The 42,731-nt window shown below is 63.5% G+C and carries 35 protein-coding genes; 15 read left to right on the top strand and 20 right to left on the bottom strand.

The features are described 5' to 3' along the window. Positions 1–210: 210 nt before the first annotated feature. Positions 211–1,446, bottom strand: coding sequence for an ABC transporter substrate-binding protein (locus GWC77_RS21585; RefSeq protein ID WP_173260197.1), 1,236 nt, complete (start codon positions 1,444–1,446; stop codon positions 211–213). A gap of 20 nt (positions 1,447–1,466) precedes the next feature. Continuing rightward, on the bottom strand, positions 1,467–2,624 hold the full coding sequence (locus tag GWC77_RS21580) for an ABC transporter ATP-binding protein (RefSeq protein ID WP_173260196.1): 1,158 nt from the start codon (positions 2,622–2,624) through the stop codon (positions 1,467–1,469). Between the two features lie 219 nt (positions 2,625–2,843). Here GWC77_RS21580 and GWC77_RS21575 point away from each other — a divergent pair, with 219 nt between their 5' ends. From GWC77_RS21575 to GWC77_RS21565, 3 genes are all read left to right on the top strand, one after another. Further along, positions 2,844–3,887 (top strand): LacI family DNA-binding transcriptional regulator, encoded by a 1,044-nt coding sequence (locus GWC77_RS21575; RefSeq protein ID WP_173260195.1) that lies wholly within the window; start codon positions 2,844–2,846, stop codon positions 3,885–3,887. Positions 3,888–4,122: 235 nt separating this feature from the next. Next, positions 4,123–5,169 carry an ABC transporter substrate-binding protein gene (locus GWC77_RS21570; protein WP_173260194.1) on the top strand — a complete coding sequence of 349 codons (1,047 nt, stop codon included), beginning with the start codon at positions 4,123–4,125 and terminating at the stop codon, positions 5,167–5,169. A gap of 93 nt (positions 5,170–5,262) precedes the next feature. Continuing rightward, on the top strand, positions 5,263–6,942 hold the full coding sequence (locus GWC77_RS21565; RefSeq protein ID WP_173260193.1) for a GMC family oxidoreductase: 1,680 nt from the start codon (positions 5,263–5,265) through the stop codon (positions 6,940–6,942). Between the two features lie 105 nt (positions 6,943–7,047). Here the strand turns inward: GWC77_RS21565 and GWC77_RS21560 are convergent, their stop codons facing one another. The 7 genes from GWC77_RS21560 to GWC77_RS21530 all read right to left on the bottom strand — a co-directional run bounded on the left by GWC77_RS21560 (position 7,048) and on the right by GWC77_RS21530 (position 14,504). Continuing rightward, the gene (locus GWC77_RS21560) at positions 7,048–7,779 is read right to left on the bottom strand and encodes a DUF6448 family protein (protein ID WP_173260192.1); all 732 of its coding nucleotides are present in this window, start codon (positions 7,777–7,779) and stop codon (positions 7,048–7,050) included. 345 nt (positions 7,780–8,124) lie between these two features. Beyond that, positions 8,125–9,552, bottom strand: coding sequence for an aldehyde dehydrogenase family protein (locus GWC77_RS21555; protein ID WP_173260191.1), 1,428 nt, complete (start codon positions 9,550–9,552; stop codon positions 8,125–8,127). Between the two features lie 35 nt (positions 9,553–9,587). Beyond that, positions 9,588–10,391, bottom strand: a complete 804-nt coding sequence (locus GWC77_RS21550; RefSeq protein ID WP_173260190.1) for an ABC transporter permease — start codon at positions 10,389–10,391, stop codon at positions 9,588–9,590. Beyond that, positions 10,388–11,299 carry an ABC transporter permease gene (locus GWC77_RS21545; protein WP_173260189.1) on the bottom strand — a complete coding sequence of 304 codons (912 nt, stop codon included), beginning with the start codon at positions 11,297–11,299 and terminating at the stop codon, positions 10,388–10,390. Before GWC77_RS21545 ends, GWC77_RS21550 begins: the two co-directional genes overlap by 4 nt. After that, complete coding sequence (locus GWC77_RS21540; RefSeq protein WP_173260188.1) at positions 11,296–12,630, bottom strand: FAD-binding oxidoreductase; 1,335 nt, start codon at positions 12,628–12,630, stop codon at positions 11,296–11,298. Before GWC77_RS21540 ends, GWC77_RS21545 begins: the two co-directional genes overlap by 4 nt. A 2-nt stretch (positions 12,631–12,632) precedes the next feature. After that, positions 12,633–13,343, bottom strand: a complete 711-nt coding sequence (locus GWC77_RS21535; RefSeq protein WP_173260187.1) for an HAD-IA family hydrolase — start codon at positions 13,341–13,343, stop codon at positions 12,633–12,635. A gap of 84 nt (positions 13,344–13,427) precedes the next feature. Next, positions 13,428–14,504: an ABC transporter ATP-binding protein gene (locus tag GWC77_RS21530; RefSeq protein WP_173260186.1), complete on the bottom strand. Its 1,077-nt coding sequence runs from the start codon at positions 14,502–14,504 to the stop codon at positions 13,428–13,430. Positions 14,505–14,604: 100 nt separating this feature from the next. Between GWC77_RS21530 and GWC77_RS21525 the strand changes: the two genes are divergently transcribed. Further along, complete coding sequence (locus tag GWC77_RS21525) at positions 14,605–15,576, top strand: LysR family transcriptional regulator (protein ID WP_173260185.1); 972 nt, start codon at positions 14,605–14,607, stop codon at positions 15,574–15,576. Here the strand turns inward: GWC77_RS21525 and GWC77_RS21520 are convergent. Continuing rightward, positions 15,519–20,306 (bottom strand): hypothetical protein, encoded by a 4,788-nt coding sequence (locus tag GWC77_RS21520; protein WP_173260184.1) that lies wholly within the window; start codon positions 20,304–20,306, stop codon positions 15,519–15,521. The genes GWC77_RS21525 and GWC77_RS21520 overlap by 58 nt on opposite strands. 353 nt (positions 20,307–20,659) lie before the next feature. On the opposite strand from GWC77_RS21520, the gene GWC77_RS21515 reads away from it, so the two are divergent. The 3 genes from GWC77_RS21515 (at position 20,660) to GWC77_RS21505 (ending at position 22,734) form a co-directional block, all read left to right on the top strand. Then, positions 20,660–21,379, top strand: coding sequence for an N-acetylmuramoyl-L-alanine amidase (locus GWC77_RS21515; protein WP_173260183.1), 720 nt, complete (start codon positions 20,660–20,662; stop codon positions 21,377–21,379). Positions 21,380–21,678: 299 nt separating this feature from the next. Beyond that, positions 21,679–22,317 (top strand): hypothetical protein, encoded by a 639-nt coding sequence (locus tag GWC77_RS21510; RefSeq protein ID WP_173260182.1) that lies wholly within the window; start codon positions 21,679–21,681, stop codon positions 22,315–22,317. A gap of 90 nt (positions 22,318–22,407) precedes the next feature. After that, positions 22,408–22,734, top strand: coding sequence for a hypothetical protein (locus GWC77_RS21505; protein WP_173260181.1), 327 nt, complete (start codon positions 22,408–22,410; stop codon positions 22,732–22,734). Positions 22,735–22,856: 122 nt separating this feature from the next. Here GWC77_RS21505 and GWC77_RS21500 read toward each other — a convergent pair whose 3' ends face one another. Together GWC77_RS21500 and GWC77_RS21495 are read right to left on the bottom strand one after the other, a co-directional pair. Beyond that, positions 22,857–23,807: a dihydrodipicolinate synthase family protein gene (locus GWC77_RS21500; protein ID WP_173260180.1), complete on the bottom strand. Its 951-nt coding sequence runs from the start codon at positions 23,805–23,807 to the stop codon at positions 22,857–22,859. A gap of 41 nt (positions 23,808–23,848) precedes the next feature. Then, positions 23,849–25,168, bottom strand: a complete 1,320-nt coding sequence (locus GWC77_RS21495; protein WP_173260179.1) for an MFS transporter — start codon at positions 25,166–25,168, stop codon at positions 23,849–23,851. A gap of 351 nt (positions 25,169–25,519) precedes the next feature. Here GWC77_RS21495 and GWC77_RS21490 point away from each other — a divergent pair, with 351 nt between their 5' ends. Then, positions 25,520–26,611 carry a LacI family DNA-binding transcriptional regulator gene (locus GWC77_RS21490; RefSeq protein ID WP_173260178.1) on the top strand — a complete coding sequence of 364 codons (1,092 nt, stop codon included), beginning with the start codon at positions 25,520–25,522 and terminating at the stop codon, positions 26,609–26,611. Between the two features lie 20 nt (positions 26,612–26,631). Here GWC77_RS21490 and GWC77_RS21485 read toward each other — a convergent pair whose 3' ends face one another. From GWC77_RS21485 to GWC77_RS21455, 7 genes are all read right to left on the bottom strand, one after another. Then, positions 26,632–27,426, bottom strand: a complete 795-nt coding sequence (locus tag GWC77_RS21485) for a hypothetical protein (RefSeq protein WP_173260177.1) — start codon at positions 27,424–27,426, stop codon at positions 26,632–26,634. A 190-nt stretch (positions 27,427–27,616) separates the two neighbouring features. Next, the gene (locus GWC77_RS21480) at positions 27,617–28,555 is read right to left on the bottom strand and encodes a DMT family transporter (RefSeq protein WP_173260176.1); all 939 of its coding nucleotides are present in this window, start codon (positions 28,553–28,555) and stop codon (positions 27,617–27,619) included. A gap of 14 nt (positions 28,556–28,569) precedes the next feature. Further along, complete coding sequence (locus GWC77_RS21475) at positions 28,570–29,871, bottom strand: hypothetical protein (RefSeq protein WP_173260175.1); 1,302 nt, start codon at positions 29,869–29,871, stop codon at positions 28,570–28,572. A gap of 164 nt (positions 29,872–30,035) precedes the next feature. Then, positions 30,036–30,533: a phage protein NinX family protein gene (locus GWC77_RS21470; RefSeq protein ID WP_173260174.1), complete on the bottom strand. Its 498-nt coding sequence runs from the start codon at positions 30,531–30,533 to the stop codon at positions 30,036–30,038. Then, positions 30,511–31,344 (bottom strand): endonuclease/exonuclease/phosphatase family protein, encoded by an 834-nt coding sequence (locus GWC77_RS21465; protein WP_254367080.1) that lies wholly within the window; start codon positions 31,342–31,344, stop codon positions 30,511–30,513. Before GWC77_RS21465 ends, GWC77_RS21470 begins: the two co-directional genes overlap by 23 nt. Further along, a complete protein-coding gene (locus tag GWC77_RS21460; protein WP_173260173.1) occupies positions 31,341–33,566 on the bottom strand; it encodes a VTT domain-containing protein in 2,226 nt (741 codons plus the stop codon). The genes GWC77_RS21465 and GWC77_RS21460 overlap by 4 nt, the downstream gene beginning before the upstream one ends. Positions 33,567–33,576: 10 nt before the next feature. Further along, a complete protein-coding gene (locus GWC77_RS21455) occupies positions 33,577–34,437 on the bottom strand; it encodes an SDR family oxidoreductase (RefSeq protein ID WP_173260172.1) in 861 nt (286 codons plus the stop codon). A gap of 307 nt (positions 34,438–34,744) precedes the next feature. Here GWC77_RS21455 and GWC77_RS21450 point away from each other — a divergent pair, with 307 nt between their 5' ends. The 3 genes from GWC77_RS21450 (at position 34,745) to GWC77_RS21440 (ending at position 37,113) form a co-directional block, all read left to right on the top strand. Further along, entirely contained in the window at positions 34,745–35,572 is an 828-nt protein-coding gene (locus GWC77_RS21450) for a GNAT family N-acetyltransferase (RefSeq protein WP_173260198.1), read from the top strand. Positions 35,573–35,580: 8 nt separating this feature from the next. Next, the gene (locus GWC77_RS21445) at positions 35,581–36,507 is read left to right on the top strand and encodes a glyoxylate/hydroxypyruvate reductase A (RefSeq protein WP_173260171.1); all 927 of its coding nucleotides are present in this window, start codon (positions 35,581–35,583) and stop codon (positions 36,505–36,507) included. Positions 36,508–36,621: 114 nt separating this feature from the next. Continuing rightward, entirely contained in the window at positions 36,622–37,113 is a 492-nt protein-coding gene (locus GWC77_RS21440; RefSeq protein WP_173260170.1) for an Lrp/AsnC family transcriptional regulator, read from the top strand. Here GWC77_RS21440 and GWC77_RS21435 read toward each other — a convergent pair. Next, positions 37,110–38,063 (bottom strand): LysR substrate-binding domain-containing protein, encoded by a 954-nt coding sequence (locus GWC77_RS21435; protein WP_173260169.1) that lies wholly within the window; start codon positions 38,061–38,063, stop codon positions 37,110–37,112. The two genes, GWC77_RS21440 and GWC77_RS21435, sit on opposite strands and share 4 nt — an antisense overlap. Before the next feature lie 115 nt (positions 38,064–38,178). Here GWC77_RS21435 and GWC77_RS21430 point away from each other — a divergent pair, with 115 nt between their 5' ends. From GWC77_RS21430 to GWC77_RS21415, 4 genes are all read left to right on the top strand, one after another. Beyond that, on the top strand, positions 38,179–39,267 hold the full coding sequence (locus GWC77_RS21430) for a tartrate dehydrogenase (RefSeq protein ID WP_173260168.1): 1,089 nt from the start codon (positions 38,179–38,181) through the stop codon (positions 39,265–39,267). A gap of 13 nt (positions 39,268–39,280) precedes the next feature. Further along, on the top strand, positions 39,281–40,753 hold the full coding sequence (locus GWC77_RS21425; protein ID WP_173260167.1) for an NAD-dependent succinate-semialdehyde dehydrogenase: 1,473 nt from the start codon (positions 39,281–39,283) through the stop codon (positions 40,751–40,753). 144 nt (positions 40,754–40,897) lie between these two features. Continuing rightward, positions 40,898–41,443, top strand: a complete 546-nt coding sequence (locus GWC77_RS21420) for a hypothetical protein (protein WP_173260166.1) — start codon at positions 40,898–40,900, stop codon at positions 41,441–41,443. Between the two features lie 61 nt (positions 41,444–41,504). Further along, the gene (locus GWC77_RS21415) at positions 41,505–42,356 is read left to right on the top strand and encodes a nucleotidyl transferase AbiEii/AbiGii toxin family protein (protein WP_367949074.1); all 852 of its coding nucleotides are present in this window, start codon (positions 41,505–41,507) and stop codon (positions 42,354–42,356) included. Positions 42,357–42,731 lie beyond the last annotated feature (375 nt).

Genomic DNA, 42,731 nt, shown 5'->3' with positions numbered 1-42,731 from the left:
TTATCTTTCGCCAGCAGAGTTCGCGGCGAAACATCGGGCAACAGCGGATGCTCCTGCCGCTTTCCAGGAGCTGGTTTAAAGGGACTTTGCTAGAAGCCGACTGGCCCTACCGAAGGGGGCAGGTCAGCGCAATCGACGGGATTGCTGCGCAGATGAGGTCCGATTCACCGACTCCCTCGCTTCAGCTGTGGCCATCTGAACCTCGCTTGATCAGGACTTGCTGTAGACGCGCTTGCGGGTCTGTTCGAGGTGGCTAAGAATGTCATCGAGCTTCGAGGGGTCGCTGACGAATCGCTGCATCCCCTTCATTCCTTCGTCGGCCATCTCCTTGGTCATGTCCCGGTCGTAAAACTGAGCCACACCACCCGTCGTCCCTGACAGGATTTGAAACCCGATCTTGGCAATCGGATCGTCGGGCATGGCCGCTTTATTATTGGCGGGCAATGTACCTACTCCTTTGGCGAGTGCCGCGTCGTTATCCGGTTGACCCATGAACGCGAGGAACTTGCGTGCATCGGCCTTGTTGGCTGCCCGCATCGGAATGTTCAGGCATTCGGCCGACCCATCCTCCGCGGGCGTGACTTTTGGATCCACGGTCGGGAACCTGAAGAAGCCGGTTTGGGCTTTCGTAGCCGGAGGGAGCCCTGGGGACAGAAAGGTTCCCATGAGCATCATGGCCGCCTGCCCTTGGCTGTAGAGCGGCTGGACGGAGTCCAGGCTATACGAAAGCGGATTGTCGATGAAGTACTTGTTGTCGATCAGCGTTTTCCAGGACAGATACACGTTCTTTACGCGCGCATCGGTGTAGGGAATCTCCCCGTTCATCAACTTCATATGGAAGTCGTAGCCGTTCATGCGCAAGTCGAGATAGTCGAACCAAGCAGCGAGTGTCCACGAATCCCGACCGCCCACCGCGATCGGCGCGATACCGGCGGCTTTGAGCTTCTTGCAATCGTCCAGAAATGCTTGCCAGGTCGTCGGTTCGCCTTTGATTCCGGCCTTCTCGAACAGGTCTTTTCGATAGTAGACGCCCCACGCGAAGTACTGCGTTGGCATCGCATACTGCTTGCCGTTGTACGAGGATGGAGTCTTCAGTGACGCGAACTGTGTATTCCAATCGTTCTTTTGCCAGTCGGCCGACAGATCGTCGAGCAGGCCGCGTTTCGCGTAGTAGGCCATGCGCTCGCCCTCATGCCAATTGATCACGTCCGGGGCCACCGACGTCAGCCATGCCGGAAGTTGAACCTTGTATGTTTCCTCTTCCACGAAGGCGACTTTTGTGCTTACCCCCGGGTTGGCCTGCTCGAACTGCTTGATCAGGTTCTCCCAGACAACACGCGTCTCCGCTCCCTTGAAAGCAATGTTCAATTGAAGCGTGCCGGCGCTAGCGGAGGCAGCGACGGACAGCGCGGCACTCAGGACTGAAAGTCCAATGATTCGTTTCATGGATGTCTCCGAACGTTGTTTTACTGAAGCTTCGGTACTGCACTGCCGTCGGCGGTAAATACGTGGCAGGCGCTGGAATGGAAGCGAACCGCGATACGCGTGCCAGGCTGATAGGTCACGTCGCCTGGCTGCTTGGCGACAACCGTGGTCCCGGCGGCCGGTTCGCCGAGATGCAGATAGCTGTGTTCGCCCAGGCGCTCGACCAGTGTGATCTTGCGCCGAAGCGTTTGTATCGTACTGTTCGGGCCTTGCTCACTCTTGGCGCCGCTATCGACCACATGGTCGAAGTGCTCCGGACGGATGCCGAGTTGCACCGGTTGACCGACACGCAACGAGGAGGCGTCCACTTTGGCCAGTACATCGTCGTTGGACTGGTCCAGCCTTGCGACAATCCCGTCGTTGCTTAACGAATGGACGGTCGCCCCGAGAAAATTCATCTTGGGGCTGCCGATGAATTCCGCAACGAACCGACTGTTCGGACGGTGATAAAGCTCGAGGGGGGACCCAACTTGAGCGATGCTTCCAAATCGCTCGGCATCTGCGCCAGCGCGCAATAGAACGATCTTGTCTCCGAGCGTCATTGCCTCGACTTGATCGTGCGTCACATAGACCGTGCTCGCTTGTGTGAACTGACGATGGAGTTTAGCGATCTCGACGCGCGTCTGGCTGCGGAGCATGGCGTCGAGGTTCGAAAGCGGCTCATCGAACAAGAACACACCGGGCTCCCGTACGATGGCGCGGCCGATTGCAACGCGCTGACGCTGTCCGCCCGAGAGCGCGGCCGGTTTTCGTTTCAGCAATGCGTCGAGTTGCAGGGTTTTGGCCGCCGTTCGGACCTTGCTTTCGATTTCACCGGCGGGTAGCCCCGACAGTTTCAAACCGAAGCCAATGTTCTCTTCGACCGTCATGTGAGGAAACAAGGCGTAGCTCTGGAAGACCATTGCCACTCCCCGCTTGGCAGGAGGTATTGCGTTGACAATGCGCCCACCGATTTGAACGTCGCCCGCTGTCGCGTCTTCGAGCCCGGCGATGATGCGCAGCAGTGTCGATTTACCGCAGCCCGACGGTCCGAGGAAGACGCAAAACTCGTTCTCGCCGATATCGAGGTCGATTCCGCGCAGTACGGGCGCGTGGTCTCCGTATGCTTTCGCCACGCCTTTCAGTGAGATGGCCGCCATGTCTCCGTCCAATATGATTTAACGTTACACCATCAGGCATTTAAAAAAGGCCGCGAGGCCTGTCCGGATGTAACCTTCCCTGTTGTCCGACCGGACTCTACGCCGGATTTTTAACCAGCGCAATAGGTTTTCTACCGATCGCGAGTTGACAACCTTTGCCTGCGCCGATTGAATGTGGCGTCGCGCAAATTTCGGCGCCCCGCTACGAAACCATTCGCCATGAGCAGCAAACATTTCCCCCCCGCCGTCACGATCAGAGAGGTAGCGGAAGACGCCGGCGTCTCCGTCATGACGGTATCGAATGTGCTGCGTGGGCGCGGGCGCGTAGGGAAAGAGACACGGCAGCGCGTACTCGAGGCAGTGGAACGACAAGGCTATCGCCCCAACTTGACGGCGCGCGCGCTCGTCGAGCGCAAAGCTCCGACGCTCGCCTTGATGTTGAGTTGCATCACCAACCCGTTCTATCCGGAATTCACGCTTGCCGCGAATTTGTCCGCACTCAAGCATGAGCGCCATCTGCTCGTGTGCAACACCGATCACGAGCCCGATCGCGGGATGAGCTTTCTGCAGCAGGTCGCGGGTTCTCTTTCCGACGGGGTGCTGGTAGCGAACTTCGGGGATTTGCCGATAGAGGAGCTGCGCAAGCTGCAGCAGCGCGGCATCCCCGTTGTCATATCGGTGTGGGAACTGCCTGACGAACCGCCCGGCATTCCTTGCGTGACATTTGACGCCAAAGCTGCCGCGAAGCTTGCTGTGAGGCACCTCGTCGAACTGGGGCACCGGCGCATCGGAGCCATCATCGGCAGCAGGAAGAACGGCATTCACCGGGCACGCTATGCCGGTTATCAAGAGGTCATGCGTGAAGCGAAAATTCGTCGGGTGGCAGCTGACGAGCGCTTCACGGAGGACTCCTTTGACGACGGATATCGCGTTGCCACGGAACTTCTGTCTGCTCGCCCTGATTTGACGGCGCTGTTCGTATCGAATGATCTTCCCGCGTTGGGTGTGTTGAATGCGGCGTCGGACCTGGGGTACTCAGTACCCGACGATCTTTCGGTCGTCAGTATCACGGATATCGTTCCTGCCAGACAATCGCGGCCCGGGCTGACCACCGTAGCTATTCCCACGGCCGAACTTGCGGAAAAGGGAATCGCTCTACTCATCGATCTGATGAGCGGACGCGCGATGGACACGACAGTCGTTCATACTTCGGCACCCCGGCTCGTCATTCGTGGGTCTACGGCAGAACCTCGGCTGAAATGAGGTCCAACGCCATTTGTCTCATTCAATGAGTTCCGTGCATCGGTGTCCGCCAGACTGACCCACAAGCGGGCATTACATCAAGTCATACCGACTCAAACAATTTCGGCGTTGTAGCCACGAAATTGGCTCACTATATTCGAAGCAACCGGATGCCAGACCTGCTCCGGGCCGCCGTGCGGGAACGTTGACGAACCCGCACGGACAGTGTTTTCCCTTACTGCGTCGAGGAAGAGCCGTGATCAAATTGAAGACCTTGTGCCCGGTTGCCATAACACTCTCGATCGGGTGCGCGGGCACCGCACCTGCGTTCGCCGCGGGACAGATAACCTTCGTCTCGCAGGGCGGCGCTTATCAGGAAGCCCAGACCAAGGCGATCCTCGATCCGGCCGCGAAGGAGCTCGGCATCACGATCAAGCAGGACAGCATTCCCGACGCATGGCCGCAAATCAAGGCGCAAGGCGCAACGGGCAAGCCGATCTGGGATGTCGTGGACACGCCTACATCCAACTGCCTGCGCGGCGGTCGCGAGGGGCTGCTCGAAAAGCTCGACTTTTCGAAAATGCCGAACGCGGCGGCGGTTCCCGAGAAATACCGCACGCCCTACTCGGTCGCATACGAGTTCTATTCCACCGTGATCGGCTATAACAAGAAGACCGTGAAGAAGGTCCCGCAAAGCTGGGCCGACTTCTGGAACGTCAAGGGTTTCCCCGGCACGCGCGCGCTGCGCAACGATCCGCAGACGGTGCTCGAAGCGGCGCTTATGGCGGACGGCGTGCCCCGGGACAAACTCTATCCGCTCGATGTCGATCGCGCGTTCAAGAAACTCGCGCAAATCAAGCCCGACATCGCCGTCTGGTGGACTTCGGGCGGCCAGTCCGCGCAGTTGTTGCATGACGGCGAGGTCGACATGGAAATGATCTGGAATGGCCGGGCGAGCACGGTCGCAAAAGACAATCCCGATATCGCCTTCACTTACAACGATGGGATTCTGCAAAATACACAGCTCTGCGTTCTCAAAAATGCGCCGAATCTGCCTAATGCGATACGCTTTATCGACGCGGCCGTGTCTCCCGAGCTGCAGGCCAATCTGCCCACCTATATCGATTACGGCCCGGGCAATCCCGCCGCATACAAGACGGGCAAGATTTCGGCGAAGCGCGCGAGCGAGCTGCCCAGCTCGCCCGAGAACGCAAAAAAACAAGCGCTGATGTCGGAGGAATGGTGGGCGTCCGATGCCGGCGTCCAGGCGAAGGCACGTTGGCTCAAGTTCATGCAGCAGTAATACCGAAACGCTTGTCAGTGCGCGCTGCGCACCGCCGATGCCGAGTGCTTTCCAACTGCGCCGCTTGCGGCGCTTTTTTTCTGCTCTTCGACCATGTACGACTACCTGATACTCGGAGGCGGCTCGGCCGGCTGCGTGCTGGCCGCGCGGCTCAGCGAGAACGCGAGCCGTACCGTATGCCTGGTCGAAGCCGGCCGCGATCTTACTCATGCGTCGATGCCCGCCGACATTCGCAGCCGGTATCCGGGCCGGGCGTATCTGGACACACGCAACATCTGGCGACGTTTGCAGGCTCGCATGAGCGCACCGGCCGCCCGGCGCCGCTACGAACAGGCACGGCTGCTCGGCGGAGGCTCCGCGATCAATGCGCTGATGGCCAACCGCGGCGCGCCCGCTGACTACGACGAATGGGCGGAATTGGGGGCGTCGGGATGGGATTGGGCACACTGCCTGCCGTATTTTCGGGCGCTGGAAACCGACTGTGATCTCACCGGTCCGCTGCACGGTACGAACGGGCCGCTGCGGGTCCGGCGCGCGAGCGTCGATCGCCTATCGCCGTTCGTGACGAGTGTCGTCGCCGCGCTCGCGCGTCGTGGCTATCCGCTGCGCGAGGACCAGAACGGGCCATGGGAGGACGGCGTATTCGTCGGCGTGATCGCCGTCAGCGAGGCCGGCGAGCGCATACCCACATCGATCTGCTATCTCGATGCAACCGCCCGCGCGCGGCCGAACCTGACGGTGCACACGGACGCGCTCGTCGAGCGCGTGCGATTCGACGGGCGGCGCGCAACGGGCGCCGAGGTACGCCTTGCCGACGGCACGCTCGTGGCACCACGCGCGCGGCATGTCATCGTCTGCGCGGGCGCGATCCACAGCCCGGCGCTGCTGATGCGCAGCGGCATCGGCCCGGCCGAGGATCTCGCGCGGCAAGGCATCGAAGTCATCGCCGCGCGCGAAGGCGTGGGCCACAATCTGATGGAGCATCCTTCCATCGCCGTATCGGCCTTCCTGCCCCGCACGATGCGCACGCCCTTTCCCGAGGAACATCACGAGCAGGCGATCGTGCGCTACTCGTCGGGACTGCCCGGCACGCCTGCGGGCGATATGCACGGTGCGATTCTGTCGCGCTCGGGCTGGCACTCGGTCGGCTATCGGCTCGGCACGATGTTCTTCTGGGTCAACAAGTCGTATTCGCGCGGCCGCGTGACGCTCGCGTCCGCGAGGGCGGATGACGAGCCGACGGTGGAGTTTTCAATGCTGTCTGATCCCCGGGATCTGGAGCGGCTCAAAGGCGCAATGCGGTTCGGAGCGGCAACACTTGCGGACGCCCTGGTCGCCGCGCGGCTCGGCCCGCGCTTTGCCACGAGCTATTCGCCGCGGGTGGCATCGGTTGCGCGACCCGGCAGATGGAATGCGGTGCAGCGCGGGGCACTCAGCGCGCTGCTCGACATCGCGGGGCCGCTGCGGGCAACGTTGATCGAGCAAGTCATTACACAAGGGATCGCGCTCGATGCGCTGCTGGCCGACGATACGGCGCTTACCGCATTCGTCAAACAGTCGGTTGGCGGGACATGGCATCCGGCGGGCACCTGTCGGATGGGCGCAGCCGACGATCCGCTCGCGGTGACAGGCCCGGACGGCTCAGTGCATGGCGTCGACGCGCTCTATGTCTGCGACGCGTCGTTGATGCCATCGATTCCATGCGCGAACACGAACGTGCCGACGATCATGATTGCCGAGCGAATCGCGGATATGCTGCGGGAAGCCCACTAGTCGGGGTAATCGGCGCCGACCAGTGGGCCAGCCTCGAAGCCTGTCAAATGCCCTCGCGATGTTGGCGGGCATCATTTGCGCGTCGTCCGCCGGCAAGCCGCGCCCCTAGGCGCCTTCCCCGTGCGAATGCGGGTGTTGCGCGCCGTGTTCGTGCTCGCCATGATGGGCAGGCGCCGCCCCGCGGGCAAGATCCCACAACGCCTCCACATAATGGATGTAAGGCACATAGGCTGAGACGTAAGCCCGTCCGGCCGGCACATCGCCAACCGCGTAGTGCTTACGCGCGGCCGCGCGCTCAAAGCGCTGATGCAGGCCTGCATGCAGCGCGTCGGACAGTAGCGTCCATACCTTGCTGATCGATCCATCTTCCAGCGCCTGGTCGGCGGCCGGAATCGTGGGGCCGGTATCTTCAGCGTGCTTGAGACCGGTGAAGGGTGCGCCTTCGCCAGCACGATGCACGCGCACCAGCGTTTCCAGGAAGAAGCGATCCGCCAGCTCGCGCGCTTCGGTCCCGAGCCGGCGCACCTCCTGCGCATGCTGGAATGCGTGGCGAATCTCGCCCTCGTCCTCCGGCCGTACCCAAGGCAGCACCAGGTTGACATTGCCACCGTCGAGCGCCTGTCGTCCCAACGTGACTACGGGTCCCTCGTAGGTATCGCAATGCCCGGCGAACAGCACGCCGATACCGCCCACACCCACGGAGTGAGTAATCATCTCGAGCAGTCCCGTACCGCTGCCGCCATGCAACCAGACGATGCAGCGATCGACGACCAGTAGGGCGAGCAGCAAGCACGACAGGCGGCGTTGCGACCATGCGCTGAAGCTTGGACTGTTCATGATTGACTCTCCGATGAGAAAAACCAGCGGCAACAGATGTCCCCTGAGCAAGTTATCCGTCTTGATCGCAGCGGCCTGGCCAACGGCGCAAGGCTTCGTCACTCTTGCAGTCTGTGCAGGCGGTCGAAGCCCGTCTTGATCTAGCGCAACTTCTAGCGATATCGCCCAAGTAGGGCAAGAAAGTACCGACCGACGCATTGCGGGCAGACCGCTGGTCTTTGCATCAAAAGGATGCGCTTTCGCGAAATCACAGCGCATTCAAGTTATTGATTTTTCCTGCGATTTCAAAACAAATCGCCAGGTTTTGCACGAAAAGGACGATTGCCCCTCGTCTAGAGCCCCTTCTCAGCCCCCGTACCCGACGACCCCCTTGACCTCGAGAAACGATTCGAGCCCCCATTCGCCGTACTCGCGCCCATTACCGGATTGCTTGTAGCCGCCGAACGGTGCGCCCGGGTCCCACGCCGGATAGTTCAGATAGACGCTGCCCGCCCGCATGCGGAACGCGACGCGACGCGCACGCTCGATGTCGCGCGACTGCACGTACGCGGCAAGACCGTACGGGGTATCGTTCGCGATCGAGATTGCTTCTTCTTCGTCGCGGTACGGCAGTATTGCCAGCACGGGGCCGAAGATCTCTTCGCGGGCAATCGTCATATCGGGCCGCACATCGGCGAATAGCGTCGGTCGCACGTAATAGCCGCGCTCGAGGCCGGCGGGCCGGCCCAGCCCACCCGTCACCAGCTTCGCACCTTCTTCGATGCCGGCCGCGATCAAGCGCTGGATGCGTTCGAACTGCACGTGGCTGACGACCGGGCCCATCGTCGTGCCGTCGGCGTCGGCCGGGCCGACGCGATGCGCGGCGGCCGCGCGCGAGGCGATCTCGAGCACCTCTTCGTGACGCGCTGCGGGCACGAGCATCCGCGTCGGCGCATTGCACGATTGCCCACTGTTGCTGAAGCAGCTGTTCACACCCTTCGTTACGGCAGTCTCGAAATCGACGTCGTCGAGCAGCAGGTTCGCCGACTTGCCGCCGAGTTCCTGGTGCACGCGCTTGACGCTCGGCGCCGCAAGCGTCGCGATCTGCACGCCCGCGCGCGTCGAACCGGTGAACGAGACCATGTCGATCCCTGGGTGCGAACACAACGCCGCACCGACCGTCGGCCCGTCGCCTTGTACGAGGTTGAACACCCCGGGCGGCACACCGGCCGCATCGAGCACCTCGGCAAAAAGCACGGCATTCAGCGGAGAAACCTCGCTTGGCTTGAGCACCATCGTGCAACCGGCAACGAGCGCGGGCGCGACCTTGCAGACGATCTGATTCATCGGCCAGTTCCATGGCGTGATCAGCGCCGCAACCCCGACGGGCTCATAGCGCACGAGTGTCGTTCCCTTGCTGCGCTGCCATGCGAACGCCTCGCAGGTGTGCAGCAACTCCTCGAGATGACGACGGCCGAGCCCTGCCTGCCATTCGTGTGAGAACGGGCGCGGCGCGCCGATCTCACGGGAAATGGTGTCGGCGATTTCGTCGTAGCGAGCGAGGTAGGCATCGAGAATCCGGCGCACGAGGGCGATGCGTTCGGCCGGATCGGTCAATGAGAACGTCGTGAAGGCCCGCCGGGCCGCGGCTACAGCGCGATCGACGTCGCGCGCGTCGCCAAGCGCGATTTCTGCGAACGGTGTCTCGGTGCTTGGGTCGATGACGGGGAGTCGTGCGTTGCCGGCCGGCGCAACCCACTCGCCGTCGATATAGAACTTCAATGCGTTGTTCATAAGGGCTCGGTCGGATTTCGGTGAGTCGAAAATGCTCAGGCGCGGGCTGCTTGCGCGACGCCGCCGCGGCGGCTGATGACGACGATCAGCACGAGCGTCAGCGTAAGCGCGGTCAGCATCGTACTGATCGCGGCAATCGTCGGATCGATCTCGTCGCGCAGTGTCACGAACATCCGGCGAGTGAGCGTCTGGTTCGGGCCGCCCGAGACGAACAACGCGACGACCGTTTCATCGAGTGCCTGAATGAAGACGAAAACCGCACCCGAGATGACGCTGGAGCGGATCTGCGGAAGCGTGACGGCCAGGAAACTGCGCAGCCGATTCATCCCGAGACTGCGCGCGGCCATTTCCTGCGCGTGATCGAACGAGCGCAGATCCGCGCCGACCGAAATCACGACGTACGGCAAACCGAGCATCGCGTCGGCGACGATCAACCCGCCCAGCGTATTGACGTAATCGAGCTTCGAATAAACGAAGAACACGCCGACAGCAACGATGATGATCGGCACCATCAGCGGCAACATCAACACTGTCCGCAGCCGCCGGATCCAGGCATGTGTGCCATGCTCGATCGCGTACGCCGCCGCCACGCCGATCGGCGTCGCAATGGCCGTCGCGAAGAACGACGCGGCGAGCGTGGTGCGCGCGGCCGCGAGCCAGTCGGGATTGCCGAAAAACGCCTCGTACCACCGCAACGACAACGCGGGCGGAGGGAACGTCATGAACCGCGTATCGGAGAAAGACAGCGGCACGACGATCAACACCGGAATCATCAGAAACGCGAGGATCAGCACGACCGATGCGATCAGCAGCCCACGCGCGAGCGGATTAGCTTTCACTTTGCCCCCAGGGTCTTGTCGAGCGGAATGACACGGCTTGCCGCGTAGAAGATCGCGAACACGCAAAGCAGCAGCACGACGCTCACCGAGCTTGCGGCTCCCCAGCTGTTGTAGATCTCGACATTACGGCTCACGACCATCGACACCATGATCGACTTGCCGCCGCCCATCAGTTCCGGGGTAATGTAAAAACCGAGGCAGAGCACGAATACGAGGGTGACGCCGGCAACGACGCCGCCCATCGATAGCGGCAGGAACACGCGGAAGAACGCATGCGTGGGCGAAGCGCCGAGGCTTGCCGCCGCTTGAGACAGGCTCGTCGGGATTTTCTGCATCGCCGAGTAAAGCGGCAACACCATGAACGGCAACAGGATATGGACCATCGCGATGATCGTGCCGAACTGGTTGTAGGCGAGCCGAGCAGGATGATCGATGAGGCCCGATGCGATCAACGCCTTGTTGACGAGGCCCGTGCGCTGCAATAGCACGAGCCATGCGTAGGTGCGCACGAGCACGCTCGTCCAGAACGGCAGGATCACCATCCCTAGAATGAGCGCCGCCAGCCTCGGTCGAACCGATGCGGCCAGATAGGCCACGGGATAGCCCAGCAGCAGCGTCACGCCCGTCACGATGATGCTCAGCTTGAACGTCAGCGAAAAAGTGTCGAGATACGTGCCGCTGAAAATGCGCCGGTAGTTCGCGAGCGTGAAGCCGCCGTCTTGACGAATGGACTGCCACGATAGCCACGCGAGCGGCACGACGAGCAATACCGTGACGACGGCCAGCGCGGGTGCCATCAAGAACAGCATTGCGCGGTCTTCGCGTCGCTGGTAGCGCTGTGCTGTATCGGCGTCGGACGGCCGTATCAATTCGCCCTCCGAAACGATTCCCCTGACAGTCGTCATCATACCCCCACCGCATCGAGAAACTGGTACCACGCAGCGACGAGCCTGACGCCCGGCGCGCGCAGCGAATGGAGCGGGACCGGCCGCAGCCCGTCTTGCGCCAGGAGCGCGAGATCGGGTGTCTCGCCGAGGGCGAGCGCGGCCGCATGCTGGCCGACGAGGCTCGCCATCGCGATGCCGGCGCCGTTGTAGCCGAGGCAGAAGACGGTCACGTCGTCGCTGCGGCCGACGTGCGGAAGCGCATTGAACGTCATGCCGACATAGCCCGACCAACGAAACGCGATCGGCACGCCCGCCAGATCCGGGAAGAGCGCGACCATGGCGCGCCGCAATGCCTCGAAACCCGTGTCCTGCCCCTCCTTGCCGAATGCGTCGCGGCCTCCGAACAGCATGCGGCCGTCGGCGCGTCGAAACCACTTCATCATCCGGCGCGTCTCGGTATAGCTGCGCCGCGCCGTCATCAGCTTCGCGTCGAGTTCCGCCGGCAGCCGCTCCGTGGCGATCATCGCGCTGCGGAACGGCACGAGTTCGCGCTGATACGCGCTCGTCGCCGGCGTGATGCCCGAATAGGCGTTCGTCGCGACGATCACCTGCTTCGCGCGCACCGTCGCTGCCGGCGTGCGCAATGCGACGCCCGGCACGCCTCGGGTGCGCTCCATCGCGACGACGGGCGTCGATTCGTGGATCGCCACCCCGCGGGCCGCCAGGCCGCGCGCGATGCCGAGTACATACTCGAGCGGCAGGATCGTACCGGCGTCCTCGCTCAGTACGCCGCCGACGAAGCCCTTCGAACCCGTTTCCTCTTCGGTCTGCGCGCGTGTGAGCGGCCTCATCGTCCGGTCCCCGAGCGACGTGCGCACCCATTCGGCCTCGGCAACGCAGGCCGCGAGCGCGCGCTCGGTATGCGCGCAGCGCAGACTGCCCGTATGCTCGAATTCGGCACCCGCGATGGCGAACTGGTCGACGAAAGACTCGACGACGCGCACTCCCTCATGTGCGAGCCGGTGCATGCGCTTGGCGACATCGAGCCCGTAATGCGTAGCAATGAACGGGAACGACAACCGGAACTTCGAAGACACGACACCGCCGTTACGGCCGCTCGCGCCCCAGCCGACGGGGTTTGCGTCGAGCACGACGCACGGTACGCCACGCCGGCTCAGGGCATACGCGGCCGCGAGACCGGAATAGCCGGCGCCGACGATGGCGACCTCGGTCTGTACATCGCTGGCAAGCTGCCCCGCCCCCACCGGCAGATCGAGCGTGCCGGTGCGTGCGGCGAGGTGGCGCCACAACGAATCCGGCTGCGGCGACGTCGAAGCGAGCGGCGCGAGCATGATCAAGCCGTGGCGAGTTCGGATTCGACCGCGTCCGCCAGCGCAGCGAGCGTCGGGAAGCAGAACGTCGGCGTGGTGACTTTCTGCGGCACGGGCGTCGCGCCGAATCCCTTCTGACCGCGGCGGCGCTCGATCCAGCAGGTGGCGTAGCCCAGTTCCGTCGCGATCCCGATATCGTGGTACTGGCTTTGCGCGGTATGCAAAATGTCCCGGAACTTATAGCCGAATGCCGCCTGGCGGCCCCGGTTGTACGCGAAGAATTGCGGATCGGGTTTCGCCACGCCGGTCTCGTCGCAACAGACAGAATCGTCGAACGGATCGCCCAGCGTATGCGCATACGCCGACAACGCGACACGGTCCGCATTCGTCATCGCGACGAGCCGGAAGTGCTTGCGCAGCCGCTTGAGCGCCTCGACGGAATCGGGAAATGCCGGCCAATCGAGCACGTCGCGCTGAAATGCCGCGGCGGATTGGGCGTCGTCGGGCAGGCCCAACTCCTTGGCGAGACCCAGATAGACATTCGCCATCGCATGGCTCGAGCGCCCGGGGAACGCTGCGCGGCCGCGCATATACGGCTCGAAGATCTGGTCGTCGGTCAAATCCTTCGCGGCGGGACCGCCGAGGCGGCGCACCGACTCGAGCACCCCCCGTTCGAAGTCGATGAGTGTGCCGACCACGTCGAATGTCAGCACCTTGAAATCAGTGAGCTTCATGAGTTCATCCCTTGATGGCGTTGCGGGTTGGGTGAAAGACAAAAATCGAAGATGAAAAGGCGTACGCGAGTACGCGTTGACTGCTTACGCGGGTACGACGATGGTGTCGCGCGGCGACAGGACCACCGATACCGATGCGCCCGGCGGCGGCACACGCTGCCGCGCGGCGTGATTGCCCGGCTGGCGCAGGCTGACCGTCGTGCCATCCGCGAGCGCCGCGAATACGCGCAGGCTTTCGCCCTGGTACAGCACCTCCGTCACGCGCGCGGTGAGTCGATTGGCGTCGGGCGGTGCATCGCCTGTATCGATTACGAGTTTTTCCGTCTGGACGGCAAGCAGCAGCGCGCCCGCACTCGGCAACGGATAGGCGGTACGGAGCACCGTATCACCTAGCGTGACCGCGTCGGCGCCCGCGCGTGCGACGGGCAACAGCGTCGCCTCGCCGATGAAACTCGCCACGAAGGCATTGCAAGGCCGGTCATAGAGGCGTTCGGGTGTATCGACTTGCACGAGCCTGCCGTCCTTCAATACGGCGACACGGTCGCTCATCGTCAGCGCCTCGCGCTGGTCGTGCGTGACATAGACGATCGTCGCGCCGAGCCGGCGATGAAGCCGCCGCAGTTCGAGCTGCATGGTCTCGCGCAATTGCTTGTCGAGCGCCGAAAGCGGTTCGTCCATGAGAATCAATTGCGGCTCGAACACCATCGCGCGGGCGAGCGCGACGCGCTGCCGCTGGCCGCCCGAAAGTTCGCTGATGCGCCGGTGCTCGTAGCCGCGCAGTTCGACCATCGCGAGCGCTTCGGCCACCTTGGCCGCCCAGCCGGACTTCACCTCGTGGCGGGCGCGCAGCGGGAACGCCACGTTTTCGCCGACGCTCATATGAGGAAAGAGCGCGTAGCTTTGGAAGACCATCCCGATGTTGCGCTTGTGCGGCGGCGCAAATGTAATATCGCGTTCGCCGACCCACACACTGCCGGAACTGGGCTGCACGAACCCGCCGAGAATCCCGAGCAGCGTCGTCTTGCCGGAGCCGGACGGGCCCAACAGCGAGACGAACTCGCCTTGAGCGACATCGAGCGATACGTCGTCGAGTGCTACCACCGGGCCATAACGCTTCGCCGCGGATCGAATCGATACGCCCGCTTTCGCTCGTGCATCCATCGTTGTCTCCCGCTCATGTCAGCCTGCGATGTGGGAAATATAGGCGTCGGTCTTTTTGGCGGCAATTCCCAAATTGTTGGATTGGGCATAACATCAGGTCATGCCCAGCTTACGCAGAAAACTGCCAAGCGCGAATGCGCTATTCGTCTTCGAAGCCGCCGCGCGCTGCGGTAATTTCACGCGCGCAGCGCAAGAGCTGTATGTGAGCCAACCGGCCGTCAGCCGTATGCTGTCGCGCATGGAGGATCACATCGGCGTGCGTCTGTTCGAGCGCGTGCACGGCGGAATCGAGCTGACCGAGAACGGCCGGATCCTGTATCGGAAAATTTCGGAGGGATTGAACGGTATCGAGGATGCGATCCGGGAGATCGAAGCGCGTGCAACCGGCGTCGAGCCTGTGACGCTGTCGGTCTCCACCGCCTTCACGACACACTGGCTGATGCCGCGGATGAGCCGGCTCAATCGGGCGTTTCCCTCGGTCGATCTGCGTTTTCAGTTGATATCGGGCCGCCTCGGCGGACCGCTCGGCGATGTCGATCTGGGCATGCGTTTCGTGCAACAGGGTGAACTGCGCGAAAACAGCGTACCAGTCATGCCCGAGATATTGCTGCCGGTTTGCAATGCGCGCTATCGGGACATGGCGCGCACCGACGAATGGCGTGCGCATGGCGATACGGTCATCGTGATGGACGACGAGGAGCGTGGTTGGCACACGCGTTTCGCCGCATTCAGGAACGAGACAAGTCACGCGAGCGGCGTGTTGAGTTTCAACGACTACGCCATCGTCCTACAGGCCGCGCTGCTCGGCCAGGGAATCGCGCTCGGGTGGGTCAGCGTGGTCATGCACTGGCTCGCGCAGCACGCCCTCGTGCCTGCCGAGGACGAGCTGCTCGTGACGAATCGAATGTGCTGTTTGTCGTGGGCACCTGGCAAGTCACTGCGGCCGATCGTCGCCGAAGTCCGCGAGTGGCTGATTGCCGAAATGCGAGCGGATCTTGCAGCCGTCGATACTGTCTATCCGGCGCTCGGGCTCGCATCGGCGGTGGAATCGGGGTTGCGCGCCTGGACTTGAGCAGGCTTCAGCAACGTTAGGCGTGTGCGCCGCAGCGCGGCGAGTGCGGCATCGGCATTGTTTATTCTGCCGCCGACCAATCGCACGGCGGCAACCCCCGGTACACCGTCGGCACGATGACGGTCGAGCAGTTCGCGGCCAATCGCGGAGAATTCGTCTTTTTCAGCAAGCGAGGGATTCGCCAGTGCGAGCGTGGTGATCACGCGCCCGCGTAACGCATCGGGGAGTTGCCGACCGCGCTCGTGGAACAGCTCCCTGAATTGCCGCTGATAGGCGAGCGGCAGCGCCTGGAACCGATCCGCCATTGCCTCGAGCGCCACGGCGATCTCCTGCGGACCGCGCTGCGGGGCCATCAGCGCCGAGCGGAGTGTGTGCAACGAGCCGTCGGGTCCGCCAGAGGCGAGAAAAGGCTGGTCGAGATCGGGGCGCGTCACGCCGGTGCCATTGTGCAACTGCGGCGCGCCGAATGCCGTGCCCAAGGCTTCGAGCGCACGGCCGACCGCGGTAGGCCCGCCGAGTTCGATGGCGAGCGTGCGGCGTGCGGCGTCGGCCGTCGCAAAATCGCGGAAGAGATTGTCGACGACCGAATCGCGGATGTCGGCCGGTGCGCCTTCGCCCACGATGTAACGCAGTGCAGTGGCCTGCATCCGGCTCGGCAGCGTGGGCAGCACGGTCAGCAGTTGGCTCGCGGCCGCGGCCGGGACCGCGACGGCCATCGCGGTGCCCTCCACCACTCGATCCGCCTGGGCATCGCTGCTCGCCCCGGTCGCAACGTTCGCAAAGAGCCGTAGCGTATCGCGCTGAGTGGTCTTGCTGTCGTCCATTCCGTCCGCAACCGCGCGCCATCCGAGCGCGACGGCTGCAGTTTCCGCAGCCGACAGCGTGCCGAGACGATCGAGTTCCGCGCTCAGCACCTGAGCGAGCGATCGAGGCTCCAGGCGGCCTGCTGTCGCGAGGAAACCATCGATCAGCGGTTGCCGCGCCGGGCCACTGTCGCGCGCGATATGGCTCGCGAGGTCCGATAGCGCTTCGTTAGACAAATCGGGTATCCGGTTCAACACCATATCGATGACGCGGCGGGCTTGCGTTTCGTGCAAGGCGGTCGTGGAGGCGGTCGACGGCAGAGCGTTCTCGAGGAGCTCGATTGCTCCGCTGACGAAGCGGCGCTCGTCTTCGAGCTGGGCGACGACCGACAGCAAAGCGTCGCGTGCCTCGGGCGTCGCCTCGTCGTACCCCTCGAACATATCGTGCAATGCGGCTTGCTGATTCGTGTCGTTCAAGCGCGGCCACACCGATTTGAGCAACCCGGTGAGTTCCTCGGCAGTCTCGGCACTGCCCTTGAAGCGCGCAAGACTCGTGGCGAGACTCAGCAGCGGCAGTTGATTGCGTGCCGCCGGGCCCCCAGGCGCCGGCACCTCAGGCGCAATATTGTGCAGCGCCGTTCTGAACGCGGCCCGCGATCGCTCGTCGAGCAGCGGGTAAAGCTGCAACAGCGGCGGCACCGTCGACGCCGCTTCGCGCGCGTCTTCGATGAACATTTGCGGGCGCAATGCGGGCAATAGATTGGCCGCGGCCACACTCGCGGCCTCGGGCCGCACCGGCATACCGTCGCGTTGTGCCTCACGGATCATTGCCAACAGGACCGAGCGTTGTTTGGCGTCGGTCCAGTCGGCCGATTTGCTCGCCGCCGCCCGATCGATCGCGGCCTGCGCCGCTTTGCGCTCGGCGTCGCTGAGGCCCGCGGTGCCACAGGCGAGGAGGTTTTGCAGATAGCGCGCCGCATGGATCCGCGCGAGCGGTGTACTGGCCGCACCTTTTCGTTCCTTGACAGCCACGGTCAGCGTTTTCACGAGCGTCGCGCGCCATGCGGGATCGTCGCCAATCACCTGCGACAAGCGCTGATCGCGCTGCGGCGCGTCGATTTCCGTCGGCAACGTGCCTTGCACGATGCAGGCGAGCACGCGTGCAAGGTGCGTCTTCGAGTTAGCATCGCCTTGCTCGGCGCTAGTCGAGAGCGAATGCAGCAATTCGCGATAGAGCGGAAAAAATGCAGCGCTTTGCGTTTCGCCCCAGCGGGAGTTCCCGGCGATGTCGCGCTCTAGTGCGGCGAGTGCGACGTCGAGCGCTTTGCTTTTGGGGCTGCTGCGTCCGACGGCGGTTCGCCATGCAACCGTGACGCCCGCAGCGACGGTAACCGGCGGCAAGACGGCCGACCATCCCATGCTGCGCTTTTCGCCGCGGGATCGCGGTAATAAGCTGTGTGCGCCGCGCTCGGCGCTCCAACCTTCCCTGGACAGAAGCAACTGTTGCAGCAGCGACGCGAGTGCGTCACCGCGCAAGTGGGTCAGGCCTGCCTTGATCGCATCGAGCGCCTGCGATTGGTGGGCATCGCTCGCACTGTAGCGGCTCGTGGCCAAATGTCCGGTGACCTCGATCAGTTCCTTCGCGAGGCGCGCTTTGTGATGTGGGAGCAGATGACGCTTCTCGAGTTGCCGGAGAACGAGCGTCATGACGTCAGCGACCGTTTGGCGATCGCCCGATGCCGTCCCGAACGCCGGCAGTTGGGCAATCAACGCATGCAGCATCTCATAGCGCTGCGCTGACTCGACGGCAGGCCGATTGCCGCCTTCGATACGGTCGTCATCCTCCGCCAAGAGCGCCTTGGCGAAACTGACGAAATGATGACGATGTCCGCGCAATGCTTCCATGTCCGACGCCAGGGCCAGGATTTGCTTGAACACCGTGCGATTGTCGACGACCCCCTCGATCGCCGAGCGGCGATCGGCACCGCGCGGCCCGCTGCATTGGTACAAGTAGTCATCGACGATTCGCGAGCGCTGTCGGCTGCTACTCAGCCATTTGGGGTCGTCCGGCAGGCCGAACGCCCGGTCTCCCGCGAATGCCGCAGGCCGTTGCCGCGAGATGACGGCGCGCGCGACATCTCGCAGGGAAACCACCTGGCGAGGCGCGGTATCGAGAATCCAGGTGCGCTCGAGGGTCCCAACGAAAGCCTCTGCATCCGCAGGGGTCAGCTCGGCCGCGATGTCGCCGAGACGATCGTGCAGCGCCTGAACGCGCGCCGCGCCGCCGCGCGTGCCGACCGTTTGCAGGATCTGGTCGGCGCTTGGCCGCTCCGTATCCAGCGCGGCACTCGTGAGCATGCGTGCGAGCCGCTGCTGTTCGGCAGCGCTGCCCGCAGCGAAGTGCATGGCCACGCGCGCCAATTCAATACGCGTATCGAGGGGCGTATGCGGCCCGAGCGAGCGGCGTATCTCGTTCGCAATCGCATCGTTGAGCGCCCGGTCGCGCTCGGCAGGCGACGTGTCGGAAGGCATCTGAGCGGGCAGCCGTGCGGCCAGCGTCGGCAACTGAGCGAGCGCGGTCCTCTGTCGTGCCAGTTCGCTCCTGTGCTCGGCCACTGCCGCAGCATCGGTTGCGACAGTCGCCCGAAACGGCGAAGCAAGCGAAGGTACGAGGTGCGCAGCCCGACGCGGCACGCGCTCCCGAGCGGGGCCATCGGCAAGCCATGTCTGCGCCGAAGCAAGCGCCCCGGATAAACTGGCAAGCGCATTCCGGGCGGGGCCTGCCGGCATCGCGTCATGGAGTTCGGCCACGCGCTCAGCGGCGCTCGTCAATACTGACGACACGGCGAGGCCCGCGCCACCGGCTTCGCGGATCAGCGCATGCTCACCGTCGACCGATGCGGCCATCATGGCGCGTAGACCGTCGGCAAGTCGCGATGCCTCCTGCGCCAAGCGGTCACGGCCGCTCTCGCTCGAGTCCAGCATCGCGGGGCGCAGCGTGCCCAACATCGCGAGCTCGCCGATGACCGCGGCTTCGGGCAAGAGCTCGTGCGTGTCGATGGCGCGCTGCAATGTGCAATGGACCGAGTCCGCCTGAATGGCGTCGAGCGCTGCGCGAGCGGCCTCCAGTTGCGCGCGTGCGCGGGCCACCCCTTCACCGTCGTCAGGCGCGAAGTCGAGCGCCAGTTCGAGTTCATCGAGGTGATTGGCCGCCTCTTGCAGTCGGGCGCCCAACATCTGGATGCCGTCATTTCCACTCAAAGCCAGAGCTGCCATCGCGCCGGCGGCCGATGTCTCGGTTGCGGCTCTCGCACTGCTGTGAACGCGCGCGGTCAGCGTCAGGAGTGGCGCGAGCGCGGCCATGTCGCCGCGTGCCAGTCGCATACCGAGTTCGGTGGGGCTGCCGCTTGGCGCTTGCGCCGGTCCCACGTCCGGGTGGGATGCGACGCCTGCAAGCTGCGTCAACAATACATCGGCTTTTGCGCTGCCTGCCTGAGAGGATCGGGGCAGCGCGAGCCGCAAACCGTCGGAGCCGATCCGCGGCGAAGCCAACGGCTCGATGCCCAGCAGTATCGACATGCCCCATCCCCCGCCCGGATGGGCTTGATAGCGCTTGGCCGGAGTGACCGATGCCGATGTGCTGGCAACGTCCTCTCGGTCGACGACGTTTGGCTCGATGCCCGCGAGCTCGGGCCCATGTTCATCGAACATGGGTGCCTTGCCCTTGCCCTTGCCCTTGCCCTTGCCCTTGCCCTTGCCCTTGCCCTTGCCCTTGCCCTTGCCCTTGCCCTTGCCCTTGCCCGAGACCGCGCGCGGTACGGGAACCGGTTCCGGAGATGGCTCCCGAATGACCAGCGGCTGAGACGGCGGTGCATTGCGCGGCGCCGGTGAGGCCGCTCCCCGCGCGCCGCGAACGGCCGTAGTCATCCTGCCGAGCATGGGATTGCGGTCGCGGCTGCGACCGGCATTCGGCTGCCCGGGGTTCGCCAATGGCGGGGGACTTTGCTGCGCTGAGGTGCGCCCATTCGAAGCAGTTTCGTCGGCGGGCGCGCTTGTCCTGCGCAGTACGGGTAGCGACAGCCTCAATCTCGACATCGATGCCTCGTTAATTCATGAACGTCGTGTTCATTGAACCAACGGGCGAGTCCTACGCGCGCTTCGCGGGGCGAAATTAGCGGGACTTCAGCGAAGCGGGTTTCGAACGGGGTGCGATACGAATGTGATAATCAGCGTCACCATTCATTCAATCCGTTCGGCTAAGCCTCGCGGTGTCGACCCACATGAACTTGAAAAACAGCGTGCGCCTGCGGGCCGCGCAGACGGTCTTCGTTTGCCTTGCGTTCTTTCACGGTTCCGTTGCACCATGCGCGTCGCGGATTCCCTACGTGGTGATCGACACGGGCCACACGCCCGCCCGTCCTGGCGCCACCGGCGCGAGCGGGCGCGTCGAATACCGCTACAACCTCGATCTGTCGGCAGCCGTAGCGGAGCGCTTACGTTCCGATGGCGACCGGGTCATGCGCACATCGGCCGACGGCCGGGAAATCGCACTGGCCGCACGTTCGACGCAAGCCCCCGACGCAAACCTGTTCGTCTCCATCCATCACGATTCGATTCAGCAGCCGTTCATCGACGCGGGACGGCAACGGGAATTCCGCGGCTTTGCGATCTTTGTCTCCGAACGCAATCCCGCCTATGCGAAAAGCTTGAACTGCGCTCGAGCTATCGCTGGCCAATTGCTGGCCGCAGGCGAAAGGCCCTCGCTTTATCATGCCCAGCCGATACGCGGGGAGAATCGGCCGCTCATCGATGCCCGTCTGGGCATTCATCGCTTCGACGATCTGATGGTGCTGCGCACTGCGCCCATTGCGGCGGTCCTCGTGGAAGCGGGGGTCATCGTTAACCCCGACGAGGAAGCGCGCCTCGCGCGCCCGGAGACGATCGATCGCTTATCGGGGGCAATTGCGAGCGGCATTCAGGCCTGCGTTGCCTCGCGGTAACGATTTCCGCGTCGACATCCCCGCCTCTCCGAAGCCAAAAGGAAGTGAATATGAGTGGGTTGCACAGAACGAATGCAAGCGGTTCGGGTTGGCCCGAACGCGCTCAGAACCAACCGGATTCCGGCTCAACGCAGCCCGAGACGCCGCCTCCCGCAGCACGGCGCCCTGCCGCGACGGGCGGCTTAAGTGACCTTCAACAGATATCTTCGTCCGGGTCCACGTCTCGAGCTAGCGCGCCGCCACGCCGAGCCTCGGTGGGCAGATCCGCCGCAAGCGATGCCGTATTTTCCGCTGATCAAATGCGCGAGATCGACGAGATCGTGCATGAGCTGACGATCGATTCGGTCGTGGGGGCCAAACCGGGGCAACCGCAATCTCCAGTGAGCGGGATTTGGGACAAGCTCGTCGCCCTCGAGTCGATATGCCGGAGGCTGGGCAACGTTCAGATCGACGCGTTGCGGGAGCGGCTGCTGGACGCAGTCGGACAATCTGCCCATTCGCGCGAGGACGCGGATCTCCTGCGGCAAGTCGTTTCGGCGTTGGTACAACGAACCGATGCGCGCCCACTGCACCAGGTGATGGCCAATATCACATTCGAACGTATGCAATTGCCGGAGCTGGAGTTGGACTCAACCGGACAGACCGTGCCGGATTCGCGCTATTTCAACAGCGCTCTCGTCCCGCTCGCCGAGGTCGCCTACGATCACGATCCGATGGGGCGCACGCTTCTGTGGAAGGGCGCATGCACCCTTTTCCCAGGACATGGCCGCGCGGAGAAACTGGATTTGGCGATATTTTCATTGGCCAAAGATTCCGGGCTCGTCTCTCCCTTCGACTTCTATCTCGCTGTGGACGCATTGGGCCTCGACGAGGAGGTCACCGACCAGATGCTCGATGAGATGCGTAGGAAAGCAGGGGACAGCACTCCACCATGCTAACTTGTCGCGCTTTCCGGTCAACCGGTTGGCTTCGGCACCGTTTACGGGATTGAAGCAATCGGCTTCGCGCTATTCGATGAGGAGACGGTCATGTTCAAAAAGTTTGTCGCAGCAGCTATCGTCAGCATGTTCGCCACGGGTGTCGCACTGGCTCAAACCGCTGCTTCGGCGCCGGCCGCCCCTGCTGCCGCCGCAAGTACGATGAAAGGCGGAGATTGCGAGTCCAAAGCAGTCAGCAAGGACGGCAAGCCCCTCAGCGGCGCCGCCAAAGCCTCGTTCATGAAGAAATGCGAGCGCGACGCAAAGAAGGCCATGAGCGCCCAGTGCGAAAGCAAGGCTGTCGACAAAAACGGTAAGCCGCTGCATGGCGCCGCCAAGACGTCGTCCGTCAAAAAGTGCATGGCGGAAGCCGGCTGACTACCAGTTGCGGGGAAACAGCAAAAAGCCGGACTCTTCATCAGTCCGGCTTTTTGTCGCTCTATCGCAGCGGATGAGCGCTACGCCCAGCCGTTGAACGCTACACGTGCAGGCCTCGCGGCTTATTTCAAAGCAGCAATGCGCGCTCGAAAATGCTCCGTTCCCGAAACGATACGGTCGAGTACGGCATCGAGCGCCCAGAAGCGCTCGCGCACGTCGTAGTCGATCGCTCGGCAGCGAATCGACGCGAATGTGCCGATACGCTGGTGATAAATCTTCGCGAGCGCGGGATAGCCAAGCGATTCCGATACGGCGGATACGACGAGAAACGTGGACAACTCCTGCGCCAACTCGGGCGCCGTGTGCGCCGACATTCTGAGCCACCGGTAAAGATCCGGATGAAAGTTCGTGAAAACGCCGTTAAAACCGGCCGATCCCGCTTTCATTGCGCCCCATGCAATGGCCGCATTGGCGTTCAATATCTTGAGCGGCGAGCCGCTCGCGAGCGCGATGCGCCGCTTCAAGACGTCCAGATCGCAACTGACATCCTTCAGCATCACGAAGCGCCCCGTATCGATGCAAACGGACAGTTCCTCGTCGGTCAGTAGCCGGCGGTAAGGCGCCGGGCATTCGTAAAGCCCCAGTGGCAAATCGGACGGCAGACGCGACAGTAACCGCTCGAGGTTCTCCCGGAAAGCTTCCGTGCCCTGGCGGTGGGGATCGAGCCGGTTCGTGACGAGTACCACCGCGTCCGCGCCCGATTCCGCTGCCGCCCTCAATTCTTCGTACTGCGCCTGCGGTGCATGGCTGATGTGCCCCGAGACGGCGACGGGTACGCGCCCCGCAACGCGATCGACCACGAAGCGTGCCAGCTCCGCGCGCTCGGCGAGGCTAAGAAACTGCATCTCGCTCGATTGCGCCACCGCGAAAAAAGCATCGGCGCCATGTTGCAAATACCACTCGATGAGCCGCTCGAGTCCGCCGTAGTCGATTTCGCCCGACTCGTCGAATGGGGTCAACATGACCGGCACGATCCCTTCTATCGTCGTGCCGGCGCGTCGAGCGTTCTGCATGTGATTCTCCTTGAGGTGTTGAATGCGGGCTTCTCGCCCTATCAGGCTGGCAGCGGCACATTGGCGGCGCCGGGCTCGTGTTCGGGAATTGGTTTGTTGACGAGCAGCAGGTACGCCATTGCGCCGACGAAGGCGATGACCGCGGCGGTCAGCAGCGCCGGAACGAACGACCACTTCTGTGCGATGACGCCCGTGAGGACCGGCGCCAGCGCACCGCCAATGAAACCGCCGAAGTTCTGGATCGCGCCGAGCGAGGCAATGCGGCTTTGCGGCGCCGCCGCCGTGGCGAGCGCCCAGGAGCAGGCCGAGGCAGCGTTCGCCAGAAAAATCACGACCGAAATGCAGGCGAGCGCGATGGTATTGCTTTGCGCCAGCGCACCCGGAATCGTGAACACCACCATGCCGAGCATGCAGATGACGACCGCATTGCGGCGTGCGATGACGGTCGAGCGGCTTTTGCGCGCGACGAGATCGGAGAGCCAACCGGCCGACAATGCGCCCAGGAAGCCGCAAAAGAACGGAACGGATGCGGCAACGCCCGTACGCATGAGAGTCATGTGTCGTTCGGCCGTCAGATAACCGGGCAGCCAGGTCAGATAAACCCAATTCAGATAAACGGAACCGAAGAAACCGATCAACATGCCCCAGGTCGTGCCATGCGCGAACAGGCTGCGCCAGTCGGCGAACGTCACCTTCGATTGCGTGACGACTTCCTGAGCGTCGGCATCGAGGTAGCGGCATTCGTCGGCTGAAAGTTGCGCACGCACCGGATCGCGATAAAGGATGAACCAGACTACGGCGACAGCGAGTCCAACCGCGCCGGTCGCGATGAATGCCCAGCGCCAGTGAAACGAGACGACGAGAATCGACAACAGGAGCGGTGCCAGTGCCGTGCCCAGCGGCGATGCCGAGTTGAAGATGCCGGTGGGCGTGCCGCGTGCTCGCAGCGGGAACCAGTTGCTGACGACTCTTGCCGCCGAGGGAAACTGCGGCGCTTCCCCGATGCCCAGTGCGACGCGGGCGAGGATGAACCAGCCGAACGTCGACACGAGTCCTCCCGCCGCCTGGGCGAGCGACCAGACGATGAGTCCCAGGCCGAGCAGACGCCTTGGTCCGATCCGGTCGGCCAACGCGCCGATCGGCAACTGACAGAGCGCATAGCTCCACGAGAACGCCGAAAGAAGCACGCCCATCTGGCTCAGCGACAACCCGAGGTCCGCCCGGATCGAGGCGTTGGCCACGGCGAGCGTGCCGCGATCGAGGTAATTGACCACGCCGCTGATCATCAGAAGCGTGAGTGCGATCTGCTGCGCACGCTTGATGCGCGGCGGAGCGACGGGGACTGACGAGGTTTCGCTCATTGCGGATGTCTCCATGTCTTTTCGGTGTCGCGGCGCGCCAATGCTCGCTGCGCCCCTGCCCGGCATTGGGACGCGCGGGGCCGCGGGTCTCGCGTCGATGTGTAATCGCTTACATTTCAGTTCGATTTATACGCGCTGATCATTACCAACGAGTGGAAACAATTGCCAGGTGCAGGCGGCACAGCGGATAATCGGTGGACAGACAGGCTGTCAGCGCTTACATTGGCATGGACGCCCTGTCAGATGCAACCCCATACCAGCGATTCGAGGGTAAACGACAATGACTGATGGATCGATTCGCGGCTTTCGCGGCTCGTTTCAGTGTTGCTGCACTTCAACCCGCAACACCGCATGAGCACAACGCCTTCGCGCTCACGTGCGGCACCCTCCGCCGCGGCTTCCCCTGCCCCGCGCGCCAGGCGCGGGACCGGACGCTCCGTGCTCGGCGACGTTGCGAAGCTCGCCGGCGTATCGACGGCAACGGTGTCGCGCGTCTACAACGAGCCCGGCAAGGTGTCGGCTGAAGTGCAGCAGCGCGTACATGATGCCGCGCGGGCGTTGAACTGGATTCCGAACGCGGCCGGACGCGCACTTGCCTCGACGCGCTCTCATATCGCCGGCGCGATCATCCCGACACTCGACAATCACGTTTTCGCCTCGCAGGTGTCGGGCATGCAAGCTGTCATGGCGGAGCGCGGCATCACGCTCTTTCTCGGTTGTTCCAACTACGATCCCGCCCAGGCCTTGACGCAAGTGCGTGCAATGCTCGCGCGCGGCGTCGAAGCCGTCTCGGTCGTCGGCGAGTGCTATCCCGCGGAGCTGTTCGAGTTGCTGACGCTCCATGGCGTGCCGTACGTCGTCACTTACGCGTATCGCGAAGGAAGCCCGCATTGCTGCGTCGGCTTCGATAACCGCGCCGCATTCGCGACCTTGACCGAGCATCTGCTCGAATTGGGCCATCGGGATTTCGCCGTCATCATGCAGCCGTCGGTCGACAACGATCGCGTTCAGGCACGTCTGCGCGGGATACACGAGACCTTGGCCGCCCAGGGGCTCGCGGTCAGGCCGGCCCATCTGTGCGAAGGCCCTTCGACGATTGCATTCGGCCGTGCGAGCCTGAGAAAGATATGGGATGTGACGGGGGTGCGCCCGAGCGCCATTGTCTGCGGCAACGACAATTTGGCCATCGGTGCATTGCTCGAAGCACAAGCGTTGGGGATTGCGGTGCCTCGTCAGCTATCGATCACCGGCTTCGACGATATCGCGCTTGCGCGCGAGATAGCGCCCGCGTTGACGACGATGTGGGTCGATACGGAAGCGATCGGACGCGCCGCAGCGCAATCGCTGCTCGATCGGCTCGATGGACGCCCTGCAGCCGCAGGCATCGAGATCGCGGCCGAACTCAAGATCCGCGCATCGACTGGACCATTTCGAGCTGGATGAGCCACACGCCCTCCGCCGGTTCAGCCCCCCGAGGGCCAATCGGGCTGCATATAGCTCAGCCCAGACTGGACTGGCAGCTTGTCAGCTCGCTGCTTTGCGTCCTTGGCGCTTTGCCATTCGGCATAATTCGCCTTGGTTGGGTTTTGATCGTATATCGCTCTGGTGTATAGCACGTACTGCTCCAATCGGTCGTGACGTGCGTCGTGAAGCAACTGCGGCTCGGGGAGATTTTTTCCGTCCGGGCCCTTCGTGGCCTCCTCCTGAACGAGGTAGTTGTCCAATACCTGCCGAAGGCTCGACCCCGTCTGATCCTGGTTGAGGGCAGCGCTAACCTGGTCGTACGCCGGGCCCAGCAGGTCGTTGGTCGGCCGGGGTTGCATCGCGATCTGGAGCGCCTCGGCTTCGCACGCCTCGTTCAGTTGGAACTCGAGCGAGCCGACATCGGCATTGGGTAGCGTGGGAATCGAGGGCACACTCGTGGGCGAGGCGGCGTTCGGGTCCGTTGCACTCGACGACGGCGTGGAAACATTGGGCGCCGCCGGATCGATCGATTGGCCCGACGACGGCGGCGAGGCTTTCGGTTCGGGCGAACGTGCGAGCCCTGACGGCCCGCTGCTGCATCCCGTTACGGCTGCGGCGGTCACCCCCAATGTCGCCAGGCCCTTCCCGAGGTGGGCCAACACCTCCTTGAGCGGGCTACGCGGGCGCCCAATTGCGGACGTTTCTGCGCGTGTTCCGGACGTTCCCCTGCGCAAGCGTTCGACCATCGGGTTCGAGCCCCCCGGCGTAGCAGTCGGCGCATGCGCGGTGGTCATGTCATTTCCGTGCGCTGGCTTATCGGCCAGTTCGGTTACCGTCGAGGTACTGCGTTGCCCGACTTGCATTTCGCTTCTCCAAGGCATTCCGATGATTCGTAATGTAGCCGCAGTTGTCACGAGCATCGCGCGCGACGCGAATGGGCCACCGCTAAAACGAATCGTCCGAGCGCCGGCTATGGCGCTCTACTCAACTCGTGCCGCGGGGAACCGGCGTGCCGCCGCTTGCCATCGTGCGTTCGCGACGCGGTGCGGGTCGATCGGCCGCCACGTCGTAAATGACCAGCGCCGAAACGACGGCGATGCCGACGGCCGTGCGCCAATCGAACGCCTGCAGGCTGGCGGAGGTGGAGAGTAAAAGCGAGATGAATGGCTGAACGGACATACAAACGAGCACGGCAAACGGCCCGCAGGACTGCACGGCGGATTGCAGCAGTAGCATCGGCAGCATGACGCCCGCGACTGTGACGATGGCCGCAATACCGATCGTGCGGCCGTCGATTGCGATATGAAGCGCATCCGGGAATACCAGGCACCATGCGAGCGTCGCGCAAACGGTCAAATAAAAGCGCTGGGAAACGATCGCCGAACGGGACCAGCCGCGCTCGGCAAGATCGGCGCAAACCGACATCGTCAGCGCCGAAGACGCCCCCGTCACCGCAGTCGCCGCCATTGCGATCCAGATCGACAGCCGACTCAGCCCGGGATGCCCCGCGCCGTCGAACTGCCTCGCACCTAGGAGCAGGCAGGCGACGAGAACGCCCGTGCATATGGCCAACCTGCGAGGCGTAGGCCACACACGCTTCTTGATACTATCGGACAACGCTCCGACGATCAGCGCCACACCGGTATCGATCGCCACGACCACCGAAGGGTCGAGCTCGCGCAAGGCGAAGAAGAAACAGAGATAGGTGACGGCGGTGTAGATGTTGTTGCGGATCAGCAGGTCGAAATCGCGACGCGGCATGCTGAATCCGTTTTTCAAATTTAGTATCAACGCCGTGAGCAAGAAACTGCCGAGGACGAATACAGGTTCGGAAATGCCGGAAAGAAAATAGGTATAAAGCACCTGCCCAAGCGCTTGCAGGCATATCGCGGCCATTGCCTGAAAAGGACCGTAAAAGCTCATGGGACACACTCCGTTCAGCAGGCCGCAGCCGAGGCTTCGACGGTCTCGTAGTCGATCTCGTAGAGCAGCCCCTCGGCGTCCCAATCCCGAATCCGCTCGCGGTCGCGCTCGATCAGCGACGCGTCTTCGTGCACGAGATAGATGGCGCCGCCCCACCCTGTCGAGTCCGTCGTGAGATGAACGCGCGTACCGACAGGCAGTGTCCGGTAGATGGCATGGAACGTCGGCAGTTCGAGGAGCCGCTCGAGGCCGTCGACACCCGTGATGACTCCATCGCCGGCGAACGCGAAGAAGACCTTCGTCAGATGGCGCCCGGGCAAATATCGATCGCTGCGCCGGCGCATCTCGTTCATCCATTCCGGCTGCATCAGATCCAGCGCGTGGTAGATCGACTGGGTCTTCAGCCCGGCGGCCGCATAGGAATCTCGATCCATCGCCGCCCCCATGAGGCGCGCGCCCGTTTCGATCATTGCTGGACCGCGAGCCGTCCATTTCAACTCGCTGTGCGCTGTGCCATTCACGATACCTAGCGCGTCGAGCGCATCGAATGTATAGCGCAACAAGGCGGAGGCGGTATTCGATTCCGGTGTGAGCAGTTCGAAGTCCTCCATGACCATGGCGTAGCCGGGAAGCAGGCGAATGTTGACGCGCCATGCGTCCGTCATGAAATGGCGCCCATCACGGCTGACGGTATTGACGATGTACTGCGTGCCGTCGAGCCACGATTGAACGATCAACTGCCGATTGGGCTGCGCGAATACGGTATGCGCCGCGAACGCCTTTCGACAGGCCGCCCGTACTTCGTCGAGGCTGCGGCAGATCGTGACGTTATCCGAACCGGCGCTGTCGAGCGGCTTGACCACGAGTGGCCAATTGCCCTGGCGCTGTGCCCAGGCAACGGCCTCGTTCTCGTTGCCGACGAGCGTCTGCTCGGCCGCCAGCAAGCCGCGGCGGTGCAGCGCCGCGATCATGCGGAATTTGTTGCGCCGCTCGGCAACGAGCGGATAGAGATTCGTGGGTGTGCCGACTAGATGGGCGAGCCGCTCAGCGTAGCTCACGCCCATCTCCGAGCCCGCGAGGACATGATCGACGTCCATCGCCAGCAGCGCGCGGGCCGCTTCATCCTCGGCACCGAGATAGCCGAGCTCGGCGCGGTAAGGCGTGGCATCGATTCCCGCGCGAAAGACGGGAGGCGGTTCGGGCGTCGAACATAGATGCAAGAGCTCGGCACCCATCGCTTTCAGGTCATGTGCCAGCTCCCGGCCCATCGAGTATCCGTCGACGATTACGATGTTCTTCGCTTGAATCGCACCCATCCATGAACTCCTTCGCAGGTCGCGCACACGAGCGTCAGTGCGCCGTCGCTTCATCGTAGGCAAGCGGCCCCGGCCGCTCGCTACTCGAACCCGTAGCGATCGATGACAATTGCTGCGAAGAATGCGGACCGTGCAGGCGCGCGCGAAGCGGCGCGCTACGGCAATCAGGTGCGCGGTATCGAGCGGATATCGCCGGTTGGGTCGCTCTCCCGTGGGCCGTCTTCGGCGTAGGTGGGCGCCGTCCCACCGGCGTCGATCGGCACAATGGCGCCGCGGCGCACCGCATGGGGCGCGTCGGGGAGTCGATCGTCGACTTCGCTGCCGCAGCGCGCCTGCACGAATGCACGCAGCAGCGCGGTACGAAGCGTTGCGCCGGCGGCCTCCCCCGTTTCTTCGCATTCTGCGAAGCGCGCCCGGCAAAGCGCCGATCCGTCGTCCCGTGCCGTGAGTGTCAGCTCGCGGGCCAGCTCCAGCACGATGCCTGCATCGGCCCAGTCCGAGCTCGGCGCAAAGCGCTGGTCGAGCAGGCGCAGTTCGCCGTGCGCGAGCGTGACGACGAGCTCGGGCTCGATCGCCGCGAAGCGGATTTCCTCGTCGTCGTCGACGAGCGCACGAGCGCACCAGTAATCCAGCGCCCGGTCAGTCAGGTCGTCGGTTTTCATAAGTTGCTCCCGGTTTGGGCGAAGTGGGCGGCACTTCGATCTGGGCAATCAAGGGGAAGTGATCCGACGCTGTGCGAGCGATCGCACTGCGATGCACGCTGACCCCCGTCAGCCATTCGCCCGGGTGGACCCAGATGCGATCGAGCGCGAAGATGGGGCAAAACGTCGGGAACGTACGCGGAGCCGGCGCGCGCCGGAAATGCGTGACGAGCGTCCGCAAGGCCCGGCCGTGTACGAACCATTCGTTGATGTCGCCGAGCAGGATCACAGGCAACTCCGTCGTATCGAAAGCGTTCAGCAGCGTTCGCATCTGCGTACTGCGTTCGCCCGCGGACAGCCCGAGGTGGGTCGCGACGATGCGCAGCAGCACGGAACCGCACGCGATATCCGCATCGAGTGCGCCGCGCGGCTCGCGACCGTGAAACGAGAGATCGAGCGTCCGCGCCGCGCGGATCGGCAAACGCGAGAGCACGGCATTGCCGTAGCGTCGCCGCGGCGTGTCGAGCGTCGGCCCTGCTGCCGCGTGCATCCCCGTGGCGTCGCGCAGATGCGCCAGCATATCGGGACCATCGCTGCCGCCCAGCGGCACTTCCTGCAACGCCACGACGTCGGCATCGAGTTCCGCGATGACTTGCGCGACCCGTTGCTCCATTCGGTGCGCCGAATGCGTCGTCCAGGCACCGAGGCCGCCGTGAATGTTGTAGGTGGCGATGCGCAGCGCGCATGCAACATCCGCGCGGACCAGCGTTTCGGCAGGTTCGGGCAGCGTGTCGGGCTCCATCGCCTCGACTGGGCTGGCTTGGGCAATCATCGGCGCGGATTCAACCACCGTTGCAACAGAACCGACGCGCCGACGAGCGCTGCGCCGATCGCCACGAGCGTCGCCCAGGCTCCGCCGCCAGGATGGCGAATCGTAGCCAACAGTTGGTGCGCGAATGTCACCGTCAGCACCGTGCCGGGCAGCATTCCGAGCATCGTCCCGAGCAGATAGTCGCGCAGACTGATATGCGATGCCCCGGCGACGAGGTTCACGACGGTGAACGGCGCGATCGGCAAGAGACGCAGTACCATCATTGTCACTATCCCGCGACGCCCGATACGCTCGCTGAGCCGATTCGCACGCGCACCGGCCAGCCGGCGCACCGCATCGCGCCCCAACGCGACGCCGATCCCGTAAGTCGCGGCCGCCGCCAGCAGCGTTCCGCCAAGCGCATAGCCCAGGCCCGGCCAGGCTCCGAAGGCGAGACCGGTTGCCGCGATCAGGACGGTGATCGGCACCGACAGTACCGCCGCGACGACATAACCGCCCAGCACGATCAGTGGCGCGAGCGGCAGTGCTCCGATGCGCCGGCCCCAATGCACGATCGACGCCAGATTGATATCGCGCCCGAGCGGCGTAAAACGCCAGAGCACCGTCAGTACGACAATGGCCAGCACGAGCGTGCCGAGCAGCAACAGACGCGCGGTCAGCGATCGGCCGTGCTCTTCGGGAACGAACTCGTGTACCAGTGCCTCGGGCTCGATCGGCTGCTCCGGATCGAGCCAGGCGCTGATTGGGACGACGGCATCGAGATCGCTCGTGATGACAGGCGTGAAAGGTTGCAGAGTGCGCCCGTCGTCGCGCGCGAGCGACGCGATCGCGTCATGAAGCCGCCCCGTGCGTCCGAGCGCCTTTTGGCATTCGGCCTCCGGAACGTCCAGATGCTCGCCGAGCAGACGGTTGCGCCAGCGCGCGATCGCCGCGCGCACCTTCGGGTCGCCGTTCGCGTCGATCGCGATGTTGCATTCGGTATCGAGCACCATCGAGCGATTGTTCAAGTTGGCACTCCCTATGGTGATCGCGCGATCGTCGACGATCGTGACTTTGCTGTGCACGTTCAGGCAGCGCGAGCCGAGCCCCTCGATATGCGGGCAATACATGCGATAGCGGCCGTGAATATCGGTCTCGACGAGCGCGCGATGCAGCCTTGCGCGCAATACACCCATCGTCGCCTCTTGCAGCCAGCCGCTTTGCATGCGCGGTACGACGACGGCAACGTCCGGACCGTCCGGCTCGGCAAGGCGCGATGCGAGCGATTCGCGAACGACGGCTGCCGTGAAGTACTGGTTCTCGATATAGATATGCTCGCGCGCGGCCGCGATGAGGTCGGCGGTCAGATTGCGCACGTGCTGCAGCGGCTGACGGCCGAGATGAGGGGGCTCGGTCAGCGAGATACCGAGCATGACGTCACGCAACTCGACGGTTGCATCCGGCGGCCAAGGGTCGGGGGCCTCGCCGGGTACGGGCTCGGCCTGGACCGGAATCGAGCGTCCGCAAGCGCGCAACCATCGCTGCCGCGCAAGCTCGCCGATCGCACGTGCGGCATCGCCGTCGAACATGGTCTGCACGTCGTGGAACGGCCCGTACGTCTTGCCGTTCGGATCGCGCCGGCGGGGATCGTCGACCGCGTGAGCCGGTGTGTCCCAGCGGGAACGCGTCAGATCCATGCCACCGACGAACGCCAGACGGTCGTCGATCACGACGTATTTCTGGTGATGCGATGCGCCGCGCGGATGCGTGCCATCGAGCCGGAACGACAGCGCATGATGCGAGCGCCAACTGGTTTGATAGACGGGCAGCCATTCGCGCTCGAACGCGTAGATCATCGCGAAGTCCCAGGCGAGGATGTAGATGCGCAAATGGCGCCTGCGTGCACCGAGAGCTTGCAGAAATTCTGCAAGCGGCTCTGGAAATCCGTCATTGGCCCCGTCCGGCACGAGCCTGATGCGGCTGTTGATGTCCCAGCCGACGATGAAGATGGTGTGCCGCGCACGCGTCAAGGCCTCGCGCAGGACGGAAAAGTAGGCTTCGCCGTCGATCAGGACTGCGAAGCGATCGGCCCGGCGGATCGTGGTGCAGTTGCGGCCCGCTTCGAGCAGGCCATGGCGCGCGCATTGCGGTGCCGTGGCGTCATGGATCTCCGCGTCGATGTCTCGTGCGCGCGCATCGATTGCCGGCGCACTGCTGTCGGCGATATCGCTCGTCATCGGCATGGCCGGCTCGTCAAATGATCGGCACGCCGCCCGTAACCGCGACCGTCGCTCCGGACACGTAGCTCGCCTCGTCGCTCGCCAACATCACGTAGACCGGCGCCAACTCCGCCGGCTGCCCGGGACGCTTCATCGGCGTTTGCTTGCCGAACGATTCGACGTTCTCGGGCGGCATCGTCGCCGGAATCAACGGCGTCCAGATCGGGCCCGGGGCGACGCAGTTCGCGCGTATCCCGCGCTCGGCCAGCCATTGAGCCAAGCCACCCGTGAAATTCTGAATCGCGCCCTTCGTCGTGGCATACGGAAGCAGCGTGGGCCTCGGCTTGTCGGCATTCACGGACGTCGTATTGACGATCGCGCTACCGCGCTTCATATGCGGCAGCGCGGCCTTCACGAGGCGAAACATCGCGCCGATGTTCACATCGAACGTACGGTCCCACTCATCGTCGCTGATCTCCTCGATCGAGTCGTAATCCATTTGGTACGCCGCATTGTTCACGAGTACGTCGATGCGCCCGAACGCCGCAATGGTGCGCGAAACGACCTCGCGGCAATGGGCGGGGTTGGCGAGATCGCCGTCGATCAGCACGGCTTTGCGCCCCGCCTGCTCGACCCATCGGGCGGTCTCGCGCGCGTCGTCGTGTTCATCGAAATAGGCTATCGCAACGTCGGCGCCTTCCCGCGCGAAGGCGATGGCGACGGCCCGGCCAATGCCGCTGTCGCCGCCCGTCACGAGTGTGGCTTTCCCAGCGAGACGCCCATGTCCGCGGTAGCTTTGCTCGCCATGGTCGGGTTGGGGGTGCATGGGCGCCGTCCTGCCCGGAACCTCGTTTTGCTGCTGCTCCGGCAATGGCGGCTGTGGTCGATCAGTCATGTTCGCTCCTTCTCGATTCGGTGTCAGAGACGCTGTTGCTGGACGCCTATTACCGTGGGCGAGCAACGCGCGTGCCTTGTGGAGGGGACGATCGACTGGCCGCGGGACTGCCGGCAATGCCCGACAGGTTCCGGCGCCCGCGCCGAGGGTCCGAACGCAAGCAGGCGAAACGGACCGGAGCAACGGTGTTTCACCGCATGAAAAGATCGTCCTAGTCACCCGCGCGAGCGCATGCCAAAGTGGGCGCGATCATCACAGGCAATGGGGGAAAGGCGTGTCGACTCGTATCCATTACCGGCGCTTTGCCATGGCGGACATCGGCGCCGCTCACGCACTGACGACAGAACTCAAGTGGCCGCACCGCGAGGACGACTGGCGGTTCGTCGCCGGACTCGGCAGCGGCTTCGTGGCCGAGTGCGACGGGCAGGTGGTGGGCACCGCGTTCAGTTGGAAGTACGGTGCGCAGGCAGGCTCCGTCGGCATGATCGTCGTGTCGCCCGCGCATCAGGGCATGGGTATCGGCCGGGGCCTGACCGAGCGCGCGCTCGAGGAGCTCGGCTCGCGGCCAACTTTGCTGCATGCGACACCCGCAGGCCGTCCGTTGTACGAGAAACTGGGCTTCGTGGCGATCGGCGCGCTCGATCAGCACCAAGGCAATGCCGGTGTGCCGGCGCTGCTGCGCTTGCCGCCGAGCGAGCGGCTGCGGCCCATCGGCGAGCGCGATACCCCGCGTCTCGTCGAGCTTGCTTCGCGTGCGAGCGGTCTCGATCGAACGACCGTACTGCCCGCGCTGCTCGAGTCTGCCGACGGCATCGGACTCGAGCGCGACGGGGAGTTGATCGGCTTCGCCCTCTTTCGCCGCTTCGGGCGCGGGCAGGCGATCGGCCCGGTGGTGACGCCCTACGCGGCGGATCCGTTGCGCGCACAAGCGCTGATCGGTCATTGGCTCGCATCGAGCCCGGGTGCCTTCGTGCGCATCGATGTCCCCGCCGATAGCGGGCTGACCGAATGGCTCGAAGCGCTCGGCCTCGCACGTGTCGACACAGTCGTCAAGATGGCGCGCGGCGCCGGCTCGGCATGGCCACGCGACGCGCGCTTTGCACAGTATGGCATCATCAATCAGGCAATCGGCTGAGGGCGGCAGTGACATTTCTCTATAAAGCCGATCCGGCCCGCGGCGAAATCTGGGCGCGACTGTTCGCGCAGCGCGCGCCCGAACTCGCTTTTCGTCTGTGGCCCGATGTCGGGGACCCGGCTTCGATTCGCTACCTCGCTGCGTGGCAGCCTCCCGAGGACCCGGCACGCACGCTGCCGAACCTCGAAATCGTCTTTTCCGTGGGCGCCGGAGTCGACCAGTTCGATCTGGGCGGCATTCCGCGGCACATTCCTGTCGTCCGCATGGTGGAGCCCGGTATCGTCGAGGGAATGATCGAGTATGTTTGCCAGGGCGTGTTGAGCCTGCATCGCGATCTTTTCGACTATGCGCGGCAGCAGCAACAGCAGGTCTGGCGCGAAATCCCTTTGCGGCCGGCCTCGACCTGCCGCGTCGGTGTACTCGGGCTCGGCATGCTCGGCACCTCCGTGCTCGAACGGCTGCGCTTGTTCGGCTATGACTGCGCGGGCTGGAGCCGCTCGCTGCATACGTTGGAGGGCGTCGCCTGCTACGCCGGCGCGGCGCAGCTCGACGCCTTTCTGGCACGCACTGACATTCTCGTATGCTTGCTGCCGTTGACGGCGGCCACGCACGGCTTGCTCGACGCCGAACTGCTTCGCAAACTGCCGCGCGGGGCGTCGCTGATTCAGACCGGGCGCGGCGCGCACCTGCGGCAAAACGATTTGCTGCGGCTGCTCGACGAAGGCCATCTGCGTTATGCGCTGCTCGATGTAACGGAGCCCGAACCGCTGCCGGCGGGACATCCGCTATGGACTCACCCATGTGTGCGCATCACGCCGCATATCGCGAGCGCGACGCGTCCGGAGACAGCGGTCGAAGCCGTCCTCGAGAATCTCGCTCGCCATCGCGCCGGTCTGCCGATGATCGGTGAGATCGATCGGGAACGTGGTTATTGAGCTTCCATCCGCATGAAATGGCGTCTGCCGATTCCCGATTGTGGATTCGGCGCGCGCGCATGCTAAAGTAGCCGTCACGTTTTCGACCGACGGGTTTTCAAGCGACCACTGACGATGACCGGGGATTGCAAGCTGGATCGAATCGATCTGCGTATTCTGTCTCAACTCCAGAAGCGAGGGCGCATTACGAACGTCGAGCTCGCCGATGCGGTTGGCCTTTCGCCAAGTCCTTGTCTCATCCGCGTCAAGCGCCTCGAAAAAGCCGGCTACATCGCGGGCTACGGAGCGCAGATCCAGCTCGAAAAACTGGGCGACGTGCAGATCGTCTTCACGGAAGTGACGCTCGCCGATCATCGCCGCGAAGATTTCGACCGTTTCGTCGCCGCGATTCGCAACGTCGACGAAATCATCGAATGCCACCTGGCAAGCGGCGGCTACGACTACCTGCTCAAGTTCGTCACGCGCAGCGTCAGCCATTATCAGAGCGTGATCGAGGGTTTACTCGAGCGCAATATCGGCATCGAAAAGTATTTCAGCTACGTGATCATCAAGTCGCCGTTCGTGAAGAACAGTTATCCGCTCGAAGCCTTGTTTCCGCATAGCTAACCCGGCGATTCGGGGCCGCCTCGTATGTCGTCGCCCCCTACCTCGGCACCCGGCTGCGCGAGGGTCTCCGCGAGGTAATCGACACATGCGCGCACCTTCGCGGACTGCGTCAGGCGTGCGGGATAGACGGCCCATATGTCGGCCGGCTGCGTCACTTCGGGCAGCACGCGCCGCAACAAACCCGCTTCGATGAGACGCCCCACGTCCCACATCGAGCGCAGCACGATGCCGCGTCCGGCCAACGCCCATTGCACGGCCACTTCGCCATGATTCGTCGACAACGGCCCGGTCACTTTCACTGAAACGCGCTCGCCCCGAACGTCGAGCCGCCACACCCCGAAGGGATGGTCGCGCTCCTTGATCGCCAGGCAAGCGTGCGACGCCAGTTCGCTCAGCTGCTTCGGCGCGCCATAGCGCTCCAGGTAGGCGGGCGATGCGCACAGCACGCGGTGATTCGAGGCCAACCGCTTCGCGATCATATGCGGGGCGATCTCGTCGCCGATGCGGATGTCGAGATCGAATCCTTCGCCCGTGACATCGACGAGCCTGTCGAATAGATCGAGACGTACGCTCAACTGGGGATAGCGCTCGGAAAACCGAGCCAGGGCTGGCGCAAGAATGTGGCGGCCGAAGCCGAAGCTGCTGGAAATGCGCAGCGTGCCGCGCGGAATGCGCCGCGTCGTGGAGACGTCTTCGACCAGTTGCTCGACGTTGTCGAGAATCTTTTCCGCCCAGGCATAGACGCGTTCGCCAGCCTCGGTGATCGTCACGCGCCGTGTCGAACGATGCAGAAGCCGCGTGCCCAGCGTCGCCTCGAGAATGCTCACACGTTTGCTGACATAGGCGGCGGAAACGGAGAGCGCTTCGGCTGCGGCGCTGAAGCTCGAGCAGCGCGCCACGGTGCAAAAGACACGCAGGTCGCTCAGTTCCGGCGCGCGGGCGGCATCCATCGGGGGCCTGATTTATACACGATTCGTGAACAGTCGATTAACCAAAACCCCAATTCTAAATCGAACGGCGCGAAATAAAATGACTGTAATTCAACTTTCATGGAAGAACTCCGCCATGGCCCGTACATATCGGATCGCCGTCATTCCCGGCGACGGCATCGGCACCGAAGTCATGCCCGAGGGGCTGCGCGCGCTCGACGCGGCATGCCGTCGCTTCGACATAGCGATCGAGTACGAGCACATCGATTGGGCGAGCTGCGACTACTACGAAAAGCATGGCCAGATGATGCCGGACGACTGGAAAGCGCAGTTGTTGCACTGCGATGCCATTCTGTTCGGTGCCGTCGGCTGGCCCGAGAAAGTCCCCGACCACATCTCGTTGTGGGGCTCGCTGCTCAAGTTCCGCCGTGAATTCGATCAATACATCAACCTGCGTCCGGCACGTCTTTTCGATGGCGTTCCCTCTCCGCTCGCGGGCCGCCGCGCCGGCGACATCGATTGCTGGATCGTGCGCGAGAACACCGAAGGCGAGTATTCGTCGGTCGGCGGCGTGATGTTCGAGGGGACCGAGCGCGAACTCGTCGTGCAGCAAGCGATATTCACGCGGTATGGCAGCGAGCGTGTGCTCAAGTTCGCATTCGATCTGGCAGCGCGGCGCGCGCGCAAGAAGCTCACCGTCGCGACGAAGAGCAACGGAATCGCGATCAGCATGCCTTGGTGGGACAAGCGTGCCGAGGAAATTGCCACGCAGTACCCGAGCGTCGCGTGGGACAAGCAGCACATCGATATCCTCTGTGCACGCTTCGTACTCAATCCCGATCGCTTCGACGTTGTCGTCGCGACGAATCTCTTCGGCGACATCCTCTCCGACCTCGGCCCCGCATGCACGGGCACCATCGGCCTCGCGCCGTCCGCCAACCTCAATCCCGAGCGCGCGTTCCCGTCGCTGTTCGAGCCGGTGCATGGTTCCGCGCCCGACATCGCGGGCAAGGGCATTGCCAATCCGATCGCCATGATCTGGTCGGCGGCGATGATGATCGATTTCGTTGGCGGGCATGCGGGCAAGGAAAGGCAGGCTCACGACGCAATGCTCGCCGCCATCGAAGCGACGCTCAAGGAAGGGCCGCGCACGGGCGATCTCGGCGGCAACGCCACCACGCGCGACGTAGGTGCGGCCATTGCCGCGCGCATCGAAGAGATTTGACAAGGAGTCACGGATGACACGCATATTCGAACTGTCCGAGCTGATCCGCACGGACAACTTCATCGGCGGACGCTGGGTCCCGGCGGCGGACGGCGCGCGTTTCGCTGTCACCGATCCTGCCACGGACGAACTCATCGCCCAGGTGGCCGATAGCGGGGCCGCCGATGCGCGTGCGGCCACCGATGCGGCCGCAGCCGCCCTGCCCGCGTGGCGCGAGACGTTGCCGAAGACCCGCGCGGAAATCCTGCGACGCTGGCACGCGCTGATCGTCGCGAATCAGGATGTGCTCGGCGCATTGATCTCGCGCGAACAGGGCAAGCCGCTTGCCGAAGGACGTGGCGAGGTCGCCTATGGTGCTTCCTATGTTGCCTGGTTCGCCGAGGAGGCGACGCGCATCTACGGCGATCTGATTCCGCAGCAGCAACGCGGCAAACGCATGAGCGCGGTCAAGGAGCCGATCGGCATCGTCGCAGCGATCACGCCATGGAATTTTCCGCTTGCGATGATCGCGCGCAAGATTGCGCCCGCGCTGGCAGCGGGTTGTACGGTGGTTGGCAAGCCGGCCGAGGACACACCGCTCACGGCCAGCGCGCTCGTCATGCTCGCGCACGAGGCTGGCGTGCCTGCCGGCGTGCTCAATCTGATTACCACTTCCCGCGAGCGCGCGGTGCCGGCCGTTGCCGACTGGTTGCACGATGCGCGCGTCCGCAAGATCACGTTTACGGGCTCGACGGCAGTCGGCAAGTATCTCGCCCGCGAATCGGCCGATACGCTCAAGAAGCTTTCGCTCGAACTCGGCGGCAACGCACCGTTCATCGTGTTCGACGATGCCGATCTCGAAGCTGCGGTGGCGGGCCTCATGGTTTCCAAGTTCCGCAACGGCGGGCAGACGTGCGTATGCCCGAACCGCGTTTATGTTCAATCGGGCGTGTTCGAGCGCTTCGCAGCGTTGCTGGGCGAGCGCGTCAGTGCATTGAAGGTAGGCCCCGCAAGCGACGAGCGTTCGCAAATCGGCCCGATGATCAATGCGCGCGCGGTCGACAAAATTGCGCGTCATGTCGACGATGCACTGACGCGCGGAGCGCGCATCGTCACGGGCGGCAAACGTTTGACCGAACTCGGGTCTCATTATTACGCGCCGACGGTGCTCGCTGACGCCGATCCGAGTATGCAGCTCTATTGCGAAGAAACGTTCGGGCCAGTGGTGCCGCTCTTTCGCTTCGAGACGGAAAGCGAGGCGGTGCAAGCCGCCAATGCGACGCCCTACGGCCTGGCGGCCTACTTCTACAGCAACGACATCAAGCGGATCGAGCGCGTGTCGGGGGCGCTCGAAGCGGGCATCGTCGGCATCAACGAGGGGGCGCTATCGAGCGAAGCGGCGCCGTTCGGCGGAATCAAGGAGTCAGGCTACGGCCGGGAAGGTTCGAAGTACGGCCTCGACGACTATCTGTCGATCAAGTACCTCTGTCAGGGCAATCTTCAGTAAGGGTATTGCTTCTGATCGTCGCCGCACTGAGGTTTCTATACAGAAACCGCCCATTTTTGTTCAGTTGGCGTGAAGTTGCGGCTTGCGACCGGTGCTCGTCTCGACATATACTGAACAAAAATGTTCAGTTTCTGTCGAGATATCATGCTCGTTCGAGAACTCATTGCGTCCATGGATCACTGGGACAAGGCGGGGATTTGGGCGTATTCATCAAATACGCTCCGTCTCCTGTTTCCAGAGAGCGAGCGCGCCATGCTCAAAGCGCTCGCCCGTCATGAACGGGCAGGCCTGATCGTCCATGTCGCACGCGGACTGTATGCGAACCCTCGTGCGAGATCGATGCCACCAGACGTATTGAGTGCTCTTGTGCCGTTTCTGCGGCCATGGGACTTCAACTATCTCAGCCTGGAGTCCGCGCTCTCGGAGGCAGGCTGGCTATCCCAGATCCCATCTCGTCTCACACTCATGACGACGGGCCGCAGCCAAACGTTCGAAACGTCCTACGGCACCGTGGAATTCGTCCACACAGCGCAGCGGCCAGATAAACTCCGTGACGACCTCGTCTTCGACGCCAGGCGCAACCTTGCCGTGGCAACCCTTGCCCGCGCGCTGCGTGATTTGAAGCGCGTAGGTCGCAATCTCGATCTCGTCGACACTCATGGAAGTCAGCATTTTTCTACGCACGCGTAGCGACCTCTTGGCTCTTGCAGGTCAGTACGCCAATGATCGCAACGTACCTGCGAGCACCATCGTGAAGGAGATCTTGCACTATGAGATTCTTTACGCTCTCTCGCAAAGCGGTGCGGCGGCACAGGTCACGTTTCAGGGCGGGACGGCGCTGCGCCTGTGCTACCAGGGCACACGGTACTCCGAGGACCTCGATTTCGCAGGCGGCGACGGATTCGATCCACAGGTGATGGCTCCATTCGCTGACCTCTTGCAAAAGGAAATCGCCGAAGCATATGGATTACAGGTAGAGATCAAGGTCCCGAAGGAAAAGCTGCCCGCAGACGGGGTGCCTGTCGCTCGATGGAGCGCGAAGGTGTACATCCCACAAATCGACTCAAGCGTGCCGCAGAATCAGATCATCAATATCGAGGTCGCCAATGTCCCGGCTCACGACGCCGATCTGGTATCGGTGGCGGCAAACTACCCCCATCTGCCCGCACCGCATCGGCAACTGATCATAACCGCCGAGACTCCCAGGGAGATACTTGCCGACAAACTTCTCGCGCTCGGCGCTCGTCCGTTCCTGAAGGCGCGCGATATTTGGGACATCAAGTTCCTGACGGATCGGCAAGTCGCTCCGGACGTAGAGTTGATCAGCAGGAAGCTCGGTGACTATGGATGGACCGAGCATCAGTTCAAGGAGGCGCTCCGGAGCAAGCTCGATCAACTCGACGATCCGCTGACTACCTCCGCTTTCCGCAAAGAGATGAGCCGATTCGTCGACTCAGGAGTCGCGGCGCAGCTAGGTAACGCTGCGCTTGTCAATCGCTTCTTGACGCGAACCAAAGAGCTGGGGACGGCGCTGCTTCGCGCCGATCTGCTAGCCAACGACGCCCTCTCTTACCCCATCGCTGCGCCGGCCCCGGCTCGATGAATTCGCGCGCGAGCCGGCGCGCCGCATGCGCAAAGCGCATCGATCTGCAGGCTTGTGCTGGCCTCGCGACAAGATTTTTGAATCGCGGACCGTATGTCGTCGGCTGACTGCGAGGAACCCGCGGAACAAGCAAACGCGCGACCTTGATCTTCATCAAACGGCGGCCGACGAACAGCCAACACAATGCGATAGACGAGACTGCGTACGCGGTGCTCCCAGAAGGAGTATGAGTTCCCCGCGTCAAGCATGTTGTGGCGCGACAATCTGGATGAGAGACGCGCGACAAACAAGATGAGAATGTCGCGGCGAGGTTGATGATGCCGATGTTGATTGACGCTGACAAGCGTTTGTTGATTGACGCGCGGCGCATGTTGC

Origin of the sequence: Paraburkholderia sp. NMBU_R16, assembly GCF_013282575.1 — a bacterium.
In the GTDB taxonomy this organism is placed as follows: domain Bacteria; phylum Pseudomonadota; class Gammaproteobacteria; order Burkholderiales; family Burkholderiaceae; genus Trinickia.
Note: the sequence above shows the minus strand (reverse complement) of the source record. Positions and strands in the feature narration are given on the sequence as shown.

Bases quoted from the DNA above. Each gene is read 5' to 3' on its own strand.
- GWC77_RS21555 (WP_173260191.1), bottom strand. From the start codon at position 9,552: ATGAACAACGCATTGAAGTTCTATATCGACGGCGAGTGGGTTGCGCCG.
- GWC77_RS21535 (WP_173260187.1), bottom strand. From the start codon at position 13,343: ATGAAGCTCACTGATTTCAAGGTGCTGACATTCGACGTGGTCGGCACA.
- GWC77_RS21470 (WP_173260174.1), bottom strand. From the start codon at position 30,533: ATGAAAACCGACGACCTGACTGACCGGGCGCTGGATTACTGGTGCGCT.
- GWC77_RS21540 (WP_173260188.1), bottom strand. From the start codon at position 12,630: ATGCTCGCGCCGCTCGCTTCGACGTCGCCGCAGCCGGATTCGTTGTGG.
- GWC77_RS21520 (WP_173260184.1), bottom strand. From the start codon at position 20,306: ATGACTACGGCCGTTCGCGGCGCGCGGGGAGCGGCCTCACCGGCGCCG.
- GWC77_RS21510 (WP_173260182.1), top strand. From the start codon at position 21,679: ATGCGCGAGATCGACGAGATCGTGCATGAGCTGACGATCGATTCGGTC.
- GWC77_RS21465 (WP_254367080.1), bottom strand. From the start codon at position 31,344: ATGATTGCCCAAGCCAGCCCAGTCGAGGCGATGGAGCCCGACACGCTG.
- GWC77_RS21565 (WP_173260193.1), top strand. From the start codon at position 5,263: ATGTACGACTACCTGATACTCGGAGGCGGCTCGGCCGGCTGCGTGCTG.
- GWC77_RS21425 (WP_173260167.1), top strand. From the start codon at position 39,281: ATGACACGCATATTCGAACTGTCCGAGCTGATCCGCACGGACAACTTC.
- GWC77_RS21505 (WP_173260181.1), top strand. From the start codon at position 22,408: ATGTTCAAAAAGTTTGTCGCAGCAGCTATCGTCAGCATGTTCGCCACG.
- GWC77_RS21575 (WP_173260195.1), top strand. From the start codon at position 2,844: ATGAGCAGCAAACATTTCCCCCCCGCCGTCACGATCAGAGAGGTAGCG.
- GWC77_RS21480 (WP_173260176.1), bottom strand. From the start codon at position 28,555: ATGAGCTTTTACGGTCCTTTTCAGGCAATGGCCGCGATATGCCTGCAA.
- GWC77_RS21525 (WP_173260185.1), top strand. From the start codon at position 14,605: ATGCCCAGCTTACGCAGAAAACTGCCAAGCGCGAATGCGCTATTCGTC.
- GWC77_RS21485 (WP_173260177.1), bottom strand. From the start codon at position 27,426: ATGACCACCGCGCATGCGCCGACTGCTACGCCGGGGGGCTCGAACCCG.
- GWC77_RS21500 (WP_173260180.1), bottom strand. From the start codon at position 23,807: ATGCAGAACGCTCGACGCGCCGGCACGACGATAGAAGGGATCGTGCCG.
- GWC77_RS21440 (WP_173260170.1), top strand. From the start codon at position 36,622: ATGACCGGGGATTGCAAGCTGGATCGAATCGATCTGCGTATTCTGTCT.
- GWC77_RS21450 (WP_173260198.1), top strand. From the start codon at position 34,745: ATGGCGGACATCGGCGCCGCTCACGCACTGACGACAGAACTCAAGTGG.
- GWC77_RS21515 (WP_173260183.1), top strand. From the start codon at position 20,660: ATGAACTTGAAAAACAGCGTGCGCCTGCGGGCCGCGCAGACGGTCTTC.
- GWC77_RS21430 (WP_173260168.1), top strand. From the start codon at position 38,179: ATGGCCCGTACATATCGGATCGCCGTCATTCCCGGCGACGGCATCGGC.
- GWC77_RS21475 (WP_173260175.1), bottom strand. From the start codon at position 29,871: ATGGGTGCGATTCAAGCGAAGAACATCGTAATCGTCGACGGATACTCG.
- GWC77_RS21585 (WP_173260197.1), bottom strand. From the start codon at position 1,446: ATGAAACGAATCATTGGACTTTCAGTCCTGAGTGCCGCGCTGTCCGTC.
- GWC77_RS21455 (WP_173260172.1), bottom strand. From the start codon at position 34,437: ATGACTGATCGACCACAGCCGCCATTGCCGGAGCAGCAGCAAAACGAG.
- GWC77_RS21435 (WP_173260169.1), bottom strand. From the start codon at position 38,063: ATGGATGCCGCCCGCGCGCCGGAACTGAGCGACCTGCGTGTCTTTTGC.
- GWC77_RS21495 (WP_173260179.1), bottom strand. From the start codon at position 25,168: ATGAGCGAAACCTCGTCAGTCCCCGTCGCTCCGCCGCGCATCAAGCGT.
- GWC77_RS21545 (WP_173260189.1), bottom strand. From the start codon at position 11,299: ATGATGACGACTGTCAGGGGAATCGTTTCGGAGGGCGAATTGATACGG.
- GWC77_RS21460 (WP_173260173.1), bottom strand. From the start codon at position 33,566: ATGCCGATGACGAGCGATATCGCCGACAGCAGTGCGCCGGCAATCGAT.
- GWC77_RS21580 (WP_173260196.1), bottom strand. From the start codon at position 2,624: ATGGCGGCCATCTCACTGAAAGGCGTGGCGAAAGCATACGGAGACCAC.
- GWC77_RS21490 (WP_173260178.1), top strand. From the start codon at position 25,520: ATGAGCACAACGCCTTCGCGCTCACGTGCGGCACCCTCCGCCGCGGCT.
- GWC77_RS21420 (WP_173260166.1), top strand. From the start codon at position 40,898: ATGCTCGTTCGAGAACTCATTGCGTCCATGGATCACTGGGACAAGGCG.
- GWC77_RS21560 (WP_173260192.1), bottom strand. From the start codon at position 7,779: ATGAACAGTCCAAGCTTCAGCGCATGGTCGCAACGCCGCCTGTCGTGC.
- GWC77_RS21530 (WP_173260186.1), bottom strand. From the start codon at position 14,504: ATGGATGCACGAGCGAAAGCGGGCGTATCGATTCGATCCGCGGCGAAG.